A 57,671-nucleotide genomic window follows, 5' to 3' on the forward strand; every position below is an offset into this window, starting at 1 on the left:
CTAGCGATCCTCGCATGCCCCGTACTCGCCGCCCCCATCGACATGCTCGTCGCCGGGTACGGACTCGACGCATCGGCAATTCCCACAACGTTCGACGCGGAGACCGTCCTCGGCTGGTGGCTCTCGGACGGGTTCGTCACCCATCCCCTCGGGGCTTTGTTCGTCTTCCTCCTTGCACTCTGCGCCTGCGCCCTCATCGCCTACTCAAGCGCCCTCAAATCACGAGCCGAGGACGGCGGCGTGCTCGGCGACGCCCACGTCAAGACGGGCCGCGAGGTCGTGAAGGGGTCCATGACATGGGGCGGCTCGACGAACCCCTCGTCGCGCGGGTTCGTCTACGGTTTCACCAAATATCGCGGTAAGCCCTGCTATTTCTACGAGCCGAAGAAGATGATTTTCGTATCAGGGGCCACTGGGTCAGGTAAATCACGCTTCCTCTACCTCCCCTCAATCGACCTGCTCAGCCACGGCGACGCCTCCAACGGCTCCGAGCCCGCGACCCTCGTCGTCTCAGACGTGAAGAACGAGCTCATAGAGCTCACGGGCGATGAGCTTGCCCGTCGTGGCTACCGCGTCCTCCTGCTCGATACGCAGCACCCCTATCGCGGCCAGAGGTTCAACCCGCTCAAGCAGGTTCTCGACCTCCATGCCGAGGGGCGCGACCAGGAGGCCGAGCAGGCGGCGGACGCCATCGCGGAGCTCGTGGTGCAGGATGACGAGAAGGGCAAGGGTTCGCACTGGACGGCATCGGCCAGGGGCTTGCTCTCGGCCCTGGTCCTGCTGGTCTCCATGTCTGACGAGTGTCCCGAGGGATCGAGGCACCTCGCGACCGTCTGCGAGGTCTTGGACCGTGGCACCGAGGCCGAGGGCGACGACCCGGCCGAGCCTCTGAAGGCCGTCTTCCGCTCCCTGCCGAGCGGTCACCCCGCCAAGGGCAGGGCGTCGCAGTTCGTCTCCTCGGGCGGCAACGAGCTCAGGAGCATCCTCTCGACGCTCAAGGTGGCACTCCGCCCGTTCTCGTCCGCGCCGGTCGCATGGATGACCTCTGGCTCCGACATCGACCCGCGAACGGTGCTCACGGAGAAGAGTGCCGTCTTCCTCCACGTGCTCGACGAGGGCTCCCCCTACAACTGCATAGCGGCGATATTCCTCTCGCAGCTCTGGGCTTCGGTCCAGGCGGTCGCGGACGTGAACGGCGGAAAACTCCCCCGCCCCGTGCAGATACTCGGCGACGAGTGGGGCAACCTCCCCCGCGTCGAGTGCCTGCCCGCGCTCCTCAGCCTAGGACGCAGCTACGGTTGTTTCTGGGTCGGCGCGACGCAGGACGTATCCCAACTCAACAAGTACGGCGAGAAAGACGGCCGCAGGAAGATCCTCGCGAACTGCGGCATCAAGGTCGCGATGAAGCTCGCCGAGGAGGAGGACCGCCGGTACTTCACCGAGCTCATCGGCAAGACCACGCGCCACACGCAAGGCACGAGCAACGGCAGGGCCGCGTCAGGCACGTCCTCCTCGACGTCCTACAGCGAGAGCGCCGACGACGTGATACACCCCTGGGAGTGGCGCGACATGGCCCCGGACCGGGACGGGATCATCGTCGTGAAGCACGCGGACAACGGTATGCCCGCATGTCGAGCCGGCGTCTTCCGCTCCCCCGTCACCGACTGCACCAACACGCCCACAAGGGAGCACTTCGACCTCGGGACCCCCGAGCACGAGGCGGAGAACCGTCGCGCCTACCAGCGCCGCCTCGACGAGTCAGCTGCTGGGAAGATGCGCGAGGAGGCCTCGACCTGGTGCCCAAAGTGGCCCGAGCCGGAGAAGAAGAACGGGAGCAAGCCGGGCGGCAAATTCAGCGGGCTCTCGCTCGACTAGGGAGGCGACCATGACGGCGATAAAGCAGACGAGCGTCTGCAGCGAGAAGCACCTCGCGAGACTCAGGGATTACCTCTCCTGGGACCGCGACAAGGCGCTCGCCCACGGCACGCAGAACATTATCGACGATGACCGCTGGTTTCAGGAGATGGCAGACGCGAGGGCGGCCATGGGTCACGACAGGCCCGGCAAGGCCGGTGCCAAGTGTACCTACATGCAGCACCAGATACTCGGGTTCCTCCCAGACGAGTGCGACCTCAACGGCGGGAAGATGACGCCGGAGCTGTGCATGCGCTATGCGAGGGAGTACGTGGCCGAGCGCTACCCCAACCAGGAAGTCGTGATGGTGCTGCACCGCGAGCGCTGCCGCGCGGACGCCACCGACCGCTACGCCGTGCACCTCGGCATCAACCGCAGTGATCTGGAAACCGGCCGAAGGCTCGACGAGGGCCCCGCCCGAAAGGCGGCGGCATCACGCGTGAAGACCGTCCGTACCCTGGACGAAAGGTACGGCCTCAGGCAGCTTGAGCGCGGCAAGGCCAACTCGCGCGTCCACGCGAGGCAACCCGGCACGGAAGAGCGCGACATGGCCCGAAAGGGACAGGCCGAGCGCTCGGAGAACGCCCGCGTCCGCGTCGCGGTCGCCCGCCGAATCGAGGAGGTCGGGCGCATGCGCGACTGCCCCGACCGGATGGGCGAGCTTGAGCGGCGGCTCAAGCGGGACGGCATCGAGCTCGCCAGGTCGAAGGGCGGGAGCCTCCAGTACCGCTTCCCCTCGAAGTCTCTCGGGGGCATGAGGAAGGTCAACGGCGGAAGGCTCGGCTTTGCCGTCGACCGCTCGACTGGCATCGCCGTCCGCTTCACGCTGCGCGGGATAGCGACGGCGATGCGGGCGTTCTGGGAGCTTGAGCGCAGGGCGCTGGAGAACCAGAACGGCCGAGACGACTGAGCATTTGGGCCGGGACGCAACAGGCGTCCCGGCCCCTTCTTTTGCCCTTCGGTGAGAGCGACCTCGGAGCGGTTCGCCGTCCCGCCGCAGGCGGGCAAGATGATTCCGTGCAACGGAATCCATATCTTGCCTGCACGGAGCGAGCCGGTTGCCCAAGGCAACGCGAGCCCGGGCAGGTGAGCGCCGGTTGAACCGACGCCGAGGAGACGCGACCCTGGGGAGCGTCGCACGACGGCGCTCGGCGACCCGGCGCGAGAGGCCCAGCCCGGCGACCACGGCGGAGCGATGGCGACTTCTGGAAGCCATCGAGCGCAGCCGTTCGGCGGGCTGGGCCGGCGTGAGCGGAGGCGGACGAAACGCGACCCTGGGGAGCGTTGCCAGGGAGCCGCAGCGAGAGCGACGCCGTGCGTCGCGGGGGTCCCGCCCATAAGCGGGACCCATCGGCCGCAAGGCCGATTGCCGCGCCTCGGCCCTCTCGACCTGCGCGTCGGGGAGGAGTCGGCAGTAACCTCTCCCCGATCCACAACGGAGACCTAAAGCCGCTCGTACGCCCCCTTCACCAGCTCACCCATAAGCTGCCTTCGCTTGCCTAGGAACTCCTCGTAATCGAGGTCCTCAAACCCAACAGGCAGGGCATGCTCCTCGCAGTTGCGGCGATACTCGTCCTCCCCCAGCGCGGCGCGATACCTACGAACGTACTCATTCGGGGCGTCATCCGAGATGTAGATGTTGTTCTGGTAGTCAACAAGGGTGAAGTTGCCTCGGTTGCTGCGCTGTGAAAGGTAGCCCTTGGCCTTCAGGTAGTTATCCGGGAACAGATGATGCTTGTCCAGAGCCTTTTTGGAACCTGATGAGCCGGTAAGCAGCAGTTGAGAAAGAGGGGCCGTGCTGAACAGCGCCTTGGCACCGAGCACGACCTGAGCCGCGACGAAGCCCCACCAGGTCGGGCCCGTCGCCTCGTTTGCGTCGAGGGAGCTGGGCAGCGTGATGGAGAAATAATCGTCCGTCATGATGGCAGCGAGCCTACGGTCGAAGTACGCCCGGAACTCATCGGCGGTCTCAAGGCGCGAGACGTCGTTAAGCTGCTGCTCGAACTCGGATTCGAAGGACCCCACATAGAGCCCCGTTATGGCTGCGGCGAAATACCAGCGCCGCACGAGCCCGCGCACAGCCAGTGGCTCCATGTCGAACTCATAGCGCCCGATAAGGTAGAACGCATAGCAGAACATGAGCGCGTTGCCCGACCCCACCTGGTCAGAGCAGACGTAGCCCGCCTCCGCCAGCGTGTTGATGAAGGCATGCCAGTTGTTCAAGTCAAGCACGAGATCGAGGGCGCGACCGAACGTGGCAAAGTTCTCAGCTCGCGTCTCGGGCGTCGTTTCCTTTGTCTTGAGATCTCGCCCGCGAAGAATCTGGTAGGCATAACGCAGGCGACCCCTCTTGAACCCCACGCCCACCGTGGCGCGAATGATATGCGTCGGCGAGACGGTCATGAGCGGGTTGTACGAGGTGCCCTTTGCGGGCGCATGGCTCATGGCGCAGAACTCCTCTATACGCTCCCTCATGGCAGGTTCGTAGACCGAAAGCAGGGTCATGATGAAGTCATCCTGCTTAAGCGCCTGCCCTTGCGAGTTCACACGCACAAAGATGTCCGATACGGTCTCCTCGTCAGCCGATTCGGAAATCTCCAGCGTCGGCAGAAGATAACGCTCAAGCCCGAGTAATGCGTTGAGCCCGCTCTCGACGGCATCCTCGCCGTCATCGTCGAGTTCGGGTTCTCCCTTTTTGGCATTCGCCTCGTTAAGGCGCTTGATGAACGCCCTGCGATAGGCGCTCAGCTTGTTGTCGTGGTTCGCCGCGAAGGCCTCGGATACGTCCGGCACATAGCGCGAATCCTTCTCGGTCGAGGCGTCGGCATTCTTGAATGAGCGTGCGATGGGGTCGTAGGCGACCTTCACCGTACGCTCCCTGAAGTTCTTGTCTCGCACGGACACGCCGTACAGGGAGCTCAGAAGGGCAGTGAGTCTCTGCTGTCCGTCGATGACAAGGGACTTGGGGACGGCATACACCTTTTGGTTCGAGCCTATGGCAGACTTCTTGCCCGCGTTGTCGCTCGGAGAGTCCCACAGCATCACATAGCCAATAGGGTATCCGCGGAGCATGGAATCAAGCAGGTCGCGGACCTTTTCGTTGCCCCACACGAAGGGTCGTTGCAGGTCGGGCAGACCGATCTTGCCCGTCTGAACGTCCTTCAGGATGTTACCAACCTCCAGCGATATGGGGTTATAGATGGAATTTGGCACTATAGTTCACCGACCTTCTTGGCGTACAGGTTGAAAAGATGGGCGACTATCTTCTCCTCGTCCCCACCGAAGTCGACGCCATAGGCAGCTTCGACAGCAGCATCGAGCGCCTTATGCGCAGACATCAGCTCGGGGAAGAACGTTTCGTTCTTGGGATCGTACATGTCCGCGAGCGTCGCACCTTCTTGGGCATCCCGGGCGTCGAGCACGGCTTGGGCGCAACGCTCAACTTCTTCGCGTTGGGATTCCGTGGGCTCGGGCCAGACGAAGTTGTTGTAATCAATATTGGCCGAATACTGGTAATCGTCCTTCAATCTTCCGGTTACGATCCTAACCCATGCATTATGGAATTGAGATTGCAGAATGCCATAGTGATAGAGAGAGGCATTAGGTATCAATCTAACCTTGTTGCTGCAAAATATCTCTGGACCAACAAAGCCCATTGGAACACGTTTCCTTCTGCTTGAAGACACCTCTGGGATGATGATGGAACTTCCCTCGGGCATGTTCTCAACGTGAAATCTCGTTGGCTTATCTGCTATTTTCCGGGTTCCAGCGCTTTTACTTGCAAGCCTGTATTCACGAACCTGTTCTACTCTCTTTCTGCACTCAGGAAGCTGCTTTAGATCTGAGAAGGTTGCCTCCCCAAGCCACAGGCACCAGCGGTGATAGCCATGAATGAACTCTTTTGATCCAAGCCATGGATGGAAGAAGCCTTCGGCCTTTGGCTCTTTCTTCAGGAAATCGTCTTTCTCCTCATCGGTAAACAGGTAGAATCCCCCATCAATAGGTTTATTTCCGATGCCCATTTCCGGAACATCACAAATAGGCTTGCTGCGGCTGTAGATGAATACATCAGGGGCGTCTTTCAGATACGCATTGATTCGAGCCGTGGGAATCTGTTCTTCGTCGCTGTCCGGGGTCGCGTGGTAGAAGAGCGTCTTGGTCCCCGACTCGCGGGAGAACCCGACGATGACACAGAACACGTGCGCCTTGTCCGCAGCCTCGTTGTCCCACCTGAACGTGTTGTGCGCGAAGTCGATGTGGATACCCAGGTCGTGCAGGGGTTTCCAGAGGTTGGCGACCTGCTCGCCCTGACATATCGAGTTGGTAGAGACCAGGGCGCAGCGCGTGCGCTTTCCCTGCGTGAACCTCGCGGCCTTCATGTACCAGGCCCCGCAGTAGTCGATGTTGCCCGCGTTCTTCGCTCCATCGAAGACCTCAAGGAGCTCTGCCTTCTGCTCCTTGGATTGGTTGCGAGCACCCAGGAACGGCGGGTTGCCCACAAGATAAGTAAGGTCATCGGGGAACACCTCGGACCAATCGGTCTTGAGGGCGTTGCCCTCATGGAGGTTGCTGAGGCTCCTGAGCGGCAGGAAGTCGAAGTCATAACCGACGTATATCTCCTGCGTCTTTCGGAGCATCTGCTCCTCGGTGATCCAAAGGGCGGTCTTGGCGACCGAGACGGCGAAGTCGTTTATCTCGATGCCGTACAGTTGATCGAGAGATACGCGGACGGGGCTGTCCTGCGCAATGACGAGGGACGTCTGCCCCGCGTTGCCGGTTTCCTCGCTGAGCTCGTCCTCGATGATTCGGTTCTCGATGGTGCGCAGCTGCCGGTACGCCTCGGTAAGGAAGTTGCCCGAGCCGCACGCGGGGTCACCGATGGTGATGGAGGCAACCTTGTCGTGCAGCCTCGCCAGGGCCTGCTTGCGTTTCGTCGCCGTCCTCTCGCCCTCGGCCTCGTGCAGCTCGTCCCACAGCTCGTCGAGGAAGAGCGGCTTGAGGCAGCGCTCGATGTTCTCCACGCTCGTGTAGTGCATGCCCCCGGCATGGCGGGTCTCGGGGTTCAGCGTCCCCTCGAACACGCCGCCAAAGATGACGCCCGAGATCTCACGCCAATCGAAGTCCTGGGACGCGTCGGTGATGGCCTCGAGAATCTCCGGGGTCATCTGCGGGACGATGATGGAGGAGTCGGCGAACAGACCGCCGTTCACGTACGGGAAGGCCGCGAGGTCCTCGTCCATGTACTCGTCCCGCTTGTCCAGGGGCGTGTCGATCGCCTCGAACAGGTCCACCAGCTTGCGGCGGAGCTTGGCAGGGTCACCCTCGCAGTACCTACCGAACGCCTGGTGCGATTGCAGGAGGTCGGCGTCCTCGGCGTAAAGCAGGAAGATGATTCGGGTGATGAGCACGTTGAGCGAGCGTTGCTCCTCCTGCGCGCGCTCGTCCTTCTCCTCGATGTGGTGGTACTGCTTGGCGAGGGCATCGTAGAGCCTGGAGACGTAGGCCCCGGCCTCGATGGAGAGCTGCTGCTCCTTGTGCAGGCGGCTCGTCTCGTTGGAGGTCAGGAAGGAGAGAAGGTACAGGCTGTCCTGGAGCTCTTCGAGGGAGAACTCCTGCACGGTGTCCTCGGGCCGCTCGTTGTCGAGGTCGTAGAGGCGGAAGGTCCCGAAGTTGCACGTCATCACCCAGCGGGGGCGCTCGGAGTACGGCAGGTGCCGCGCGTACCACATGGCCTGCTGGAGCGGCGTCTCCATGCCGCCGTTTCTGGGCTCGGGTTTGTCGAGGTCGATACCCCACGACTTCTGCTCGCACAGGAAGTTGTGGTCGGAGACGAACACGTCGATGCGGCGGCCTCTCACCTTCCGCTCGAAGTCGACGAAGCTGTCTATGGTGTTGGACGGGATGCCCAGGACGTTGATGAGCAGATCTACCCAGAACTTTTGCGTGTCCTGCTGCTCGTTGTTGGAGCCCGCGGGGATGGCGGCAAGGCGCTTCTGCCACCGCTTGACGAACTCCTTTGCCTCTTTCTTGCTGGCAGGCATACCGGACCTCCTGCGTCGTTGTCACTTTCGGACAATTTTAAGGGGTAAAAGCCCTCTTCCAAGCGGAAGGGCGAGTTTTCAACGGTCCACGGTGTCGCAGGGTCCCAGGCGAAACCCGAAGACGCCGGGGGCTGTTGGAAACTCGCCCATCTCACAGCAACGTCACCCTAGGTTTTCAACGCTTTCCATGGCCGAAGGGCTTCTTATAAGCCCGTAGGCTGTGGGAAGGGTTGGAAACCGGACTTTGGGCATAGCCCTTCACAAAAAAACTTTCTACCCAAATTCTACCCAACTGACGTTAACGATGCCCTTATATAAGAAAGCAGGTCAGACGATTTATACCGTCTGACCTGCATTTACTTCTGGTGCCCCCGGGCGGATTCGAACCGTCGACACCCGCTTTAGGAGAGCGGTGCTCTATCCCCTGAGCTACGGAGGCATGTTGTACTAGTGTAGCAGATTTGCGCCACTGCCATGCAGCGCATAGCCACTCTTCGAAGTTACGGTGGAACAGCCTTCCGGAAAGCGTGTCCCACTATCCAGACGAAATCTGGGACGGGCTTTCCGGATGGGGCCTCTCTACGGAAACTACGACCCGGAATTTGAGCTCGAAACGGGATATGGTTTCCCAATTGAGCCTGTTCCGGAAACTGCATCCCAGAATAGGCGCTCAAACCGGGATGATATTTCCCCAACGACTACCCAACGACTAGTTACCTTTGTGGAAGAGGTTTTTGATAACGGAGGGGATGCTCTTGGCGCCCTTGGCCGTCACATCGATAAAGTCGGGCGAACGCACAAGCTTATCCTCGTCGACGTACTTGCGGACAGCACGAAGCGTCTCTTTGTCGTCGCGCGTCGAAAACGTAAAGTGACCGTTGTCCTTGGTGAAGATGGCAAAACGCGTGATCTTCTTGGTGCCGCGTAAAACCTCGGCGGCAATATAGTCGACCTCGTCCCACGGGATTTGAATATAATCCTCGGGATTGCGCTCGTTGTAATACTCGAACGCCTTATTGCCCACCATCACGTTACCGTGGCTGGTAAGCCCCATCAGGCAGGTTGCCGGCGTTGCCAGATCGACCGTGCTGTTCTGAGATTGCGCCATGCGCGCCTCGCCCTCCAAATAAAACAATCGGACCGCATCCAGTGTACCCACCGGGTGCGGTCCGTTTCAATGGCTCAAAAGCCCTTACCTAGCAACTCTCGGTCTTAAGCCGAAGCGTGCTTACATGAAGCCGCAGAAGCGACCGATGATGCCGACGGCGAAGAGAGCCAGGATGATGACGATCGGGCTGACCTTCTTCTTGAGGAGCTTGCAGACCAGCAGGGTCAGGCACACGGCGGCAAGGCCGGGGATGAGCTGATCGAGGTTGGCCTGAAGCGTGGTGACCTTCATCTGATCAAGGGCGGTAGCACCGACGGAGTTGTACATCGTCAGCGCTTCCTTGATACCCTCGGAACCGGAGGGCAGGCTAGCCCAGTCGATAAAGGCGCCAGCAGACTGCTTGACCGTGGAGACGATCGGGGTGAAGGAAATGGACACCCAGCGCTCGACCAGGGCGCCGATGATGAACATACCCAGGATGGAAGCGCCCTCGGTGACCTTGCCCATCAGACCACCGGAGAGGTCCTTGGCGATGGAGGAGCCGACCTTGTAGCCAAACTCCTGCGTGTACCACAGGAAAGCGTAACGGATGATGTTCCACGCGAAGAAGAACAGCAGCGGACCGACGATGCTGCCGGACATGGCCAGGGAAGCGCCCAGAGCGCCCAGAATCGGGCGAAGGGTGAACCAGAAGACGGGGTCGCCGACGCCGGCGAGCGGGCCCATCATACCGACCTTGACGCCCTGAATGGCGACGTCGTCAATCGGGGCACCGTTGGCGCGCTCCTCCTCGAGAGCGAGGGTAACGCCAATGACGGGGGCGGAAACATAGGGGTGAGTGTTATAGAACTCCAGGTGGCGCTTAAGAGCGGCAATCTGGTCATCCTTGCTGGTGTAGAGCTTCTTGATCGCAGGGATCATTGCGAAGCACCAGCCGCCGTTCTGCATACGCTCGTAGTTCCACGAGCCCTGAAGGAACTGATGACGGAAGCAAACCTTCTTGCGGTCAGCCTTGGTGAGCTGAATCTTGTTCTCTGCCATATGTATCACTCCCCTCCTACTCGTAATCGTTCAGAATGTCGCCGAGCGGGTCGCCGGAGCCACCGCCCATGCCGCCACCCTGCTTGGCCAGATCCTTAAGGCCAAGGTAGATGAGGGCAAGGGAGATGCCGATGAGACCAAGGGCGATCAGCGTGAGCTGAGGGATGGCAGCAAGGACAAAGCCGAGGACGAAGAACGGCCAGGTCTCCTTGGTGGCCATCATGTTGATGACCATGGCGTAACCGACGGAAGCGACCATGCCGCCGCCGACAGCCATGCCGCCGGACAGCCAGTCGGGCATAGCGTTAAGCGCGTTGGTAACGGCCTCGGCCGGGATGACGCACAGAAGCACTGCCGGGATGGCGATACGAAGGCCCTGCATGAGGATGGCAGCATACTGCCAGCGCTCGATGCCGGAGAAGTCGCCCTTCTCGGCGCAACCGTCCATGGCGTGAGCGATAGCGGTAGCAATGGTACGGCAGATCATGGTCAGGAACAGACCAGCGACCGACAGCGGGACGGCGACGGCGATAGCGGTGGTAACGGCCTTGGCCGAATCGGTGGCGCCACCGTTGAGGGCGAGCACCATGATGATCGAAGAAGCGACCGAGGCCAGAGCGGCGTCAGGCGCGACAGCGGCGCCGACGTTAGCCCAGCCAAGGGCCATCATCTGGAGCGAACCGCCTAGGAGGATACCCTCCTGAAGGTGACCGGTTACGAGACCGATAAGCGTGCATGCCACGAGCGGCTGATGGAACTGGAACTCATCCAGAATGCCTTCCATACCGGCAAGCAACGCGACAATCGCAACAAGCAGAATAGTGATTGCAGACATGTATCGGACCCTCCTTTACTATGCTTGAGCGGCCAGTTCGGCCTTAGCTTTCTTCAACATGGCGTCGAGATCCTCGGAGGAATCCGAAGGAACCTTGCGGACCTCGAACTTGACGCCCTTGGCCTTGAGAGCCTCGAGAGTCTTGACGTCGTCATCGCCCATAGCGACGGCGTTGGTGACGACGACCTTGCCCTTGGAGTGAGCCATGGAACCGATGTTGACTTCCTTGATGTCGACGCCGGCCTCGATGGCCTTGAGCAGATCCTGCGGGTTCTCGAAGAGCAGCATGGCCTTGGTGCCACCAAAGCGCGTGTCCTTGACGACCTCGGCCATCTTCTTGATGGGAACGACGTTGGCATGGACTCCCGGAGGGGCAGCCTGCTCGATCATGGTCTTGCGGAGCTCGTCGTGAGCAACGCCGTCGGAAACCACGATGATGCGGTTGGGGTTGATCTGCTTGGTCCACGTGGTGGCCACCTGACCATGAAGCAGACGGGTGTCGATACGGACGTGGGCGATCTTGATGTGCCCATCGCCGATGACCGTTCCCGGGGGGATGGCGCCTGCAGGAGCAGCGGCGGCCGCAGCCGGCTTCTTCTCCTCGGGCTCCAGAGACTCGGGCTTGACGCGCACGCCAGCCTTAGCCTCAGTCACGAGATGTTTTGCGATCGCATGTGCAGTGTTCTTTGCGTCAAAGCGCTGCGAATATGCCTCGATGAGCATAGGCAGGTTGACACCGGTGACGATAGCCCAGGAATCGTGGCCCTCGATGAGCCCGCTGATCTGGTTGAACGGCGTGCCGCCCCACAGATCAACGAGGAAGAGCACCTGCTCCTGGTCTTCGAAGGAAGCGATTGCTTCCTCGACCTTGGCACGGAAGTCGTCGGGGCCCATGCTCGGCTCGAGCGAGACCACGGCAACAGACGGCTGATCGCCAAAGACCATCGAGCCCGTCTGCTTGATTCCAGCTGCCAAGTCCCCGTGGCTAGCAAGAACAATACTTACCATCACATAACCTCCTTTTTGTCTACGTATTTCCTACATGACATGAAGGAAGTATACCTGTTTGGTTTGTGGAATTATAGCTAAATTCGTAAAAGGTTGCATTATTTGTTTAAACGTCTAAGTTTGTTACAAATTGATTACGCTGCTGCTTTTCGACTCATTACCCGCCAAAGCGTCACTCATCAAGCCATGTACTTTACAGATACAAGCAGGCTGTTCATTAATAACGATTTTTAGCAAGTGCGAATGTACTTGTACTACTGCTATTTTGTTTAAACAGACATGACTTGACTATTATCGTGACTTATGTTCTAGCGCAAGTAGTCGTTGGTGACGTCCCCAACGACTAGGGGTTAGACGATGTGGAGGGGGTTGGCGGCGTCGACGGCATCGGGGGCGTCGGAGGGGTCATCGGGGACAGCGCCTGCCGGGTCCTCGTCGGGGGTCTCGATCTGCTTAATCATGACCTCCTGGCCCTGCAGCAGGTATGTCTCGCCGCTGCCGCAATGGGGGCAGGTCTTGCCGTGCTCGACCGTCGCGTAGTCGCGGCCGCATGCCTCGCAATGCGTCACGGCCTCGACGGGCTCCACAATAAGCTCCGCGCCCTGCGTGATGGGCTTTTTATCTGCCGCCCAGCGCCAGGCGTCGAGCAGCAAGTCGGGAACGACGCCCGAGACCTCGCCCAACAGCAGCGTGACGCTCGAAACGCGACTCACCCCATTGGCGCGCGCCACGTTCTCAACATCGCGAATGATGTGATAGACGATTCCCAATTCATGCAAGGTAGAAACCTTTCAACAACGGTTAGTGCGATGTCAGCCAAACGTCAGTGAGCGACGCTCTGCGCCGCTCACTGACTTGTCAGGTTCTTTTACTTCTTCCCAAATTTGATCTTAATTGCACGCTTCAATGCGTACTTGCCCAGGCTCGGGAGCTTTTGCTCGTATTTGACCATCGTGGAGCACTCGGGGCGATCGCGATCAAGGTGGATGGCATCGAACGCGCACTTGGTGGTGCACAGACCACAGCCGATGCACTTGTTGGGATCGACGATTGAGGCACCGCAGCCCAGGCAGCGGGCGGTCTCGGCGCGCACCTGCTCCTCGGTAAAGGTCTCGACGTACTCGCTAAAGGGTGCAGCCTTCTCGCGGTCGCGGTCGACATGTGCCACCTCGCGACTCGCGTTGTCATAGCTCTCAATCACGACATCGTCGCGGTCGAGCGCGGTGTAGTGGCGCTGGTTGCGGCCGATGGTGAGCGTGGAGCCCGGCTGCACAAAGCGATGGATGGACACGGCGGCCTCGTGGCCGGCGGCAATGGCGTCGATGGCAAAGCTCGGCCCGGTATAGACGTCGCCGCCCACAAAGATGTCGGGCTCGGCGGTCTGGTAGGTCTGGGGGTCGGCAAGAGCACCCTGGCCGCGGCCAAGCTCCACCTTGGAGCCAGCCAGCAGGTCGCCCCACACAATGGACTGGCCAATCGACATGACGACACGGTCGGCATCAACACGGCGCAGATCGTTCTCGTCGTACTCGGGCGCAAAACGACCCTCGTCGTCATAGACGCGCGTGCAGCGCTTGAAGGTGATGCCGCACACACGACCGGCCTCGTCAAGGTGAACCTCCTTGGGGCCCCAGCCGCAGCTGATGTGGGCGCCGTCCTCAACGGCCTCGCGACGCTCCTCCTCGCTGGCGGGCATCTGAGCCTCGCTCTCCAGGCAGAACATCTCAACGTGCTCGGAGCCCAGACGGCAGGCGTTGCGTGCGACGTCGATAGCCACGTTGCCGCCGCCCACCACGATGGTGCGGCCGGGCAGCGCGTCGATCTTGCCACTGTTGACCTCGCGCAAGAAGTCGACGGCCACGGTCACGTCCTCGGCATCCTCGCCCGGAATACCGGCGAGGCGACCGCCCTGGCAGCCGATGGCAACATAAAAGGCCTTAAAACCCTGCTCGCGCAGCTCGTCGAGCGTCACATCGCGACCGACCTCCACGCCATAGCGGAACTCGGCACCCATCAGGCGAATGATCTCGACCTCGGCCTCGATAACGTCCTTCTGCAGCTTAAAGCTGGGAATGCCGTAGGTGAGCATGCCGCCCGGGCGCTCGTTTTTCTCGAACACGACGGGCTTGTAGCCCTTCTCGGCCAGATAGAAGGCACAGGACAGACCTGCCGGACCGGCACCGATGATGGCGATCTTCTGGTCGAAGCCGCCGGCACGCGTCGGGGTCACCACGGGTGGGACATAGCGGGTCGCGACATCAAGATCGCGCTGGGCGATGAACTTCTTGACCTCGTCGATAGCCACGGCGGCGTCCACACGGCCGCGGGTGCAAGCATCCTCACAGCGGCGGTTGCACACGCGGCCGCAGATAGCGGGCAGCGGGTTCTCACGCTTGATGAGCGCCAGCGCCTCGTCATAGCGGCCCTGCGCCGCGAGCTTTAAGTAGCCCTGAACGGCAACGTGCGCGGGGCAGGCCGTCTTGCAGGGCGCGGTGCCGGACTCATGCGTCTCGATGCGGTTGTCGTTGCGATAGTTGGGCGACCACTTGGTGTGGTCCCACTTGGTGGCATCGGGCAGCTCCTGGCGCGGATACTCGGGCACCTGTCCGCCCGCCTTTTTGCTGCAGAGCTTCTGGCCGAGTTTGGCGGCACCGGCCGGGCACACCTCAACGCAGCGACCGCAGGCCACGCACTTGTCCTTCTCGACCTTGGCGACATAGGCAGAGCGCGACAGGTTGGGTGTGTTGAACAGCTGAGATGTGCGCAGGGCGTAGCACACGTTGACGTTGCAGTTGCAGATTGCGAAGATCTTGTTCTCGCCGTCGATATTGGTGATCTGGTGCACAAAGCCGTTGTCCTCGGCCTGGCGCAAGATGTCGTAGACCTCTTCGCGCGTCACGTAATGGCCGCGGTCGGTCTCGACCACATAGTCGGCCATGTCGCCCACGGCAATGCACCAGTCGGCGGGGTCGTCGGCGCAGCCCTCGCCCATCACGCGACGGCTCGCGCGACAGCTGCAGGTGCTGGCGGCATATTTGCCATCGTATTTGTCGAGCCAATGCTCGATATGCTCGATCGGCACCGAGGTGCTCGTGGCATCAATGGCCTTCTCGACCGGAATGACGTGCATGCCGATGCCGGCGCCTCCGGGCGGCACCATCGGCGTGGCCTTGGACAGCGGCCCCTTGGACGCCTGCTCAAAAAACTTGGCATAGACCGGATGCTCCTCGAGCTGGCTCACGCGCATGTTGAGGAACTCGGCGGAACCCGGTACCAGCATGGGCAGCACCCACTGCTTGGCGCGCTCGGGATTTTCCCAGTTGTACTCGAGCAGACCCGTGTAGCTCATGTCGTCGAGCATCTTCTCGATCTGGGCCTCGGGCATGCCGGTGAGTTTGACCATCTCGGGCAGCGTATAGGGACGGCGCATCTTCATCTTGCAGAGCACTTCGGCCTGCTCGTCGGTTGCGGCCTCGGCAAACGACCAGTACTCGTAGCCCAGCAGCTCGTCGCGATGCAGCAGACGGTTGGTGCAGTGCTCGCACAGCTTGACGATTGCCTCGCGCGGATGCTCCGGCAGCGGCGGCACAAACTCCGCACCGATATCGGGCTCGGTGTAGCTAATTCCCGGTCCGTTGAGAATCATGGTTGTCCCTTCTCTTGCCACAGCCCGGCGAGACCGCGGCGCCCCTCTTTTTTGCAGGCCGGACATGCCCCCATGCCGTTCACCCGCCATTGTTGACATTGTGTCAAAAATAGTATTGACGAACCGTCAACAATATTCAAGACTGTTAGGCGAACGGTCGGGCTCAAACGGATGAAAGGCGGCAAGCGCATGAGCGATAATGCAGCGAACACTTCTGTGGCCGACGCCGTCCCCGCGCCCGACAGCGCGGCCAAGCGTCTGACGGGCGACGAGCGTCGTCGCGAGATTCTCGCCGCCGTTCGCGCCGTGAGTTCCGAGCTGGGCGTGTCGCATCTTTCGGTATCGGCCGTGACCAAGCGAGCCGGCTGTACGCGCTCATTGTTCTACCACTACTTTGCCGATATGGACGCCGCCGTCACCGCCGTCATGGACGAGGCAATCGACGGTTTTATCTCCGAGCTCGAGCAGTGGAATGCCAGCCGCACGGTTGGCGACATCGAAGGCGCACTCGACACCGTCGCCCCGCTCTTCAAGCGCCTGGTCGCCAGCGGCCACGAGCTGCCAAGCACGCTCACCTCGAGCAGCGGCGCACTCTACGGCGGCTTTCTGCACAACGTGGTCCAGCGCGTGGCTCAGTATATCTGCGACACCACCGTGGTGGATTTTGTCACCCATCATGAGCTACGCATCGACCATGTCTACGAGACGTTCTACACCCTCATCATGGGGTTGTTGATGTATATCCGCACGCACCCCGATGTGCCCGACGAGACGGTCAAGGAAATCATCGCCTCGACACTCCACATCGAGGGCTATACCGCCAAGTATCCGGAGCGCAAGCCCCAGAACTGACGACATTTGGCCAAACTGCCCGCGATCAGAAGAGGGGCCGCGGGCGTGTGAAAGGAGAGCAGCATGCTGTTCGACGTTTGGGTAGCGATACCCTTATCCACTGGGCTGGCTGGGCCATGGTCTTTATTGGCCTGATTGTGCTCAACGAGGTCGGCCGCCGCACCAAGCTGGGCGCGGCAATCATCTTTGGCGTGGCTCCGCTGGCCATGACCATCTACTGCGTCGCCATCGCCGTGGGCGTTTCGCAAGGTGCCGAGTGGGCGCTCACCAACCCCACCCATGTGTACCAGAACAGCTGGTTCCACTACGCCAAGGTATACGCGGCGCTGGCCGGTTGCTGGGGCTTCATTGCCATTAAGTACCAGTGGGGCAAGATCGGCAAGGCGCATTGGTTCCGCGCGTGGCCGTTTGTGATCGTCGCCATCAACATCTTGATCGCCGTCGTGTCCGACTTCGAGAGCGCCTATCACTTCTTTGTCCTGGGCGAGTCCACCTGGGTCACTTCCGAGGGTGCCACACAGCTTGCCGGCTGGAACAACGTGTTCAACGGCATCGCCGGTCTCATCAACATCTTCTGCATGACCGGTTGGTGGAGCGTCTACGCCTCCGAGGACAAGACCGACATGCTGTGGCCCGACATGACCTGGGTCTACATCATCGCCTACGATATCTGGAACTTCTGCTACACCTACAACTGCCTGCCCACCCACTCCTGGTTCTGCGGCTTTGCACTGCTGCTGGCGCCCACCGTCGCCGCCTTTATCTGGAACAAGGGCGGCTGGATCCAGAACCGCGCCTTTACGCTGGCCATTTGGTGCATGTTTGCCCAGGTGTTCCCCTACTTCCAGGAGGAGTCCATCTTTGTGACCCACTCCACGCTCGACCCCGGCGCCGCCACCGCGGTCTCGATTGCCGCGCTGGTCGCCAACGTCGCCGCGATCATCTACATCGCCTACCGCGCCAAGAAGCTCGGCCGCAATCCCTACAAGCAGGATGTCTTTGAGGGCACCAGCGATTGGGAGAAGGCCACCGCTCGTCGCGCCAAGGTCGATTACGCTCACGCCGAGTAACATGTTGGTCGCTGTTGGCACCTGGGCATAGGCCCGCCCGCCAGGTTTTTCATCCAATGTCTCGCAGAGCCCCCGGAAAGCGTTTCGCTCGCTTTTCGGGGGCTTTTGTCATTGCGTCTCTATTCATCTATTCAAAAACACGCGCATATATAAAATCGGATTTCAAATCATGCGGCGGCTCTATAGGGTCCCGTTTTTGGGTACAGTGTTGTCCCGATATTGAGCTTGGGGGATATATGAAAGATGAGACGACGGGCCAAGAGGACGCGGTCCAAGATGCAGAAGCGTGTGCCGAGGCCCTGGAGAGCCTAGACCGGATTTCGCTTGACGATGTTGCGTTTGACGATTCGAGCGTTGATGTGCAGGATGAGTCGGAAATCGAGGCGCAGCCCGATGATCGGGATGCAAAAGACGATGGCGTCGCGCCCGCCGAAGACGAGGCGGGGCACGAGGAATCCGAATGCGAGGCCGACGACCAGCCTGGATCCGACACGAGCGAGGAAACCATCTTGCTCGACAACTTGCCGGCCGAAGATTCGCTGACCCGCGAGCTCCCTGGCTTAGGCTCTGCGCCTGCCGTGGACGAGACCATCGCCATGGGCGATATTCCCCTACCGTCCGTTCCTTCGGCACGCGAAGCCGAGGTTCGTCATCGTAAGATGTCGCCCAAGCGCCGCAACCTGATGGTTGCCGGCGTTGTGGCCGTCGCGCTCGTCGCCGGCGGCGCAGGCTATGCTGCTTGGAACGGATACCAGCAAGAGCAGGCCGCCGTGCTTGCCGCAAACGCCCATACCATGATGTCGGTGCAGATTGGCGTGCATGCCGCGGGCCTCGACTGCTCAACTGGCTCCAAGATTCCCGTGCAGGTGAGCGGGCAGGATTCCGACGGTTCTTCCGTGAGCGAAACGCTCTACGTTGACGGGCACGGTCGCGGCATTAAGCTGCTGCCCGGCGATTACACGTTCTCCATCGCCGCCTCCCCCATCGCGGCCGACGGCACCATCTACACCGTCCCGACCACCAAGGCCCAGGTTACGGTCAAGAATGACGGGCAGGATCTGCGCGCTCAAGCCACCTTTAAGCTTAAGGTGCCCTCAGCCGACACGGTGACCGACGACCAGATCGATGCCGCCGCCAAGTACGCCGAAGAAGGCGGCGCGAGCTCTGCCGCCGCGGCAAAGATACTCCAGCAGGTGGCAATTAAGCGCCGCGATGCCGCTGCCAACGCCGTAAGCGCAAGCGAGGCTCAGTCCGCCCGCGATGCCGACGCTCGGCACAAGGCGACGAACCTGTATCAGCTCGATATTCCGGTTGAGTGGTATGGCAAGGTCGCAACCTGGCAGAACGGCAACACGCTGTGCATTTATCTGGACGGCGACACCAACACACCGCTCGTGACGCTCGTCGCGGTGCGCGATGGCGAGACCTTTACGCCCGACGACGGCGATACGGTTTTGGGCACGGTCAGCCTAGGCAACGGCTACACCGTCTACGCCAGCGGCCCTGTCTATCCGTACGTGATTCCGCAAACCGTTAATGGACACACGCAGAACCCCGTGTCGACCTACCCCATGGATACGGCGATTGAGCTTGTCGAGCTCACGACCGGCAACCGCTACACATACAGCCAGATCAAAAACGACCTGGTCGGTAAAGACGGCAAGGCCGACGCCGCGACCAAACTCGAGACCGACTACCTCGCCCAGATTCTCCTGCCGAGCATCAAATCCCAGGACTAGCCGGCCCGAAGACAGCCGCCCAACACCCCATCCCTAACGCAGTTGCGGTGAAATAGGGACTGTTTTTGCTGGTCAAACCGCAAAACAATCCCTATTTCACCGCAACTTATTCGTGGCCTTTTGGGTGGTACTTAGCGCCAGGGGTCGGCTTCGAACAGCGGCTCGCGCTCGGGGCGGCGATCGCTGTAGGGATCGTAACCGTCATCGTCCTCGTTCTCGGCGCGGATATAGGGGTCGCGTGGCTTGGGCGCGGGTTTGGGAGAAGCCTTCGGTGCGACCGGTGCGGCGGGCGCCGCCTCAGCCACCGGTGCGGTCGTCTTGTTCTCGTCTTTCATCTGCATAGCTCCTTGCCATGTGCTCACGTTCAACACTATCGATTGTCGCACGAAAAAGGGCGGCGGACCCAATCGGATCCGCCGCCCTTGGCGTTCGGCTCAAAAGGCAGATTTTAAGGCATGCCCAAAATCTACTCGGCGTCGGGGACCTCGTAGGTGGCCGCCGGCGTATTGTCGCACACGACGGTAAAGCCGCCGTTCTTGTCGACATCGACCGTCACCTGATCGCCCTCGCGCACCGTGCCGTCGATGATAGCGGCGGCGATGGCATCCACGACCTCGCGCTGAACCAGACGCTTGAGCGGACGGGCGCCAAAGACCGGGTCCAGGCCGCCCACGGCGAGCATCTGCTTGGCCGCCGGGGTGATGGCAAGCGTCATGCGCTCCTTGGCCAGACGCGCGCGGACGTCGGCGAGCTGGATGTCGACGATCTTCTCGATCTGCGCCATGCCGAGCGGATGGAACACCACGATATCATCGATACGGTTGAGGAACTCGGGGCGGAAGGTCTGAGCCATGGCCGCGTCGACCTGATGGCGCATCTCCTCCTCGTCCTTGCCGGAAAGCTCGGCGATAGCCTTGGAGCCCACGTTAGACGTCATGATAATGATCGTGTTCTTGAAGGACACCTGGCGACCCTGGCCGTCGGTCAGACGGCCGTCGTCAAGCACCTGTAGCAGCACGTTAAAGACATCTGGATGGGCCTTCTCCATCTCGTCGAGCAAGATCACGGAGTACGGACGACGGCGCACGGCCTCGGTGAGCTGGCCGCCCTCGTCGTAGCCCACGTATCCCGGGGGCGCACCGATCAGACGCTGGACGCTGAACTTCTCCATGTACTCGGACATGTCGATACGCACGAGTGCGCGCTCGTCATCGAACAGGCACTCGGCAAGCGCCTTGGCGAGCTCGGTCTTGCCCACGCCGGTGGGGCCCAGGAAGAAGAAGCTGCCGATGGGCTTGTCCGGATCGGAGAGACCCGCACGGCTGCGACGCACGGCCGCGGCCACAGCGGAGACGGCCTCGTCCTGGCCGATGACGCGCTTATGCAGCTCGCCCTCCAGGCCCTTCAGCTTGTCGAGCTCACCCTGCATCATCTTGGAGACGGGCACGCCGGTCCAGGCGCTCACGACCTCGGCGATCTCATCGGAGGTCACCTGTTCGTTGAGGCCCTCGCCGTCCTGCTGCTTTTGTGCCTCGAGCGCGGCCTCGGAATCCTGAATCTGCTGCTGCAGGCCCGGAATCACGGAGTAGCGCAGCTCGGACGCACGGCCCAGGTCGCCGTTGCGCGTCGCGCGCTCCTCTTCGCTCTTGGCCTCGTCAAGCTGGCCCTTGAGCTCCTGCACGTGGTCGATGGCGTTCTTCTGGTTGAGCCAGCCGGCCTTTTGCACGTTGAGCTTTTCCTGAACCTCGGCAATCTCCTGGCGCAGGGCCTCCAGACGCTCCTTGGAGGCGTCGTCAGTTTCCTTCATGAGCGCCTGCTCCTCGATCTGCAGCTGGGTGAGCTGACGCGTGGTGGCGTCAATCTCGACCGGCATGCTGTCGAGCTCCATGCGCAGGCGGCTTGCGGCCTCATCGACCAGGTCGATGGCCTTGTCGGGCAGGAAACGGTCGGCGATGTAGCGATCGGAGAGGTCGGCAGCCGCCACGAGCGCGCTATCGGTGATATGCACGCCGTGGAAGATCTCGTACTTCTCCTTGAGGCCACGCAGAATCGAGATGGTGTCCTCGACGGTAGGCTCGCTCACCATAACGGTCTGGAAACGACGGGCAAGCGCCGCGTCCTTCTCGATGTACTTGCGATATTCATCGAGCGTGGTCGCGCCGATCGCGTGCAGGTCGCCACGGGCGAGCGCCGGCTTGAGGATGTTGCCGGCGTCCATGGAGCCCTCGGTGGCACCCGCGCCCACGATGGTGTGGAGCTCATCGATGAACAGGATGACCTTGCCCTCGGACTTTTGCACTTCCTTGAGCACGGCCTTCAAGCGGTCCTCGAACTCGCCGCGGTACTTGGCGCCGGCGACCAGCGCGCTCATGTCGAGCTCGATGAGGTCGCGGTCGCGCAGGGTGCTCGGCACGTCGCCGGCCACGATACGTTGGGCGATGCCCTCGACGATGGCCGTCTTGCCCACGCCCGGCTCGCCGATGAGCACGGGGTTGTTCTTGGTGCGGCGGGACAGGACCTGAATGGTACGGCGGATCTCGTCGGTACGGCCGATGACCGGGTCGAGCTTGCCGGCGCGGGCCAGATCGCAGATGTTGCGACCGTACTGCTCCAACGCCTCAAACTGGGTCTTGTCCTCGGCAGACGTCACGCGGTCATCGCCACGCAGCTCCTCGTAGACCTGCTCGATGCGCTCCTTGGTGACGCCTGCGTCGCGCAGAACGCGGCCCGCCTCGCCCTTGTCCTCGGCAAGTGCCATCAGCAGATGCTCGGTCACCACAAAGCTGTCGCCCATCTTGGTGGCCTTCTTCTCGGCCTTCTCGATGACGCGGACAAGCTCATTGGAAAGACCCATCTGCTGACCCTCGCCCGAAACCTTGGGCGCGTGGTCGATGGCATCCTGTGTGGAACGTGCGAGCTGAGCTGGGTCGGCACCGATGCGCTCGATAATCACGGAGATATTGCGCTCGCCGGCACCGAGCAGGGCAGACAGCAGGTGGATCGGCTCCACCGCGCCGGCCTGCGCATCGGCAGCCGTGCTCATGGCGGTCTGCAGCGCCTCGCGCGACGTCATTGCTAGCTTATCGATTCTCATGGAATCACCTCTCTTGGGGCGGCCGCCCTACGGGGCGGCTTCACGTTGTTCGAGAAGTATTGTTGCCAGCTTTGCGCGATCTTATACATAAATCTAAGTCTCTATATATAAGATTTTCTGAGTGATTGAGGGATAGGGGTAAAGATGTCGGCCCGCCGCCGCACAGGTGCGCTACCGTCTCAATCTGTAACATCTATCGACCGTTTCTGGCTCCAGATGTTACAGATCGAGACGAATTGTTCAGCGGCACCCGTTTGTCTCAATCTGTAACATCTACTCGGCAAATAGAGCTCTATCTGTTACAAATCGAGACGAACAGAAGACACCTGAATCGAAAATCTAAATCTGTAACACCAGCCCCACTTTTAGCGGCCAAGATGTTACAGATCGAGACAGACCGAAAACCACCACAAAGAGGGCAGGCACCTTTGTGGTGGTCGAGGTCTCTACTCCTTCGCCGAACCCGTACTTCCCGATTCGACGGTCCAGGGCATCTCATCCTCGAACAGCCATGTACGGGCAGACCCACTATCGCGTGCAGTCTGCGGGTCAGGCAAGCAGGTCTGTTTATAGGCATCTTGGATACACTGACCCATAAAATCGTTGAGTTCGGTCTGGTCGCCCTCCATGACATAGGCGACATCGCCGTCCATGATGTAGATGCCCGGACCCTCATTGCCCTCGTAGCCCGGATCGTACGAGACATCACATAACTTGGCGTCGTTTGCAGTGTCCAGCTCGATGGAAGAGTGGCATCCGCCAACCATGTCGTTCGCTTTTGCCCGATAGGACGCATATCCGTACCAACGCTTAAATGTTTTGCCCTTGAGTAGCTCGGACGCCCTATCGATCAGGCTTGTATCCGTGGTATAGCGCATGGCCCCAAGCTGAATACGCGGATAATTGCTAATACCCAGCACAGCCGGCTGCTCATCAAAATCAACGGTAATGGCCTCGGGCTTGTCGTCGCCGGTCAGAAGTTCGACAGATTGAGTCACAGGCTTGACCACCGGCTCCGTCACCGCAGCAGGTAGAAATGCCATACCGACAGCGCCCGCGCCAACCACAGCGATCGCAAGCGCCAAGACAATCAATCCAATACGGGCAGAACGGCTCACGGCAAAACACCCCACAATGCAAACCTTCGCCACCTGCACTAATGATACCGCCAGCTAACACTATTACCAAAAGAAGCCGCGCGCTCCTCACCACCACAAAGGGGACAGGCACCTTTGTGGTGGTTTTCGACGCTAACGGTCGACCATCTCGCGCCATGAGATTAAACTTGAATTGTTCTCTGAACATATCCATTTCTGCCTATCCTCAACAGATCTTTGTCTCGAGGAGCGCATGTGAAGCCGTCTCATTCCACCGGTCGTAACGTCATCGCCATTCTCGCCATACCCATCGTGATGCTCTTCCTTATCGTCATCACGCCCTTTTCTTTTGGTATCGCCTCGCCCTTCGATCTTTGCGGGATGATCGACGCCGGCTCGCGTGCCACCTCGCTCTCCTTTGTCTGCCGTGGCGTGTTCTACGAATATGCAATTCCCACCGGAAGTTGGCAGTCCAAGTTACCGTTGCTCGGCAAGGTCGACGGATGCTCCCCCTATTTCTGCCTTGAACCTCAGGCGCTAAACTATCTAATCGACGACCAGCCACTCGACTCCATCACCCTCGCCTACGACTACGCACCAAACACCGATGAGCGCCACATGAACCAAGTCCTCGACAAGATGCTTGGACAGTGCGGGCTCACCGAGGAGACCGGTCGAACCATCTATAGCAACCAGAAATTAAAGCGAACAGAACTCCGCCGTGTCGGAAAAATCAAAGGGCGAAACGGGGCCGCCTACTGGGATGCCTGGGCAACACGCGACAAAGGCGAATTCGGACACAGCACCTATATGGTCACTGTCTACACCAAAGACGGAATTAAGGACAATGTTGACGATTTCGCGTCATCCAAACTCGGCATCCCCAAAACAACCAAACCCGCCAGCCCGGATGAAATTCTGTAGAGACGCTCATTAGAATGTCGTTCAACGAGCACGGCAACATCGAGCTCGCCCCCACCACCACAAAGGGGACAGGAGCCTTTGTGATGATCTTCGGCCCCGGCGTTCACCATCTCGATCTGTAACATCTAGCTGCCGTTTTGGACCTCAGATGTTACAGATCGAGACGAAATGTTCAGCAGTTCCCGTTTATCTAAATCTGTAACAACTACTCGGCAAATAAGGGTCTACCTGTTACAGAACGAGACAAACCGCGGACCACCACAAAGGTGCCTGTTCCCAATGTGGTGGTTTTCGACAAAAAGAAGCCGCCCCATTAACAGAGGCGGCATCAAGCAGGTCTATTTATTAGCGTCCCTCAAGACCCAACGAAAACGTCGCGGTAGCCCCGGCCACACCTTTCCCTCGGGCGACCCTCGCGAAGCGCGTGAGCACGAGGGAAAGGTGTGGCCGGGGCGTACAGCAGGGTTACTCGGCAGCGGCCTTGAACTTGTTGTAGTTGATCAGGCAGCCGGCCTTGACGATGGCACGCTCCTCCGCCGTCATATCGGCAATGTAGAGCTTAATCTGCTCGACCGCACCGTCGGCGCGCACCACGTAGGCGGCGATGTCCTTTAGGTCGCCATCGAGCGCGGCGCGGATACCCGGCACAAAGACGTAGTCGCCCACCTCAAAGTTGGGCTCGGCCTCCATCTGGAAGGGCACCATGCCCCAGTTCATCACGTTGGAGCGATAGCGCTTGGTGGCGTACTCGTGGACGATGTTGGCCAGACCGCCAATCACGCGCTGGCAGCTCGCGGCCTGCTCGCGGGCAGAACCGTCACCGGGCTTCTTGGCATAGAGCATGGAGCCATACTCGGTCGCCTTGGCATCGGCCGCGACACCCGCGCCGGCCAGTGCCTCAAACACGCCGGCAAGCTCGGCATCGAGCGCCGCCAGGTCGCCTGCGGCCTCGCCGGCCACGCGGCGCTTCTCCACGGCGTCGACTTCCTTGGAACGACCCACGTAGGCCGGGTCACGGCGGCTGAGCGTAAACTCAGCCAAGCCCAGCGGGTTGGAGCGGAAGGAACTCGTCTCGCCCGAAGGAATGAGCTCGTCGGTCGTGGTGACCGGGTCCATGATCTTGGAGCACACCTTGAGCAGGATATCGTCGCCGAGGGGCTCCATCGCGGGCCACGGCTTGATGTTGGGGCCCTCGACCAGCTCGTCGGCCGGCTCCGCCTTGCCAAAGCCCCAGTACACGCGCTTTTTGTACGGCGCGTCGTCAAAGGTGTACTCGCAGGCCTCGTCCCAAGTCTCCTCGGGCAGGTCGGTCGCCGGCGTCAGGATGCCGCCGTTGGCAGCCGTCGCCGCAATGGAGCGGGCGTCCATCAGGGCCACGGCGCTCAGCTGGCCATTACCCGGCTTGGAACCCTCGCGGTTGGGGAAGTTGCGCGTGGTGTGGCGGATGGACAGGCCGTTGTTGGCGGGCGTGTCGCCGGCACCGAAGCACGGGCCGCAGAACGCCGTGCGCACGATTGCGCCGGCCTCCATAAGGTCGTAGATATAGCCGCGACGCGTGAGCTCGAGCGCCACGGGCTGGCTCGTGGGATAGACCGACAGCGAGAACTCGCCGCAGCCGGTGTTGGCGCCCTTGAGCACGCGGGCAGCCTGGACCACGGAGTCGTAGTTGCCGCCCGAGCAGCCGGCGATAACGCCCTGCTGCACGTGCAGCTTGCCGTCGACGATCTTGTCGAGCAGGCTAAAGTGCGTCTTGCCCTCGCCGATCTTGGCAGCCTCGAGCTCCACCTCATGCAGGATGTCCTCGAGGTTCTCGTTGAGCTCGTCAATCTCGAAGCCGTTGGAAGGATGGAACGGCAGCGCGATCATGGGCTTGATGCTCGACAGGTCGACCTCGACGCAGCCGTCATAGTAGGCGACATCGGCGGGCTTGAGCTCGCGGTAGTCGTCGCCGCGGCCGTGCATGGTCAAAAACGCGTGTGTGTCCTCGTCGGTGGCCCAAATGCTCGACAGGCAGGTGGTCTCGGTGGTCATGACATCGACGCCGTTGCGGTAATCGGTCGTCATGCTCGCGATGCCCGGGCCCACAAACTCCATGACCTTGTTCTTGACGTAGCCCTTGGCAAAGACGGCGCGGATGATGGCGAGCGCCACGTCGTGCGGGCCGACGCCGGGGCGTGGGGCGCCCGTGAGGTAGATGGCGACGACGCCGGGATAGGCAACGTCGTAGGTGTCGCGCAGCAGCTGTTTGGCCAACTCGCCGCCGCCCTCGCCCACGGCCATGGTGCCCAGGGCGCCGTAGCGGGTGTGCGAGTCGGAACCCAAGATCATCTTGCCGCAACCGGCGAAGTTCTCACGCATAAAGGAGTGGATGACGGCGATGTGCGGCGGAACGAAGATACCGCCGTACTTCTTAGCAGCCGAGAGACCAAAGACGTGGTCGTCCTCGTTGATGGTGCCGCCCACGGCGCACAGCGAGTTATGGCAGTTGGTGAGCACGTAAGGCAGCGGAAACTGCTCCATGCCCGAGGCGCGCGCCGTCTGGATGATGCCGACAAAGGTGATGTCATGGCTCGCCATGGCATCGAAGCGAATCTTGAGCGCCTCGGGATCTCCGGACGTATTGTGTGCCTGGAGGATCGAATACGCGATGGTGCCACGCTTGGCATCCTCGGGCGTCTGCGTAATACCGCGCTCGGCGGCCTCGGCCGCAGGCACAACCTCGCTGCCGCCGCGCAGGTAGATGCCGTCCTCGTACAGCTTGACCATACTGTCTCCCACTCTGCCCAAAAGATTTGGGCGCATAGCATACATTCGTTCAATATCGTGCCATAGAACGGTTGCAAGTGGGTTACGAATCTGCGCGTTCACTTTATCTCGGTAAAGTAAAGGACGAGCCCGGCGAGGGCCGGCAGATTTGGTGTAAGAGTGTCCCTTCGACTAGTCATTTAAGAACGTCCCCCATGACTACCGCATCCGGAGCAAGGCAACGCCGCAGGTAGAGGACGGACAGCGAGCGGGCCGTATTTCCAAAGTGAGGAACGTCCCCAAGTGCCGCATCCGGGCCATGGCAACGCCGATTTTTTGGCGCGGACAGCGAAAGCCCGCCAGAGCGAGCAAGGTGCCTTGAAACAAGGCGGCATTGATCTTTTGATCATGCCGCCGAAGTTGAAAGGCAGATTGCCGCTCTGACGGGCTTGCAGCGTCAACTGGTTACGCGGGTTGGTAAACCCGCGTAACTACAAATCCCCGCCGGCGCCCAGCAGCTTGCGCATGACCTGTTCGGGGTTAACCGAGCCGTCGCGCGGGGCCAGGGCGGTGATCTTCTTCTGCATCTTGTACTCGTGCAGCTCGTCCTCGAGCTGGCGCGCGCGAGCACGGAGCTTTTCGTTCTCGCGCTCGCGCTCCTCGGCGCGCTCCTTCATATCGAGGATACGCACCACGCCGGCAAGGTTGATACCCTCGTCGGTCAGCTGGTTGATGAGCTCCAGGCGCTCGATATCGGCACGCGAATACAGACGCGTGTTGCCGCCCGAGCGCTGGGGGTTCACCAGGCCCTTGGACTCGTAGACGCGCAGAGTCTGCGGATGCATGCCGGTCAGCTCGGCCGCCACGCTGATCATGTACAGCGGTTTGTTCCTATTGTCCTCGGCCATGCTACCTGACCCCTTTCCGTCTCGTTATCGTCCATCATAAGCCCGCGGGCGTGGGCGTGCGCCGCAACCGCCCTAGTACGTCGCCTTGTAACGATTGACCTTCTCGCGATAGTCGCGCGTGTCGGCCTCGCGCAGCCTGGTCATGGCATCGCGCTCGTCATCAGACAGGTTCGTGGGAACCTGCACCTTGATCTCGACGAGCAGCGCGCCCGTACGGCCACGGTGCTTAACGTCGGGCGCGCCCATCTCTTTAAAGCGGAATTTCTTGCCCGTCTGGGTACCCGCGGGCACCTTCAGACGAACAGTCGCACCGCCGGGCGTGGGCACGTCCACCGTGCAGCCGAGCGCCGCCTCATAGACCGAGACCGGTACCTCCATGGTCACGTCGGCACCTTTGCGCTTAAACAGCGGATGCTCCTCCACGTGCGTGGTCACGACCAGGTCGCCGCGCTCGCCGCCGGCAACGCCGTACTCGCCGCAACGCTTGTAGCGTAGCTTGCCGCCGTCGACCGCGCCCGCGGGAACCGAGACCGTAATGGTCTGCTGCTCGCCCGTCGAGGGAATGCGATAGGTGACCTTGTGCGTCACGCCGCGAAACGCGTCCTCGGCCGTCACATCGACGGTCAGCGACAAGTCGCCGCCCTTGCGCGCGCGGCTGCGACCCGCGCCGGCACCGGCATTACCTGCAGCCCCGGCAAAGCCCGAGCCCCAGTCGCTGCCCCAGGCGCCGTTGCCGCTAAAGATGCTGTCGAAGATATCGCCCCAGCCGCTGGCGCCCGCGCCGGCACCGTAGCCGCCACCATACGCGCCGCCCGCGCCCGGCATGCCGCCAAACATGAGCATCTGGTCGTACTCTTTGCGCTTCTTCTCGTCCGAAAGCGTTTCGTAGGCCTCGCTGATCTCCTTGAACTTGGCCTCGTCGCCGCCGGCATCGGGGTGATATTTTTGCGCGAGCTTGCGAAACGCGCTCTTAATCTCTTTGTCGGAGGCGCTCTTGGATACGCCCAGGATGTCATAGAAGGTTTTGCCTGCAGCCATCGTAGCTCCTCTCCTGTTACGTCCGCCGCCCATGCAGACGACGGCTCATGCTGTCATATGGCACTAGGCCAGAAAGGGCCCCGGGTGTTGCCCCGGGGCCCTTCTCAATTACTCCTCGGTGCTCTCGGCCGTGTCGGCCGTAGCATCCTCGGGTGCCGCTTCGGGCTCCGGTGCGGGGCGCTTCTCGCCGCCGTAGGTCACCGTCACCATCGCGGAACGCAGAATACGATCCGCCATGCGGTAGCCCTTCTGGTATACGTCGTTGACGGTCTCGTCATACTGCGATGCGTCCTCGACGCGACCCACAGCCTGGTGCTCGAGCGGATCGAACGCCTCGCCCTTGGGGTCGATGGGCTCAACGCCCTCATGCGCAAACACGTCGAGCAGCTTGGCATGTACCGCGTCAACGCCATCGACGAACTGCTTAAAGTCGTCGGAAATCTCTTGACTGCGGGCATGGTCGATCGCGCGCTCGATATCGTCAATCACCGGCAACAGCGCGGTGACAAGCTTCTCGGTCGCGCGCTCGCGCTCGGCAATGCGCTCGTTGGCGGTGCGGCGACGGAAGTTCTCCCAGTCGGCCTGCAGACGGGCGGTACGCTCGGTGGCGTCCTTTGCCTTGTCCTCGGCGGCCTTCTGAGCCTCTGCCGCAGCATCGAGCTTATTGCGCACGTCGGCAAGCTCTTTCTGAGCCTGCTCGAACTTGAGCTTAAAGTCGTTGTCGGCGGCTTCTTCACCGGCGCGGATAGCGGCTTCCACCATCTCGTCCTCGGTCATCGTCGCCTCCTTGTTGGAATCCTCTACCTGGTTCTCGGCAGCCTCGGCGGCCGGGGCCTCGTTGACCTCGGTATCGTCTGCGGCCTCTACGGGAATCTTCACGTCCTTCTCCTCAGAGTCAACGGGGGCGGCGCCAGCGGCAGCCGCCTCCGTGCGAGCTTTACGAGCGGACATGATTACTTGTCCTCGTCGTCCACAACCTCGTAGTCGGCGTCGACAACGTCATCGTCGGCAGACTGGGCGCCGGCGGCACCGTCGGTCTGCTGCTGAGCGTCGGCGTAGACAACCTGGGCCAGCTCGTAGGCCACGGACTGCAGGGACTCGCCGGCGGCCTTGATGGCCTCGACGTCAGAGCCCTCGAGCGCCTTCTTGGCGTCGGCGATAGCGGCCTCGGCCTTGGACTTCACATCGGCGGAAACCTTGTCGCCCAGCTCGTTGAGGGTCTGCTCGGTGGAGTAGCACAGGCTGTCGGTCTGGTTGCGGACCTCGACCTCTTCCTTCTGCTTCTTGTCCTCCTCGGCATGAGCCTCGGCGTCCTTGACCATACGATCGACTTCGTCGTCAGACAGAGCGGTGGAGCCGGAAATGGTGATCTGCTGCTCCTTGCCGGTGCCCTTGTCCTTAGCGGAGACCTTGACGATGCCGTTGGCGTCGATGTCGAAGGTGACCTCGATCTGCGGCACGCCGCGGCGGGCAGCCGGGATACCGGTCAGCTGGAACTTACCGAGCGACTTGTTGTCGCGGGCAAGCTCGCGCTCGCCCTGGAGCACGTTAATCTCGACGCTGGTCTGGTTGTCGGCAGCGGTGGAGTAGACCTCGGTCTTGGAGGTCGGGATCGTGGTGTTGCGGTCGATCATCTTGGTCATGATGCCGCCCATGGTCTCGACGCCCAGCGACAGCGGGGTAACGTCGAGCAGCAGGATGCCCTCGACGTCGCCGGTGAGCACGCCGCCCTGGACGGCAGCGCCGTCGGCAACGACCTCGTCGGGGTTCACGGACATGTTGGGCTGCTTGCCGGTCATGGTCTTGACGAGCTCCTGGACGGCGGGCATACGGGTGGAGCCGCCGACGAGGATGACCTCGGTCAGATCGGAGAGCTTAAGCTTGGCGTCGCGCAGTGCGTTGGTGACAGGCTGCTTGCAGCGCTCGAGCAGGTCACGGGTGATCTTCTCGAACTCGGCGCGGGTCAGCGTGTAGTTGAGGTGCAGCGGGCCGGACTGGTTCATGGTAATGAACGGCAGGTTGATGGTGGTCTGCTGGGCGGCGGAGAGCTCCTTCTTGGCGTTCTCGGCGGCCTCCTTCAGACGCTGCAGGGCCATGGGGTCCTGACGCAGATCGACGCCGTTCTCCTGCTGGAACTTGTCGGCCATCCAGTCGATGACGCGCTGATCCCAGTCGTCGCCGCCCAGGTGGTTGTCGCCCGAGGTGGACAGAACCTCAAACACGCCGTCTGCGAGGTCGAGGATGGAGACGTCGAAGGTGCCGCCGCCCAGGTCGAAGACTAAGATGCGCTGGTCGGTGCCCTGCTTGTCCAGACCATAGGCCAGGGCAGCAGCGGTCGGCTCGTTGACGATACGCTTGACGTTGAGGCCGGCGATCTTACCGGCATCCTTGGTGGCCTGACGCTGGGCGTCGTTGAAGTAGGCCGGGACGGTGATGACGGCGTCGGTGACGGTCTCGCCCAGATACTTCTCGGCGTCGGCCTTCATCTTGGCGAGCACCATGGCGCTCACCTGCTCGGCGGTGTAGTCCTTGCCCTCGATGTCGACGACGGCACGGCCACCCTGGCCCTCCTTGACCTCATACGGCACGGTCTTGATCTCTGAGGTGCACTCGGAGTACTTGCGGCCCATGAAGCGCTTGATAGAGAACACGGTGTTCTTGGGGTTGGTGACCGCCTGGTTCTTAGCGGCCTTACCCACAACGCGGTCGCCGTCGGCACGGAAGCCCACGACGGACGGGGTGGTGCGATCGCCTTCAGCGTTTACGATGATGGTCGGAGAACCGCCCTCAAGGACGGCCATGGCGGAGTTGGTAGTACCAAGGTCGATACCAAGAATCTTACTCATTAGAAATTCCCTCTCTCTTGTGCGTTCGCGCCGCCTCGACGGTCTGCCGCGCGGCGCTTCGGCTTGTCTTTCAGGATGTAGTGTATCCCCTTATGGGCCGGAATATACAAAATCTAAGTCAATTCATATAAGATTTCTTATTGCCGAGAGTTTAGGTTCTCAAATGCGCAGGTAGATGCGCTGATTGAGTTCTGGGCAAATCTATCGAGATCTATGTAGAGATGGCTGAGGTTTGGGTCCAGGGGTGCCTGGGGGCCGTCTTGCGGAAAGCTCATCCCGGTTTGAGCGTGGATTCCGGGTCGCAGTTTCCGTCTGAAGGCTCAACCGGAAACCGTATCCCGTTTTGAGAGCTGATACCGGCTCGCATTTTCCGCTAGCGGGCCTAACCGGAAACTGCAACCCGTTTTTCGACAAAATAATGGGATGCGGTTTCCGCAAGCACGCTCAATCGCCCTATATTTCAAGTCACCTTTAGCTAACATTTACGCAGCTCAACGGCCCCACCTGCGTGTTTTTTAGTAAACCTTGGCATACTCGGCGAACGGTATGAAGATGCCGGTCAGAGGGTATTGCAAACGGTCGCTCCCGTGGTATGTTTTTGCCCGAATCAAACCGGCGCGCATCGCCTGTAGCGTCGGTCAACAGAGAGGAAACTACCATGGCTCATCCCGTAATTGATGCCGACGAGTGCATCGCTTGTGGCGTTTGCGTCGACTCCTGCCCCGCTGGCGTTCTGGAGCTCCAGGACGTCGCTACCGTCGCTGACGAGGACTCCTGCGTCGCCTGTGGCGCTTGCCAGGACGCTTGCCCCGCTGGCGCGATCACCGAGATCGTCGAGGAGTAACAACTCCCCCACCTGCACACTCAAAAGTACACCGTGCACAAAAAGGAGGCCTCCGCATCGCCGCGGAGGCCTCCTTTTGCATGTGTGGGCAGCTAATTTGGAGCGGGACCCTTGGCAGTTGCGGTGGAATAGTTCCTGTTTTATGGCTTAGATGCCAATTTTAGGAACTATTTCACCGCAACTTATAGATACAGCGTCGGCTACGAGAGATCATCCTCGTAGGGCATTAAATCGGCAAGGTAGCCTTTCTCCTTGAGCATCGCCTCGATCTCGTCGAGGGTCTGTTCGTCCTCCGCCGCAATGCGATGGAAGTGATAGCCGCTCGTCACCGTTAGTAGCGGAAAGCTCTTGCCGCTCTCGATATCGTGCAGGTAGCGCTCGACATCTCGACGATTGCGAATGTCCAGGTCGGCCGTGATCTTGCCGTACACGCGGTGATTGACGATCACGTTGAGCACGGCGCCGCCGGCGTCGACGATACTCGTGAGCTCATCGCCTGCCTGCTCCACGCTGTGGCGAACCTTGACCAAGCGCGTGGGCACGGCGGGGCTGCTGGGGGCCTCCTGCAGCACATAACCACGGTTGGTGGCCACGACATCGTGCCCATCGGCACGCAGCAGGGCAATATCCTGAACCACGATCTGACGGCTCACGCCAACCTCGCGGGCAAGTGCGCTGCCCGAAACGGGCTCCTTGGCCACCTCGAGCACGTCCATGATGGCACGGCGACGCTCGCGGGCGTTCATTATTTACCGTCCAGCAGACGCAGGTGCTTAAGTGAGAGGTCGAGGATCGGGGCGGAGTGTGTCAGCGCGCCCGAGCTAATAAAGTCAACGCCCAGGTCGGCGAGCGCGCGGATATTGCTGGCGTCCACGTTGCCCGAGCACTCGGTCTTGGCGCGACCGGCGATAAGCTCAATCGCGGCGGTCATGTCGTCATGGGTCATGTTGTCGAACATGATGATGTCGGCGCCGGCCTCCACGGCCTCGCGCACCATGTCCAGGTTCTCGCACTCAATCTCGACCGTCGTGGTAAACGACGCATGGGCGCGCGCCATCTCGATCGCACGCGTCACGCCGCCGGCGGCATCGATGTGGTTGTCCTTGAGCATGACGGCCGTCGACAGGTTGTAGCGGTGGTTGCTGCCGCCGCCAATCTCAACCGCCGCCTTCTCAAACACGCGCATGCCCGGCGTGGTCTTGCGCGTGTCGACGAGCACGGTCTTGGTTCCCTCGAGCGCCGCGGCCATGCTGTGTGTATAGGTAGCGATGCCGCTCATGCGCTGCAGGTAGTTGAGCGCCACGCGCTCGCCCGAAAGCAACACGCGCGCGTCGCCGCGCACCTGGCCCACGTGATCGCCGGCATGCACCTCGTCGCCATCCGAGACATCAAACAGCACCGAGCTCTGCGAATCCAGCAGCTCAAAGGTGCGGGCAAACACATCCAAGCCGGCGATGATGCCGTCGGCCTTGGCGATAAGCTCCACCGTGGCGGGACGCGCCGTGGGGCACACGCTCGCCGTGCTCACGTCCTCAAACGTGATGTCCTCGCGCAGGGCCTGCAGAATCAGATCATCGACGACGAGCTTCATGGTAATGGGATTCATGGTCTACTCCTCCACGGCCTGCGTGCCGGCGGCACGGGCCAAATCATCGATTGCCAGAGGGTCGGCGCCCAGGGCGCGATGACGGCCATCGAGCGCGGGATCGCCCGCCTGCTCCACTGCGAGCGACTCGCCGGTGCGCATGTACCACGCGGCGCGACGACCCCAGACCAGCGCCTCGAGCAGGCTGTTGGAAGCCAGACGATTCTTGCCGTGAACGCCGTTGCAGGCCGTCTCGCCCGCGGCGTAGAGCTCGGGCATCGAGGTGCGGCCGTCCTTGTCGACCCACACGCCGCCCATAAAGTAGTGCTGCGTCGGCGTAACGGGAATGGGCTCGTCCAAGATGTCGCGGCCGTCCTCCAGGCAGCGCGCGCGAATGTTGGCAAAGTGCCCGGTCACCACGTCGCGCTCGACGGGGGCAAAGCTCAGCCACTCGTGCTCGGTGCCGTCCTGCTTCATCTGCTCGCGAATAGCGGCGGCGACCACATCGCGCGGCTGGAGCTCATCGGTAAAGCGCTCGCCGGCGGCGTTAAGCAAAATCGCGCCCTCGCCGCGGCAGCTCTCGCTGATCAGGAAGGTGCGGCCCGGCTGCGGCGAGAACAGCCCCGTGGGGTGAATCTGCACGTAGTCCAGGTGCTCCATCTTAATGCCATGCTCCTGAGCAATGTAGCAGGCATCGCCCGTGAGCTGCGGGTAGTTGGTCGAATGGTCGTATACGCCGCCGATGCCGCCCGTTGCCCACAGCGTGTGGCGGGCATGGATCTTAAACGGCTCGCCGGCATGCGCGCCCTCGGCGGCATTTACCAGCTCGTCGGCGGGACGAACCGAGTTGTTCTCGTCCACGGGAACGGCGACGATACCGGTGCACACCGTGGCGCCGTCACGCTCGCCCGTCAAGATGTCGGTCATGGCCACGTGCTCCAAAATCTGCACGTTGTCCAGCTTGCGAACGGCCTGGAGCAGTTTGGTCGTGATCTCCTTGCCCGTAATGTCGGCATGGAAGGCAATGCGCGGACGGCTGTGCGCGCCCTCGCGGGTAAAGTCGAGGCTGCCGTCGGCCTTGCGCTCAAAATCCACGCCCATCGCTAGCAGGTCGTTGATGACCGAACGGCTCGAGCGGATCATGATGTCGACGCTCTCGCGGCGGTTCTCGTAGTGACCGGCGTGCATGGTGTCCTCAAAGAAGGCATCATAGTCCGAGCCCTCGGGCAGCACGCAGATGCCGCCCTGCGCGAGCATCGAATCGCACTCATCGACCGCGCCCTTGGAGAGCATGATCACGCGCGTGCTCGTCGGCAGATTGAGGGCCGCGTACAGACCCGCCACGCCGCAGCCGGCAATGACGACGTCGCACTCCATATCGGAGTATTGCTTGGTTTCCACAGGAATCCTCTCCCTTGTAATGTGGCATAAGGGACCGTCCCTCATGCAACATTGTTCTAGCGTGCTGCGTACTCGAGCATACGGTCGAGCGTGAGCTTGGCCTGGCCTGCTGCCTCGTCCGAGACGCCGATCTGCACCTCGCCCTCGCCCGTCTCCAGGCAGTGCACGAGCTTTTCGAGCGTGATGAGGTCCATGTTGACGCAGGTGGGCTGCACCGCGGGGAAGTAGAACTTCTTGCCGGTGCCCTGGCAGCGGCGCTCGAGCTCGTAGAGCACGCCGCGGACCGTCACGATAATGAACTCGCTCGCGTCGGACTCCTCGGCATACTTGATGATGCCGGCGGTGGAGCCGATGTAGTCGGCCTCGGCCAGGACGTCGGCCTTGCACTCGGGGTGCGCCAGCACGAGCGCGTCGGGGTGGGCCTCCGTCGCGTCGACGATCTGCTCGACGGTGATGATGTGATGGCGCGGGCAGTAGCCGTTGTTGAGGATGACGTGCTTTTGCGGCACCTGCTCGGCTACGAAGCGTCCCAGGTTTTGGTCGGGAATGAACAGGATATGCTGCTGCGGCAGCTCGGACACGATCTTAACGGCGTTGGAGCTGGTGACGCACACGTCGCTCCAGCTCTTGATCTCGACCGTGGAGTTGACGTAGCACACCACGGCCAGGTCGTCGCCGTACTCGGCGCGCGCCGCGTCGACCGTCTCGCGCTTGACCATGTGCGCCATGGGACAGTCCGCGCCCGGCTCGGGCAGCAGCACGGTCTTAGTGGGATTGAGCAGCTTGGCGCTCTCGCCCATAAACTCCACGCCGCACAACACGATGGTCTGCTGCGGCAGGCTTTTGGCGAGCTTTGCCAGGTAGAAGCTATCGCCGACGTAATCGGCAACGGCTTGAACCTCGGGCGCCACGTAATAGTGCGCCAGGATCACCGCGTCACGTTGGGTTTTTAGTTGATGAATGGCCTCGACGAGCTCTGCGGGCACCAGTGCCGCACGCTCCGTTGCCGTCGTTGCCGATGCCAGGCCGGCCGCGATATCGCGTGCAAGCTCCGACGCATCCATGTTCGCGCTCTGTGCCATCAAGGCCCCTCTCTTTTGGCGAATCTTGGGGCTTTAGTATGACACCTAGGTTTACAGCTGACAAGACAGCTGTAAACCTAGGTGTAAAGTTGAAATAAAGATTCAATCATGCGGCAAGTCCATTTTCGAACTGGCAAGCTGAGGATAGCCGGGCTTTCGATAGCGCAGGAGGCATCTTTCGCCACCGCAACACCGCTTGGCGCGAGCTGCACGCCGTGGGGCGCAAACGGTCCGCACCCCCGCAAGCGGCGCGTGCCCGATGTGGCAAAATCGAACTACTTAAGGGGGCCGAATGCTCAAGATTATTGCCTGCGATGATGATGTCGCTTTTCTAGATAGACTGCACCGGATGATCGACCGTTGGTCGACCGAGACGGGCACGGCGGTCGATGTTGCGCTCGTCACGCGCGGCGAGGACCTGCTGGCCCGCCATGCCGCATCGCGCGCCGACATCATCTTGCTCGATATGATCATGCCGCTCGTCAACGGCATGGACACCGCACGCGAACTGCGCCAGGCCGACACCGCCGTGCGCCTGGTGTTCCTCACCTCGTCGCCCGAGTTCGCGCTGGAATCCTACGAGGTCCGCGCCTTCGACTACCTGCTCAAGCCCGTGACTTACGAACGCCTGGCGCAGTTACTCGACGAGCTTTCGAGCATGCGCCCGGCGGCAACCGACGAGCTCGTGATCAAAACTTCCTTTGGCTACCACGCCCTGCGCCTGTCCGACATCGAATATGCCGAGGCGCGCAACAAGCACGTGGTCTTCCACCTGCGCGACGGACGCGATATCGAGGCACTCGAGTCGTTCCGCAGCGTCGAGGACCGCTTGGAGCAAAACGCGGTCTTCTTTAAATGCCACCGCAGCTACCAGGTCAACCTGCGCAATATCGATCACTTTGACCGCACGGACATCGTTATGCGCTCCGGCGCGTGCATCCCGCTTTCGCGCAGCTGCAAGCGGGGATTCCAAGACGCCTACTTTGCGGCGCGCTTTGAGGGTGGGAGACGCTGATGGTCTCCTCGGTCGAAATGGTCCTTTGGGCAATCCACCACGCCACGACGCTGCTCTTTGGCGTCTTTGCCTCGGCGGCGCTGTGCGGTGTCGAGATCAACCGGCGTCATGCGCTTGAACTGGTGCTGGTCGGTGCCGTAACCGGATGCGCATTTGGCCTCGCCAATGCCGTCGGCGGCGAGCTTTTTGCCCGCCAGGTATATCCGCTCGTCGTGCATTTGCCGCTCGTCATCTATTTGTGCGCGCGCTACCGCCTGAGCCCGCTGCTTGCCGTGCTCGGCATTACGAGTGCCTATCTGAGCTGCCAGTTCAGCAATTGGATGGGCATCGCCGCATTTGCCGCAACCGATTCTCAGATCGCGTACTATCTGGCGCGCATCGCGACCACACTCGCCGTCTTTGCCGTCCTGTTGCATTGGGCCGGCGACATCGGTCCGCGCTTGGCGATTAAAAGCACCACCGAGCTGGGCATCCTTTTAATCCTGCCGCTCGTCTATTACGTCTTTGACTATGCCACCAACGTCTACACCACGCTGTTCCACTCGGGCTCGGTGGTAACGGTTGAGTTTTTGGCATTTGCGCTCTGTGCCTTCTATCTTATGTTTCTTGCCGTTTACCTGCGCGAATACGAAGAAAAGGAAACCGCCGAGCGAGAGCGCTGGATGCTCGAAACCCGCGACAGCGCCGCCATCAAAGAGCTCGAGGCTTGGCGTCAATCTGGGCGCGAGCTGTCGATTCTTCGCCACGATATGCGCCACTTCCTACGCGGCCTGGCCGCTTTAATTGAGGAGGGCCACACCGACGAGGCGCTCGATCGCATCGACGAACTCTGCGAAGCCGGCGACCGCACCGCCGTACGCCGCTTCTGCGCCAACGAGACCGTAAACATCGCGCTTTCGTCATTTAACTCGGATATCAATAGAAACGGCATTACCGCCAACCTGCGCGCCGCCGTACCCGAAACCATCCACGTAGGTGACGCCGACCTGTTTAGCGTGCTCTCAAATGCCTTGGAAAACGCTATCACCGCCGCAAGCGCCGCACCCCAAGGAAAGCGATTCGTCGACTTTGACCTGCGATTAGAGGACGGCCAGCTGCTGCTGTTAGTTTCCAACACGTTTGACCGCGCGCCGCGCATGGTCGACGGCATGCCCGTGACCCGGCATGCGGGCCACGGCTTTGGCACCAAGAGCATCAAACTTGCCGTGGAGCGCATGAACGGCAACTGTCAGTTCCGCATTAACGGCGATCGGTTTGAGCTGCGCGCTGTGATGTAGAAGTGCGGCGCCGATCTCGCGGCGTGTCTTGCCCGCCAGGCAATCGCTCACCGGCGCCAATCCGCTACAGCGGAGCGGCTGCCGGGGTCAGCTGCTTGATGTATGCCCACATGCGCTGCTTGGCGGCTTTGTCAGTGAGCGCCGCCTCAAAACCGTCGAGCGCGAGCACGCGGCGACCCTGCACATGGGCGACCAAGCCGGGCTTGAGCATGGCGGTGTCGAAGTCATCGATCGCCACGAGCATATCGGCGTAGGTCTCGCGCATGGCGTCAGCCGCGTTGTTGTCGAGCAGTAGCACCGCCTCGGGGTCCAAAGCCTCAAGCGCCTCACGGAACAGCTCGCACGGCAGAGTCTCGCCCACCGCGACCGCTCCGTCACCCACGCCGGCGACGCTTGCCAGCACGCAAAAATCCTCGGGCGCGTAGCCGATGGCCCCAAGCGCCTTGCGCAACGCCGCGCCATCCGGGCCGGCGGCAAGCTCGCCACCCGAACGCTCGGCCTCGTCCAAATCGCCTTTGACCAGCACGATCGGCGAGCACGCGTTGCCCGCGATACGCACGCCACGGACCGCAAGCGATGTGAGCTCCTGCTCGGCCGCCTGGGCGATGGCTTCTTTTTTCTGGCTTTGTGACGTGGACATGCGCTCTCCAATCGTTTGCGTGCCCACCATTATATAAAAGAGCTGCCCGCGAGTGGTTGCTTTGCGGGCGGCTGGGTATAAGCACGGTCGTACTGAGTTTTACGCGGCCAAGCCGCGTCGCATTATGGAGGTCACCATGGCTGACATTAATCAGATTACTCCCGAGAACTTCGATTCCATCGTTAACGACAGCCTGCCCGTGCTGGTCGATTTTTGGGCACCGTGGTGCGGGCCCTGTCGATCCCTCTCGCCCATCGTTGACGAGGTTGCCGATGAGCTGGCGGGCAAGCTTGCCGTTGCCAAATGCAACGTCGACGACAACCAGGACCTGGCCATGAAGTATGGCGTCATGAGCATCCCCACGCTGATTGTGTTTAAGAACGGCGAGGAGATTGACCGCTCGGTTGGCGCTCTGCCCAAGGCGAGGCTGCAGGCGCTGCTGGAAAAGCATCTGTAATACGCTTGTTACATGTTGCCGTCTGCCTGCCGTCCATGAGCGCTTTTACGCCGCTCGCCGGACTTCTGAATGCACCGAGTGCAACCACGGATAGTATGGTAGTCACAAACAGCCCCCAGTGAACGGGTGCGGGTCGCACAGACTCGTACCCGTTTTCTTATGCAGCTGCGCGCAGAGCGGGCGTAGTAAAATCTGAACCACTGAACTGCCCCATACAAAAGGAGATTTCCCATGCATGATGTTGGAATGAACATGAGCCAGCTTGCCATGAGCGTCAAGCAGGTCGACGACACCATCGAGCTCGCTCACGAGTGGAGCCATCAGCTGCTGCATGCGACCGAGAATTTTGACATGGAGCGCATCGGCGCCAAGCTCGAGGCCGCCATGGCCGCGCTGCACGAGGCCCACGACGCACTCGAGGGCTACGAGGAAGCCATCGAGGCCGACCACAACTCCGTCGGCTCCGTGAAGCTGGTGTAAGGTGGCCGAACACGAGCACGGCTGCGGGTACGAGCACGAGCATCCGCACGGGGCGGACGGTGACGCGGGCTGCCACTGTAGTGGCTCCGGCTCCGAGCTGGTCCGTTTTTCGGTTACCGCACCCGACGACCTGCTGCGCCGTTTTGACGAGCAGATCGCACGCCGCGGCGACGTGGCCAACCGATCCGAGGCCGTGCGCGACCTGATTCGCGCCTCGATCGCCAAGGAGCAGATGCGCACGCCCGATGAGCACGTTATCGGGTCGCTCACCATGATCTACGACCACCATACCGGCGACCTGACGCGCCGCCTGGACGAGGTGCAGCACGACTACACCGACGAGATCGTATCGACCATGCACGTGCATCTGGATCACCACAACTGCTTGGAGATTCTGGCGCTCAAGGGTCGCGGCGAGCGCGTCTACGAACTAGCCGACCGCCTGCTGGGCCTGCGCGGCGTTAAGCACAGCGAGCTCACGTGCGCCGCCACCAAGCAGAGCCTGGGGCTGTAGCGGGATTTCCCGCAGCGCACCTGCCAAATAGGGACAGGTTTGTTTTGGCAGGTTTAGAAGTTTTACCGACCAAAATAAACCTGTCCTTTTTTGGTCGGTTTTGATGAGGGGTGTCGCATGCGGCATGTGCATATTCATGTGACGGGCATTGTGCAGGGTGTTGGCATGCGACCGTTTGTGTATCGCGAGGCCATGGCGCATGGCATTTGCGGATGGGTGCTCAATGCGGGCGACGGCGTGCATATCGAGGCGCACGCTCCGGCCGATGCGCTCGATGCTTTTGTTGCCGCGCTTTCTGAGCATGCACCTGCAGCAGCCCGCATAGAGTATGTCGAGGTTGTGGACCTGGCAGCCAACGGTTGGGATGCCGCCGATGAACAGGGCTTTCGCATCGTAGCATCGCAGGACCAGACCGCACACACGACGCTCGTCTCGCCCGACATCGCTACCTGTGACGATTGCCTGCGCGAGTTGTTCGATCCCGCCGACCGACGCTATCACTACCCCTTTATCAACTGCACTAACTGCGGCCCACGCTTTACCATCATCCGGTCGCTGCCTTATGACCGAGCGGCTACCTCGATGGACCGTTTCCCCATGTGCCCCGCCTGCACCGCAGAGTATGTCGACCCACTCGACCGGCGTTTTCACGCGCAGCCCGATGCCTGCTTTGATTGCGGGCCGCATATTACGTGGCGCGAGGCTGTAAACGGCGATGCGTGCGGGAATTCGTCCGCGACACCGGCCGTCGGCACCACACGCGAGGCCAGCGACGCTATCATCGAGCGCTGCGTTGAGCTGCTGGCCAGCGGTGGCATCGTCGCCATCAAGGGCCTGGGCGGATTCCATCTAGCCTGTGACGCTGCCAACGAGCAAGCGGTGACCGAGTTGCGCCGTCGCAAACGCCGCAGCAACAAACCACTTGCCGTCATGGTGCGCAGTCTTGCCGATGCCGGGCGCCTGTGTCATATCGACGATGCTGAACGCGATCTGCTCGCTGGCAGTATCCGCCCCATCGTGCTGCTGCGCCGGCGCACTGTTGGCGAGGGCAACGGCGGCTCCCCCGACATCCTCGCCCTCGCGCCATCTGTCGCACACGACTTGCCCGAGCTCGGCGTCATGCTCCCCTATACGCCGCTTCAACATCTGTTGTTTGCCGCGGCAGAAGCCTGCGGTATGCACGCGCTCGTCATGACCAGCGGAAACCTGAGCGAAGAACCCATCGAGACCGACGACGACCTTGCCTGGGAACACCTCGTTGCCGCCGGCATCGCCGACGCGTTGCTCGGTAACGACCGCGCAATCCTCTCGCGCTACGACGACTCCGTAGTACGCGCGGCGAACGGCGCCGTTATGCCCGTTCGCCGCGCTCGTGGATATGCACCCCAGCCGCTGCCGTTGCCGGCGCTCGACGGCGCTCCGTCCTGCGTACTCGCCTGCGGGCCGCAACAAAAGGCCACGATTGCGCTCACGCGTGAAGGGACGAACGGCAAGGCAACCTGTTTTGTGTCGCAACATATCGGCGATGTTGAAAACGGCGGGACCTTCGATGCCTGGAACGCCGCGCGCACGCGCTTGGAAGATCTCTTTGATTTGGCGCCCGCCGCCTTGGCCTGCGATATACACCCCAGCTATCTATCGGGCCAGTGGGCGCGCGAGCAGGCGCGAAAATGCAATCTGCCGCTCGTCGAGGTGCAGCACCATCATGCGCATATCGCGAGCGTAATGGCCGAGGCCATCGCCGCGGGCCAGCTTACAACCGACGCGCACGTCCTTGGCATCGCCTTTGACGGCACCGGCGCCGGCACCGATGGGACCATTTGGGGCGGCGAGTTTCTTGTTGCCAGCCTTGGCGGCTTTGAGCGCGCCGCGCATTTGCGCACCTGGGCGCTCCCCGGCGGGGCGGCCTCCGTGCGCGACGCCCGCCGCAACGCCTTTGCCCTGCTCAGTGAGCTCGGCCTGCTCGAGCACCCAGGCGCCGCTCGGCTTTTGGACAGCCTCGACGAGCAAACGCGCAGCGTGACAGCCACCATGATCGAGCGCGGCATCAACAGCCCGCGTACCAGCAGCATGGGGCGTCTCTTTGATGCCGCGGCAGCAATTCTGGGCATCTGCGACAAGGCAACCTACGAGGGCGAACCCGCCATCGAGCTTGAGGCTGCCGCCTGGCGCGCGCTCAGCAGTGAAAGTGCCTGCCCCGCCGGCAATATAGCCGGCTTTTCCGTAACCGAATCATCCCGTCCGGACGCCTGCCATGTTCTAAACTCCAGATCGCTTATTGAGGCGCTTTTGGAGGGAACCAGGGCCGGCACTGCGGCCTACAGGCTCGCGCTCGACTTCCATATCGCCATCGCGCGCTCTTCGGCACGAATCGCACGCGAAATCTGCGCGCGCGAAGGCATCGATACCGTCGCGCTCTCGGGCGGCGTGTTCATGAACCGACTTTTGCTCCAGCTCCTCACCCGCGAGCTCAAAAGCATGGGTCTCACTGTCTTGATTCCCCAAACCGTGCCCGTTAACGACGGCTGCATCGCCTACGGTCAGGCGGCAGTCGCAAGCGCTCGTCTTGCGCAGGTTGCATCGCAGTAGGCTGTTCGGCCAGCCCGCAAGCCGCCGTCTCACAGGTGTAGCGCGTTTGCCCGCAGCGCCCGCGAGCGCTACCATCAACTGATGGATTATTGAGCGCCCGTCCAGCGCAAAGCGTATAAAAGGGGAACAATATGTGCCTTGCCGTTCCCGGTAAAGTAGTCAAACGCGACGACGACCTCAAGGCCACCGTCGACATGATGGGCATCGAGCGCCCCGTGTCGCTGCGACTCGTGCCGACGGCGCAGGTTGGCGACTATATTCTCGTACACGCCGGCTTTGGCATCCAGATTGTCGACGAGCAGGAAGCACAGGAAACGCTCGAGCTTGTTAATGCCATGTCCGAGCTGGTCGAAGAAGACCAGCTGACCACCGACCCGGCGGAGGCTTACTAGTGGCGCCCGAGCAGCCGGCGCGCTCCGGTATCGATTTCTCGGCATTCCGCGATCCCAAGCTGGCTCGCGAGCTCATCGAGCGCATTCATGAGCTTGTCGGCGACCGCACCATCAACCTTATGGAAGTCTGCGGCACGCATACCGTGAGCATCGGGCGCTATGGCTTTCGCTCCATTATGCCGGCCGGGCTCAAGCTGCTGAGCGGCCCGGGCTGCCCCGTCTGCGTCACCGCCAACCGCGACATCGACCACGCAATCGCGCTCGCCAACATAGACGGCGCCATCATCACCACCTTTGGCGACATGATGCGCGTGCCCGGATCATCCACCTCGCTCGCTGCGCAAAAGGCGGCGGGGCGCGATATCCGCATCGTCTATTCCCCGCTCGACGCGCTCGACATTGCCGAGCAAAACCCTGATCGCCCGGTCATTTTTATGGGCGTGGGCTTTGAGACTACGACGCCCACCATCGCCGCCGCCATCTTGGAGGCCGAGGCGCGCGGGCTTTTGAACTTCTCGGTCTATTGCGCCCACAAGACCACGCCGCCGGCGTTGCGCGCCATCGCCAACGACCCCGAGACCACCATCGACGGCTTTATCCTGCCGGGCCACGTCGCCACCATCACGGGCTTGGCGCCCTTTAGCTTTTTGGTCGACGAATTCAATACCCCGGGCGTGGTCACGGGATTTGAACCGGTCGATATCCTGCAGGGCATCTGCATGCTGGTCCAGATGGTTGTCGAGGACAGGCCGGCGATTGACAACGCCTACCGCCGTGGCGTCAACGCAGACGGCAATCCCGTGGCGCGCCAGCTGGTCGAGCAGGTGTTTGAACCATGCGACACCACGTGGCGCGGGCTGGGGCCGATTGCGGCTTCGGGACTCGCCATTCGTCCCGAATTCTCGCGCTTTGATGCCCGTACCCGCTTTGATGTGCCCGTTGAGGCGACAGTCGAGCCGCGCGGGTGCCGCTGCGGCGACGTGCTGCGCGGGGCCATTACACCGAGCAGCTGTCCGCTCTTTGGCCGTACCTGCACGCCCGAGCACCCCGTCGGCCCGTGCATGGTGAGCTCCGAGGGCAGCTGCGCGGCGTACTACCGCTACCGCGACTAGTCCGGACACACCCGCACACCGGCACCACCCACGATTGGAGTTTTCGATATGTCCCATAGCGTTACCGACAGCACCGTCCTGCTGGGCCACGGCTCCGGCGGCCAGATGATGAAACGCATCATCGATGAGGTCTTTTTGGATGCCTTTGGGTCGCCCGAGCTGCTCGAAGGCAACGACGCCGGCGTCGCCACGCTGCCCGCGAGCGGGCGCATCGCCATGTCGACCGACAGCTTTGTAGTCTCGCCGCAGTTCTTCCCCGGTGGCAACATCGGCCGCCTCGCCGTGTGCGGAACCGTCAACGACGTCGCGACCTCGGGTGCCAACGTGCGCTACCTATCGTGCGGCTTCATCCTCGAAGAGGGCTATCCCATGGATAAGCTCCACCAGATTGTGCAGACGATGGCCGAAACGGCGCACGAAGCGGGCGTGTCCATAATCACGGGCGACACTAAGGTGGTCGAGCGCGGCGGGGCAGACGGCGTCTATATCAATACCGCCGGTGTGGGCGAGGTACCCGCGGGCGTGGCGCTCAGTGGCGCAAACTGCCGGCCCGGCGACGTCATCCTGGTGTCGGGCACACTGGGCGACCACGGCATCGCCATCATGAGTCAGCGCGAGGGTCTGGCGTTTTCGAGCACCATCGAAAGCGACGCCGCGCCGCTCAACCACCTGATTGCCGATGTGCTTTCCGCAGCACCCGACACACGCTGCTTCCGCGACCCCACGCGCGGTGGCTTGGCGTCCACACTCAACGAGTTTGCCCAGGCCAGCAATGTTGCCATGGAGGTCGACGAGGATGCCGTGCCCGTGCGTCCCGACGTGCAGGCCGCCTGCGAGATGCTCGGCTACGATGTGCTGCAGGTGGCAAACGAGGGCAAGATGGTTGCCGTCGTGCCGGCCGAGCAAGCCGATGCGGCGCTGGCCGCCATGCGCGCCGCCCGCTACGGCGAGAACGCCGCGATTATCGGCCGCGTGCTGCCACTTGCCGAGGGCGCCCGCCCCGCCGTGCGCGTGCGCACCGGCTGGGGTTCGACCCGCATCCTCGACATGCTCGTAGGAGAGCAGCTGCCGAGAATTTGCTAACGACAAAGGCTCAGGGCTATTAAAGATATTCAGATTCCAAACATGCCCGGCACGCATGCCCAGTATCATGGGGTGCGTTTTACAACTCAAGCGACAGGAGCACCCATGGCAGCAGCTTTTTCCCATGTGATCTTTGACCTGGACGGCACCATCCTCAACACGCTCGAGGACCTGGCGGCCGCCGGCAACCATACCTGCGAGGCGCACGGCTGGCCCACGTTTGCCGTTGACGAGTACCGCTACAAGGTGGGAAACGGCATGCTCAAGCTGGTCGAACGCTTTATGCCTGCCGAGTATGCGGGCGACAGCCGTATGTTTGAGCAAACGCTTGCCGAGTTTAGGGCTTACTACGGCGAGCACAAGGAGGACCACACCGCCCCCTATGCCGGTACGATCGAGATGCTCGACCGCCTGCGCGCCGCGGGCGTGCAGCTTGCCGTGCTCACTAACAAGGACCACGTCTCGGCGGCTCCGCTTATCGAGAAGTATTTTGGTTCCGAGCGCTTTGCGCTGGTACAGGGCCGTGTCGATGCGTTTCCGCCCAAGCCCGAAGCACCCGTCACGCTGCATGTGATGGAGGAGCTAGGCGCCGATCCGTCGACCACGCTCTACGTAGGCGATTCCAATGTCGATATCCTGACCGGTCACAACGCCGGCCTTAAGAGCGCGGGCGTCAGCTGGGGCTTCCGCGGCCGCGCAGAGCTGGAAGCCGCCGGCGCCGACTACGTGGTGGACACCCAGGGCGAGCTCGCAGCGCTAATCCTGGGCGAGTAACGAGCGACACTGCTTAACGCAGCTGCGACAATGCTGTTGCGCGGAAAGTAGTCGTTGGGGACGTTCTTAAACGACTAGTCAGACAAGAACGCCCCAACGACTACCCCAACAATGGCAACGCCGCAGGTAGAGGACGGACAGCGAGCGGACACCAGAGCGAACAAATTGGCATGAAAAGAGGACGGCATAGACCTTCTGGTCATACCGTCCTCTTTGAATGACAAGTTGTCGCTCTGGTGCCCGCGCAACGTCGAGCAGTTGCGGCGTTTGGTAAAACGCCGCAACGAACTAGCTCAGCATTGCATCCATCATCTCGGAGTTGACGGAGTCGTCGGCAGACCACTCGCCGTCGTCGTTGCAGGTGTACTTGAAGATAACCGTGGTCTTCCTGGGCTCGGTGGCCTTGGTCACATCGACCATAACCTGACCGGCCATCTTGTACAGCTCGTCATCGGAAGGAACCGTGTCAAGCGCGGCGACCTTCTCCTGATACTGGGTGGAGAAGTCCTCGACGATCTTGTTCATAGACTTGCAGGTGATAGAGACCTCGGCGGTCGCGACACCCTTGTCCTCGTCGACCGTCACGTCGCCGATCTTGTAGTCAAAGCCCTCGAGATAGGTCTTGGCATACTCCTTGGGATCGATACCCAGCTGCTCGAACTCGTCGCCCGAAGCTTCCTCCAGACCAGAAAGGAAGTCGTCGCCACCGTTCTTGACCTCGTCAAACTGCGTCGTAAGATCCTCGGTGATGAGCTCCTCAACCGAAGGACCTCCACAGCCGGAAAGCACGACCACGCATGCAACCAAGACGGCCATGAGGGGCGCAAGCAGCAGCTTCTTTTTCATGTTGTTCCTCCCAATGAGCGGCACCGCGCTTCCCGGACGCGGCACACGTTGTAATAAGTAAGCCCATACTATCCACTTATGAACACCCTCGGCAACGCGAAGGCGCGGTCGGTTCGTTTTAGCGTCCGAACGGTTTGCAAGCCCGCCCAACGCGCAATAAAACGCTTCCCCACGGTGCAATAAAAAAGGTGGCCGGAAAACCCGACCACCCTTGCACATCCTTTGAACGCCGCAGTTTACTTGCGAACGACCTTAACGATGGCGTCACCGGCGGCGACGGCGGACTCTGCCTCAACGGTGAGCTCGACGTCGGCAAACTCGGCGGTGTTGGACACGGCCACCACGACGCAGTCCTTGTAACCGGCAGCGGCGATCTTGGCGCGGTCGATCTTGAGTATGGGCTGGCCGGCCTTCACAACGTCGTCGGCCTTGACGAAGCCCTCGAAGCCATCGCCGTTCATGTTGACGGTATCGACGCCAACGTGCACCAGAACCTCGATGCCGCTATCGGACTGCAGACCCACGGCGTGACCCATGGTGACGGTCACCTTACCGTCGCAGGGAGCGTAGACCAGATCATCCTCGGGCCACACGGCACAGCCCTTGCCCAGAACCTCGCCACCAAAGACGGGATCGGGCACGTCGGCCATCTTGATGACCTTGCCCTTGACGGGCGAGCACAGCACGTCGGCGCCGGCAGAAGCAGAGATGGAGGCCGGAGCAGCGGCAGCCGCGGGCTCAGCCTTCTTCTTGAACATATCAAACAGACCCATACGTTTTCTCCTCTTGATTAAGCGCAACGTTATGCGCATGCCTATGGTGATTATAGTGCCAAATGGCCAAATTGCTAAGGTCAGAGCTCGAATCGAGAGCCCTTCCCGGTAGTACTCGTGGGATGAGTATCTCCTTTGCATCGCGGGTCGATAAGCTGAGTATCGCCTGCGCAGGTTATGGAGCGCATGGAGGGGCTCTACCAGACCACGCTGGCCGAAACGCAGGAGCTGCTCGACCCCACGCAACTTGACCATGCCGCCAAGCTCATCGCGAACGCCCGACAGGTCGACATCTACACGGCTCGCACAACCTCTATCCAGCGGGAATGTTCCGCGATCGCCTGCTCTCCGCCGGTAAAAGCGCGACGTGCCACGACGGTGTCGAGGCCCAGGTGCGAACGGCGCTCGCCTCGGGTCCCGACCATGCGGCAATCGTCATCTCCTACAGCGGCCTTGCCCCCAACCTCAAGGGCATCTTGCCGATCCTCAGCAGTCGGCATGTCCCGGTCATCGTCATCGGCACGCCTTATTGCGCGCGCATTCACCCCGGCTTTGCCGCCTATCTCACGGTGAGCGACCACGAGAGCATGACGCATCGCATCACGCAGTTCGCGAGCCACATCGCCGTGCAATACGTGCTCGATTCGCTTTACAGCAGCTACTTCGCCAAAGACTACGCCCGCTGCGCCGAATTCCTAGAGCGTTCATTCCCCTACACCCGCCTCCCCGGGCTCAAGTAGCTATTTAAAAACATCCCCAATGACTAACGGCCGACCTAATAACGACTTCTCGTCATTAGGTCGGCCATATCGACTCTAATAACTATTTATTCCGTAAACTCGTTATTAGAATCTGACGCAGGAGGCCAGGCTCACATGTGGTGATTAGTCATTGGGGACGTTCTTAAACGACTAGTCAAACAAGAACGTCCCCGGTGACTAGCCATTTAAGAACGTCCCCAAGTGCCGCATCCGGAGCGGGGCAACGCCGCGGGTAGAGGACGGACAGCGAGCGCCGCCCAGAGCGAACAAGTTGGCATGAAAAAGGCAAGGCATTGACCTTCTGGTCATGCCTTGCCTTTTGAATGACAAATTGTCGCTCTGGGCGGCGCGCAGCGTCGGCCGGTTACGGCGTTTGGTAAAACGCCGTAACTAACGCACTCCGTACTGCTCGTAGTAGGCGTCGATGGCGGTCTTGAGCTCGTCATCGATGACGACCTTGCCGTCGATCTCGTGGTTGTAGAGGGTCTCGACGACCTCGGCCATGGAAACGATGCTCGCGACGGGGAAACCGTACTTTGCCTCGATCTCCTTCTGCGCGGTGGTCACGCCGCCCTTGCCGACCTCCATGCGGTTGAGGGACACAATCAGGCCCTTGATTTCGACGTCGGCAGCAGCCTTAACCTTGGGATAGGTCTCGTCGATGGACTTGCCGCTGGTGGTGACGTCCTCGACCATGACCACGCGGTCGCCGTCCTTGGGCTCATAACCCAGCAGGTTGCCCTTATCGGCACCGTGGTCCTTGGCCTCCTTGCGGTCGCAGCAGTACTTGATCTCCTTGCCGTACAGCTCGTGGTAGGCAATCGCGGTCACGACGGCCAGGGGAATGCCCTTGTAGGCCGGCCCAAACAGCACGTCAAAGTCGTCGCCAAAGTTATCGTGGATGGCCTGGGCGTAATACTCGCCCAGCTTCTTGAGCTGATAGCCCGTCACGTAGGCGCCGGCGTTCATAAAGAACGGGGACTGACGGCCGCTCTTGAGCGTAAAGCTGCCAAACTTAAGCACGTCGGACTCGACCATGAACTTGATGAATTCTTGCTTGTAAGCCTCCATGGGTCTCCCTTCCAATAGGCGCGTCCAGCTTGGACGGGCGCGTGTGAATCCGGTTCTTAGCTTACCAGAAAGCACCTCAGCGAACCGATGCCGCTGAGGTGCCTGCCCTGCTTCTATGTGATCGCTCTCCGGAGTGTTATTAACCGTTCTCTGCACACCTCCATAGCGCTCTCGACGCCACTCCCCCGTTGAGGGTTCGTGTTTGACGTATTGAGCGCCGATGTTTTGACGCTTTGTAGGTTAAACGTTTATCCACATTGGACTGAGAGCCCTTATATCCGCTGGCGACAAGCGGTCCCATACCGTCGAGCAAACGGCGGCGTTTTGTTACTCAGGTCCTACATATGGATAATATTGCCTGTTCAGCGGCGTAGTTTATAGGCTGGGCACATGGAGTCCATCGCGGCATCGCGCATGCGCTACAATCTCAGTTAACCTGTTAACCACTCGCAAACAGCAGGAGGCCCCATGCCCACACCCGGCAAGCGCTCGTCCATGCGCCAGATTGCCGCAGCGGCCGGCGTATCCGTCGCCACGGTCTCCCACGTCATCAACGGCAGTGGCCGTTTTTCCGAAGACACCCGCGAGCGTGTTGAAGCCGCCGTCGAGGAATACGGCTACGTCACGAATATGGCGGCGAAGAGCCTCCGCATGGCCCAGTCCCGGACCATCGGCATGATCGTGCCGGACATCTCGAACGACTTCTTTTCCAAGATCGCCCTGCATGTGGAACGCGAGCTCGCCACCGAGGACTACTCGGTCTTTGTCTGCAACAGCGCCAACGACCCCGCCCGCGAGCGCGATTACTTCCGCACGCTTGCGAGCAAACAAGCCGATGGCATCATCTGCATCTCCGGCCTGCGCAGGCTCGACGGCGAATTTGTCCCCCACGGCATTCCCGTGGTCTGCATCGACCGCGCGCCCGAAAACGACCTCGGTTTCCCGCACGTGGGTTCCGACAACATCGGCGGCGGCTACATGGCAACCGAGCACCTCATCGAGCGCGGCTGCAAGAACATCCTGAGCATCTCGAGTTTTACGGCCAACTACCCCGGAAACGAGCGTCAGATGGGCTACGAGCGGGCGCTTGCCGCGCATGGGATGCCGCTGTGCCGCGACTACCAGCTGTTTGTCTCGGGCAAGCAGCCGAGCATCATCGAGTCTGAGGAACTCGTGACCGACTTCCTCTCCACGGGTTGCCCCGTCGACGGCATCTTTACCCATAGCGACCACGCTGCCGTGGGTGCGCTGCGGGCGCTCGTTGCGGCCGGCAAGCGCGTACCCGAGGACGTCCGCCTCATCGGTTTCGACGATTCCGTGTACGCGCAGATCCCGACGCCGCAGATCAGCACCATTCGCCGCTTCCCCGAGCGCCTCGCGCACGAGGGATGTCAGGCCCTGCTCGCCCTGCTGCGCGGCGAGAAACCCGAGATGGAGACGCTTGTCCCTGTCAAGCTCGTGCAGCGCGCGAGCAGTTAGACCGCGGATGGTAAATGGTCCCAACGTGATGCTCAGCCTATCCCCCGAGGGAGTCGGTTTCCAAAACTCGGCTGTTTCGGACGGTTTAGGGACGACCTGCTGAGTAGCGGATGGATGACAATGGAAGAAACCACAGTTAGGCGATGTGCATGATCTCGGTCTTCTCAGGCACCCCCTCCAACACCGTCCGAAGCAGCCGAGCTTTCCTCTCGCATGCGCTCTATCCCACGCGCGATATGCAAAAAGCCCGCCACCACACGGGTGACGGGCTTTTCCACTACCAGCCGCGTGCCTCCTCCGCACGCACGAGCTGACGAGCCTCGATCTGGCGAATCATATCGATGCGGCGCTGGTGACGGCCGCCCTCGAACTCGCCGGTGAGCCAGGCGTCGACGATCATCTTGGCCAGCTCGATGCCTACCACGCGAGCACCAAATGCGAGCATGTTGGTGTTGTTGTGCTCGCGTGACAAGCGAGCGGAATACGGCTCAGAGCAGGTGCAGCAACGGATACCGCGCACCTTGTTCGCGGCAAGCGAAATGCCCACTCCCGTGCCGCAGATCACGATACCGCGATCGACTTCCCCGGCCACGACCGCGTTCGCCACGGCCTCACCCGCGATGGGATAGTCAAAGCGCTCGGTGCTGTCCGTGCCGAAGTTCACGACCTCATAGCCGTACTTCTCCTGGATATAAGCCGCAATGGCTTCCTTGTACTCAACCGCAACGTGGTCGTTTCCAATACCGATCTTCATAAGAGACCCCTTTCAAAATCCGCTCGCGCGTGTCGCGCGCTTATTTCGTCCTAATTTGCCTTTTCGCGTCTAATACACCTCGCCGGCGCGCAGACGGCGCAGGCACTCCTCGTAACCGGCGTCCTTGCCAAACAGCGCACTGGTACCCAAGATGAAGCCGTCCGCGCCGATAGCGGACAGGTCGCGCACGCGCTCGGGCGAGCAGGCGCCGTCGATCATGAGCTCAAAGCCGAAACGTTCCTTAAGAGCGGCAAGGCGACGTACCTTGTCGTTCGTGAACTCGATAAAGCTCTGGCCGGCAAAACCCGGATTCACCGTCATGACCATCACGTAGTCGCAGAGGTTCAGCATCTCCTCAACCTCGGAAATCGAGGTGTCGGGGTTCACGGCAATACCGGCGCTCTTGCCAAGAGACTTGATCGCGGCGAGGGTCTTGACCACGTAGCGCTCGGACTCCGGGTGGATGTAGATGATGTCCGCGCCCGCGGCGGCAAAAAGCTCCACCTTGCTGGCGGGGTTCTCGACCATAAGGTGCACGTCGACGAGCTTGTTAGTAGCAGCACGCACGGCCTTAATGTCCTCGAGGCCCATGGCGAAGTTGGGAACGAAACTGCCGTCCATCACGTCGCAATGGAAGATATCAATGCCGGCGGCGTCGAGCTCCTCGACGGTCGCACGCAGGTTGCCGTAGTCGGCGCACATGAGGCTGGGGCAGAGCAACATGGTGAACTCCTTATCTGCTCATTGGTTATCTACTCGTTGATAATTAATCGTTTAACCTGTATCTAAAGTCTGGCTGATTAATCGTTTAACCACGTTGTTAACCTACAGGTTTCTCTAGATTCACAACGTTGTCATATTTGTCTATCTAGCTGGCGTCATACGGATTCCGTACGGCGAAAAGCCGTTGTGTTCCCTAGAAAGAGGCCCCGCCATTCAGCTGGCCACCATGGGCCGTGCTCGCACGGGCGTGGGCCTTGAACCCTACGCCTCCGGCGTGATCAGGCGCGCATGTTGGGCGATCTTCTCGTCATAGGATTCCGCGATGATCGCCACGCCATCAAACCCAAAAGCCCGAACATTTGAGAACTTATGAAACTTCGAGCTGTCGCACAGCACGTACACATTATTCGAGTTCTCGCGCACGATGCGCTTCTTCGTTGCCTCCACATACGAGGGCGTCATGATGCCCCGGTCTTCGTCAATCGCGTTGGTCCCGATGAACGCCTTGTCAAAGTACAGATCGCGCAGGATCGACTCGGTCATGGAGCCGCAAAACGAGGAGTTCACGTGGTTGAACTCGCCACCCACTACGATGAGCTGGGCGCGCGTCTCGCTCTTAATCAGGCACGCCGAGGCGTCCGTCGTGTAGATCGTCACGTCGCGGTCGAGCAGCAGGCGCAGCAGGGCCGTGCAGGTTGAACCGGAGTCCAGATAGAGCGTGTCCCCGTCCTCAACCAGACGCAGGGCGACCTGGGCAATCTGATCCTTCTCGTTCCCATGCAAACCCGAGCGCGTCGAGATACTCACCTCGTGAACGGCCGAGACCAACTTCACCGCGCCGCCCGAAAGGTGCTCAACCTTGCCGAGCGCCTCCAGCTCCTTGAGGTCGCGGCGCAGCGTCGAAATAGAAACGCCCGGCAGCTCCTCCTGCAGCTCAGAAATCCTCACAAGGCCCGACTTCTGCAGGCACTCTACAATTCGCTCCTGGCGCTCATACGGGATCATATCGGGAACCTCTCCAAACCACTTTGCTTCACGCTCGTTCATTTCTTTTCGAGAAGTGTAACGCACGAGCAGAAAAACGGCCGCCATCCGCAACGATAACGGCCGTTTTAATCGATTGACCAACCCGCTCGTTCACAATTTGAACGAGGTTGACGCCCTCACGTAAGGGCGACGCTCCTTGAGCAAGGATAACGAGCCCCGGGCGAGGCACCGCGCCTCAAGTGAGACAGCACCCAAGGGAAGCGCACCTCAAGCTCTTAGGCAAGCTGGTCCTCCTTGCCGGTGAAGATGAAGGCGAGGACGCCGGCCACGACGGCAGAGATGAGCATGCCGGCCATGGCCCAAGCGAAGTTCATGGGGTCGGAGCTCACGAAAGCCGGGAACGTGGTAACGGAACCGAAGGTGAAGGCAGTCGTGACGACCTTCATGATGCCGAGGAACGCACCGCCGACGGCACCACCGATGATCTGCGCAAGCCAGACCTTCTTGTTCTTCACGAGCATGCCGAACAGCGTGGGCTCGATGATGGCGGACAGGGCGATCGACACGACGCCGGTCATGGCAAAGCTCTTGAGCTTCTGGTCGCGGGCCTTGAGGAACACGCCGAAGGCGCAGCCGATAACGGCGAAGTTGCAGGCGAAGGTGAAGGGGCAGATGTAGTCGAAGCCGTTCTGGGCGATGTTGTTGATCATAATGGGGTTCACGGCCCAGTGGATACCCATGGACACGAGCACGGACCAGCCGCCGCCAACCAGCACGCCGGCAAGCAAGGAGCTGCGCTCGATCAGCCAGTTGACCACGAAGGCGATACCCTCGCCGGCGTAGACGCCTAGGGGACCGATGACGAGCATCGTGAGCGGAACCATAACGATCAGGGAGATGGCGGGCAGCACGACGAGCTTGAGCATCTCGGAGACGTGCTCATCGAGCCACTTGTACAGGAACGAGTAGACCCAGACGGACAGGATGGCGGGGATAACCGTGGAGTTGTAGCTCATGAGAACAACGGGGATGCCGAAGAAATCCGTCATGGCGCCGTTGCCCGCGTCGCCCATGAGGGCGATGAAGTCCGGGTAGAGCAGGCACGCGCCGAGCAGCGCCGACAGGTACGGGCTCGCGCCGAAGCGCTTACCGGCCGAGAAGCCGAGCAGCACGGGCAGGAAGTAGAACACGCTCATGGCCAGGGTGTACAGGATGGTGTAGGTACCCGTACCCTCGGCGATGATGCCGAGCTGGGCAGCCAGGATGACGAAGCCGCGCAGGATACCGGAGCCGGCCATGGCGGGCAGCAGCGGGGCAAAGATGCCGGAGATCGCAGAGAAGATCTGGCTGACGATGCTCTCGCCCTCGTCCTTGGTAGCAGCGGAGATCTCCACGCCCGAGCCCTTGACCAGCGGCTCAAACTTCTCGTACAGCTTCGGGACCTCAGTGCCGATGAGAACCTGATACTGACCAGCCTTGTTCAGCGTGTTCACAACGCCTTCGACTTCCTTGACCGCAGCGTCGTCACAAGCCGCGTCGTCCTTGAGATTGAGGCGCAGGCGCGTCGCGCAGTGCGTCATGCCCGAGATGTTCTCGGGACCACCGACGGCGTCCAGAATCCCCTGAGCCATCGCGTTCCAGTCGCGTTTCATTGGTTACCTCCCCATTGCGCAGAAGAGCTCGCGGACAAGCTCGGCTGCCTTAATCGCGTCGTTTGCATCGATAACGGATTGGATCTTCTCCATGCCTACGGTCTCGATTGCATCGTTGAGCAGATGAATCATCTGGTCGTTCTGCGTAGCCTCGCCGGCAGCGGGTTCGATGACCGGGAACGTGTCGAAGTAGATCGCGCTGTCGTACCCGTGCTTCTTCACGTAGTAGAGGAACTCGAGGGTCTTCACCGGCGTGGACGTACCAATCATAAGGCCATCATCGAAGCGACCGTTGCCGTCGTTTAGGTGAATGCCGTAGAGCTTGCCCTCGCGGCCGAACAGGTCGACGGCCATGGCGGGGTTCTCGTGCTTCATGAGCATGTGGCAGTAGTCCAGCGTGACGCCCAGGTTCGGGCGGTCTGCAGCGTTGAGGATCATGCCGGTCATGCCCATGGAGTCGATGAACGCGTACGCGCGCTCCTCGTAGGGTTTGTACTCGATCGAGATCTTGAGGTCGGGCGCATAATCGCAGACCTTCTGGAATGCGGCTACGAGCTGGTCGAAGACGCGAGCATAGGCGATCTGGAAGCTGTAGTCGAAACCGTCGTGGCCGAGCCAGATGGTCACCGTGTTGCCACCGGCAGTGCGGCAGTAGTCGCACGCCTCGTAGCAGAGCTCAAGGGCTTCCGCGGCAAGGGCATCATCGGCATTGCCCAGGTCACCGTTGAGGAACGCGTTGCGGAAGCGCAGCGCGCAGCCGTTCAGCTGCAGTTCGTGAGCTGCGAGCTTGGCGGCCATGTCCTCCGCCGTGACACCTGTGCAGTGCTCGGGGTAGTTGAGGTCGACGTGCGTGAGGCCCACGCTCTGGAACTCCGCGAACACGCGATCAAGATTCTTGTCGCCATCGCGAAAATAGGAGTTGATACGAGTTGCAAGCTTCATGCTTCTACGTCCTTTACCTTCGTCCTTAATCGTTTCTGCTCGTTCGAGCACCTGATCTATATCCGTAATTCGATAAGGGCCGCCGCCTGCGCGCCGGGGCTTACCCTGTGACATGTAGATTACTGCCACGTAAGTTCATTTTCAATCAATATTTTTCATTCTTTTTCTCATTGTGTCAGAGTTTTTCACTGCAAATGGCCATCTACCTTGTGGCTTTGCTGTTAATCAAGTTTGACCATTCTTGATACTATTTGATTTAATCTGAACTTAACTACCGTTTACAGGCAAAATCAACCGTTCGCCGGCGACGGTGACGCAAAATGAAGAAAGCTTGCATGGGGTTGACACGGTAAACCCCCTCGTCAAAAATACGGGCGGATTGAAACGGGTACAAGGTGCCTGGAGCGCGCCCTGCGCCCGGCCTTAAGGAGGTGTGCCATGGAAGGCAGTCATAGTCGAAAAACCTGCATGTCGCCCTCGGCACGCCACGAGGATTCCCCGCTCGCATAAACGCCAGCAGCCGATCGCTGTC

Annotated in this window: 48 protein-coding genes and 1 tRNA gene (1 of these 49 only partly in view); 19 read left to right on the plus strand and 30 right to left on the minus strand. The window is 61.1% G+C overall.

Translation table 11 applies throughout. The features are described 5' to 3' along the window. Window positions 1-1,875, plus strand: the 3' portion of a protein-coding gene (locus ABG996_RS03965) for a type IV secretory system conjugative DNA transfer family protein (protein ID WP_347478442.1). The gene continues 42 nt to the left of window position 1, outside the view; 1,875 of the gene's 1,917 nt are visible here — the last part of the coding sequence; its start codon lies off the left edge, out of view; its stop codon occupies window positions 1,873-1,875. A gap of 10 nt (window positions 1,876-1,885) precedes the next feature. Then, window positions 1,886-2,824: a relaxase family protein gene (locus tag ABG996_RS03970; protein ID WP_347478441.1), complete on the plus strand. Its 939-nt coding sequence runs from the start codon at window positions 1,886-1,888 to the stop codon at window positions 2,822-2,824. A gap of 533 nt (window positions 2,825-3,357) precedes the next feature. Here the strand turns inward: ABG996_RS03970 and ABG996_RS03975 are convergent. The 9 genes from ABG996_RS03975 to ABG996_RS04015 form a co-directional block, all read right to left on the minus strand. Further along, window positions 3,358-5,127 carry a GmrSD restriction endonuclease domain-containing protein gene (locus ABG996_RS03975; RefSeq protein ID WP_347478440.1) on the minus strand — a complete coding sequence of 590 codons (1,770 nt, stop codon included), beginning with the start codon at window positions 5,125-5,127 and terminating at the stop codon, window positions 3,358-3,360. Continuing rightward, window positions 5,127-7,955 carry a DNA methyltransferase gene (locus tag ABG996_RS03980; protein ID WP_347478439.1) on the minus strand — a complete coding sequence of 943 codons (2,829 nt, stop codon included), beginning with the start codon at window positions 7,953-7,955 and terminating at the stop codon, window positions 5,127-5,129. Before ABG996_RS03980 ends, ABG996_RS03975 begins: the two co-directional genes overlap by 1 nt. A gap of 363 nt (window positions 7,956-8,318) precedes the next feature. After that, window positions 8,319-8,394, minus strand: a tRNA-Arg gene (locus ABG996_RS03985). Window positions 8,395-8,664: 270 nt separating this feature from the next. Further along, window positions 8,665-9,063, minus strand: a complete 399-nt coding sequence (locus ABG996_RS03990; protein ID WP_006235193.1) for a DUF956 family protein — start codon at window positions 9,061-9,063, stop codon at window positions 8,665-8,667. A gap of 120 nt (window positions 9,064-9,183) precedes the next feature. Then, window positions 9,184-10,104, minus strand: a complete 921-nt coding sequence (locus ABG996_RS03995; protein ID WP_055310058.1) for a PTS system mannose/fructose/sorbose family transporter subunit IID — start codon at window positions 10,102-10,104, stop codon at window positions 9,184-9,186. 16 nt (window positions 10,105-10,120) lie between these two features. Next, complete coding sequence (locus ABG996_RS04000; protein ID WP_006235195.1) at window positions 10,121-10,939, minus strand: PTS mannose/fructose/sorbose transporter subunit IIC; 819 nt, start codon at window positions 10,937-10,939, stop codon at window positions 10,121-10,123. A gap of 18 nt (window positions 10,940-10,957) precedes the next feature. After that, window positions 10,958-11,947, minus strand: coding sequence for a PTS sugar transporter subunit IIB (locus ABG996_RS04005; RefSeq protein WP_347478438.1), 990 nt, complete (start codon window positions 11,945-11,947; stop codon window positions 10,958-10,960). Between the two features lie 350 nt (window positions 11,948-12,297). Further along, window positions 12,298-12,726, minus strand: coding sequence for a hydrogenase maturation nickel metallochaperone HypA/HybF (locus tag ABG996_RS04010; RefSeq protein WP_347478437.1), 429 nt, complete (start codon window positions 12,724-12,726; stop codon window positions 12,298-12,300). Window positions 12,727-12,815: 89 nt separating this feature from the next. Next, window positions 12,816-15,593 (minus strand): FAD-dependent oxidoreductase, encoded by a 2,778-nt coding sequence (locus ABG996_RS04015; protein WP_347478436.1) that lies wholly within the window; start codon window positions 15,591-15,593, stop codon window positions 12,816-12,818. A 189-nt stretch (window positions 15,594-15,782) separates the two neighbouring features. Between ABG996_RS04015 and ABG996_RS04020 the strand changes: the two genes are divergently transcribed. The 3 genes from ABG996_RS04020 to ABG996_RS04030 all read left to right on the plus strand — a co-directional run bounded on the left by ABG996_RS04020 (window position 15,783) and on the right by ABG996_RS04030 (window position 19,254). Then, entirely contained in the window at window positions 15,783-16,445 is a 663-nt protein-coding gene (locus ABG996_RS04020) for a TetR/AcrR family transcriptional regulator (protein WP_347478435.1), read from the plus strand. 47 nt (window positions 16,446-16,492) lie between these two features. Next, window positions 16,493-17,515, plus strand: a complete 1,023-nt coding sequence (locus ABG996_RS04025; protein ID WP_347478434.1) for a DUF5692 family protein — start codon at window positions 16,493-16,495, stop codon at window positions 17,513-17,515. Window positions 17,516-17,751: 236 nt separating this feature from the next. Continuing rightward, window positions 17,752-19,254: a hypothetical protein gene (locus ABG996_RS04030; protein WP_347478433.1), complete on the plus strand. Its 1,503-nt coding sequence runs from the start codon at window positions 17,752-17,754 to the stop codon at window positions 19,252-19,254. A 131-nt stretch (window positions 19,255-19,385) separates the two neighbouring features. Here the strand turns inward: ABG996_RS04030 and ABG996_RS04035 are convergent, their stop codons facing one another. The 3 genes from ABG996_RS04035 to ABG996_RS04045 form a co-directional block, all read right to left on the minus strand. Next, entirely contained in the window at window positions 19,386-19,589 is a 204-nt protein-coding gene (locus ABG996_RS04035; RefSeq protein WP_347478432.1) for a hypothetical protein, read from the minus strand. Between the two features lie 131 nt (window positions 19,590-19,720). Then, window positions 19,721-22,348, minus strand: a complete 2,628-nt coding sequence (gene clpB / locus ABG996_RS04040) for an ATP-dependent chaperone ClpB (protein WP_347478431.1) — start codon at window positions 22,346-22,348, stop codon at window positions 19,721-19,723. 446 nt (window positions 22,349-22,794) lie between these two features. Next, entirely contained in the window at window positions 22,795-23,466 is a 672-nt protein-coding gene (locus ABG996_RS04045) for a hypothetical protein (protein WP_347478430.1), read from the minus strand. A 234-nt stretch (window positions 23,467-23,700) separates the two neighbouring features. Here ABG996_RS04045 and ABG996_RS04050 point away from each other — a divergent pair, with 234 nt between their 5' ends. Continuing rightward, window positions 23,701-24,369 carry a hypothetical protein gene (locus tag ABG996_RS04050; RefSeq protein ID WP_195625028.1) on the plus strand — a complete coding sequence of 223 codons (669 nt, stop codon included), beginning with the start codon at window positions 23,701-23,703 and terminating at the stop codon, window positions 24,367-24,369. Window positions 24,370-24,834: 465 nt separating this feature from the next. Here the strand turns inward: ABG996_RS04050 and ABG996_RS04055 are convergent, their stop codons facing one another. The 5 genes from ABG996_RS04055 to dnaK all read right to left on the minus strand — a co-directional run bounded on the left by ABG996_RS04055 (window position 24,835) and on the right by dnaK (window position 31,906). Then, a complete protein-coding gene (locus ABG996_RS04055; protein ID WP_347478429.1) occupies window positions 24,835-27,135 on the minus strand; it encodes a hydratase in 2,301 nt (766 codons plus the stop codon). A 470-nt stretch (window positions 27,136-27,605) separates the two neighbouring features. Then, window positions 27,606-28,022 (minus strand): heat shock protein transcriptional repressor HspR, encoded by a 417-nt coding sequence (locus ABG996_RS04060; protein ID WP_347478428.1) that lies wholly within the window; start codon window positions 28,020-28,022, stop codon window positions 27,606-27,608. A 72-nt stretch (window positions 28,023-28,094) separates the two neighbouring features. Next, on the minus strand, window positions 28,095-29,060 hold the full coding sequence (locus tag ABG996_RS04065; RefSeq protein ID WP_347478427.1) for a DnaJ C-terminal domain-containing protein: 966 nt from the start codon (window positions 29,058-29,060) through the stop codon (window positions 28,095-28,097). A 108-nt stretch (window positions 29,061-29,168) separates the two neighbouring features. Continuing rightward, window positions 29,169-30,011: a nucleotide exchange factor GrpE gene (locus ABG996_RS04070; protein WP_347478426.1), complete on the minus strand. Its 843-nt coding sequence runs from the start codon at window positions 30,009-30,011 to the stop codon at window positions 29,169-29,171. A 2-nt stretch (window positions 30,012-30,013) separates the two neighbouring features. Beyond that, entirely contained in the window at window positions 30,014-31,906 is a 1,893-nt protein-coding gene (gene dnaK, locus ABG996_RS04075; RefSeq protein ID WP_347478425.1) for a molecular chaperone DnaK, read from the minus strand. A gap of 592 nt (window positions 31,907-32,498) precedes the next feature. Between dnaK and ABG996_RS04080 the strand changes: the two genes are divergently transcribed. Then, complete coding sequence (locus ABG996_RS04080; protein ID WP_158564522.1) at window positions 32,499-32,750, plus strand: ferredoxin family protein; 252 nt, start codon at window positions 32,499-32,501, stop codon at window positions 32,748-32,750. A 200-nt stretch (window positions 32,751-32,950) separates the two neighbouring features. On the opposite strand, the gene ABG996_RS04085 is transcribed toward ABG996_RS04080, so the two are convergent. The 4 genes from ABG996_RS04085 to nadA are packed head-to-tail and all read right to left on the minus strand — an operon-like array spanning window position 32,951 to window position 36,818. Further along, window positions 32,951-33,496, minus strand: a complete 546-nt coding sequence (locus ABG996_RS04085; RefSeq protein ID WP_055310045.1) for a transcription repressor NadR — start codon at window positions 33,494-33,496, stop codon at window positions 32,951-32,953. Continuing rightward, on the minus strand, window positions 33,496-34,356 hold the full coding sequence (gene nadC / locus ABG996_RS04090) for a carboxylating nicotinate-nucleotide diphosphorylase (RefSeq protein ID WP_347478424.1): 861 nt from the start codon (window positions 34,354-34,356) through the stop codon (window positions 33,496-33,498). Before nadC ends, ABG996_RS04085 begins: the two co-directional genes overlap by 1 nt. Window positions 34,357-34,359: 3 nt before the next feature. Beyond that, the gene (locus ABG996_RS04095) at window positions 34,360-35,736 is read right to left on the minus strand and encodes an L-aspartate oxidase (RefSeq protein ID WP_346978849.1); all 1,377 of its coding nucleotides are present in this window, start codon (window positions 35,734-35,736) and stop codon (window positions 34,360-34,362) included. 56 nt (window positions 35,737-35,792) lie between these two features. Further along, window positions 35,793-36,818, minus strand: coding sequence for a quinolinate synthase NadA (gene nadA / locus ABG996_RS04100; protein WP_346978848.1), 1,026 nt, complete (start codon window positions 36,816-36,818; stop codon window positions 35,793-35,795). A gap of 292 nt (window positions 36,819-37,110) precedes the next feature. Here nadA and ABG996_RS04105 point away from each other — a divergent pair, with 292 nt between their 5' ends. Together ABG996_RS04105 and ABG996_RS04110 are read left to right on the plus strand one after the other, a co-directional pair. Further along, the gene (locus ABG996_RS04105) at window positions 37,111-37,833 is read left to right on the plus strand and encodes a LytR/AlgR family response regulator transcription factor (RefSeq protein WP_347478423.1); all 723 of its coding nucleotides are present in this window, start codon (window positions 37,111-37,113) and stop codon (window positions 37,831-37,833) included. Then, window positions 37,833-39,110, plus strand: coding sequence for a GHKL domain-containing protein (locus tag ABG996_RS04110; RefSeq protein ID WP_347478422.1), 1,278 nt, complete (start codon window positions 37,833-37,835; stop codon window positions 39,108-39,110). Before ABG996_RS04105 ends, ABG996_RS04110 begins: the two co-directional genes overlap by 1 nt. A gap of 64 nt (window positions 39,111-39,174) precedes the next feature. Here ABG996_RS04110 and ABG996_RS04115 read toward each other — a convergent pair whose 3' ends face one another. Then, complete coding sequence (locus tag ABG996_RS04115) at window positions 39,175-39,750, minus strand: hypothetical protein (RefSeq protein WP_161115202.1); 576 nt, start codon at window positions 39,748-39,750, stop codon at window positions 39,175-39,177. Window positions 39,751-39,886: 136 nt separating this feature from the next. Here ABG996_RS04115 and trxA point away from each other — a divergent pair, with 136 nt between their 5' ends. The 8 genes from trxA to ABG996_RS04155 all read left to right on the plus strand — a co-directional run bounded on the left by trxA (window position 39,887) and on the right by ABG996_RS04155 (window position 47,151). Then, window positions 39,887-40,207, plus strand: a complete 321-nt coding sequence (trxA, locus tag ABG996_RS04120; RefSeq protein WP_022093990.1) for a thioredoxin — start codon at window positions 39,887-39,889, stop codon at window positions 40,205-40,207. Between the two features lie 231 nt (window positions 40,208-40,438). Beyond that, on the plus strand, window positions 40,439-40,687 hold the full coding sequence (locus ABG996_RS04125; protein WP_006235225.1) for a hypothetical protein: 249 nt from the start codon (window positions 40,439-40,441) through the stop codon (window positions 40,685-40,687). A 1-nt stretch (window position 40,688) separates the two neighbouring features. Next, complete coding sequence (gene nikR, locus ABG996_RS04130; RefSeq protein WP_347478421.1) at window positions 40,689-41,201, plus strand: nickel-responsive transcriptional regulator NikR; 513 nt, start codon at window positions 40,689-40,691, stop codon at window positions 41,199-41,201. Between the two features lie 117 nt (window positions 41,202-41,318). Then, window positions 41,319-43,790, plus strand: a complete 2,472-nt coding sequence (gene hypF, locus ABG996_RS04135) for a carbamoyltransferase HypF (RefSeq protein ID WP_347478420.1) — start codon at window positions 41,319-41,321, stop codon at window positions 43,788-43,790. Between the two features lie 131 nt (window positions 43,791-43,921). Beyond that, window positions 43,922-44,182, plus strand: a complete 261-nt coding sequence (locus ABG996_RS04140; RefSeq protein WP_161160040.1) for a HypC/HybG/HupF family hydrogenase formation chaperone — start codon at window positions 43,922-43,924, stop codon at window positions 44,180-44,182. Next, on the plus strand, window positions 44,182-45,294 hold the full coding sequence (gene hypD / locus ABG996_RS04145) for a hydrogenase formation protein HypD (RefSeq protein ID WP_347478419.1): 1,113 nt from the start codon (window positions 44,182-44,184) through the stop codon (window positions 45,292-45,294). Before ABG996_RS04140 ends, hypD begins: the two co-directional genes overlap by 1 nt. Before the next feature lie 48 nt (window positions 45,295-45,342). Beyond that, window positions 45,343-46,377, plus strand: a complete 1,035-nt coding sequence (hypE, locus tag ABG996_RS04150) for a hydrogenase expression/formation protein HypE (protein WP_347478418.1) — start codon at window positions 45,343-45,345, stop codon at window positions 46,375-46,377. A 105-nt stretch (window positions 46,378-46,482) separates the two neighbouring features. Continuing rightward, on the plus strand, window positions 46,483-47,151 hold the full coding sequence (locus ABG996_RS04155) for an HAD family hydrolase (RefSeq protein ID WP_347478417.1): 669 nt from the start codon (window positions 46,483-46,485) through the stop codon (window positions 47,149-47,151). 288 nt (window positions 47,152-47,439) lie between these two features. Here ABG996_RS04155 and ABG996_RS04160 read toward each other — a convergent pair whose 3' ends face one another. After that, the gene (locus ABG996_RS04160; protein WP_035136614.1) at window positions 47,440-47,997 is read right to left on the minus strand and encodes a hypothetical protein; all 558 of its coding nucleotides are present in this window, start codon (window positions 47,995-47,997) and stop codon (window positions 47,440-47,442) included. A gap of 236 nt (window positions 47,998-48,233) precedes the next feature. Continuing rightward, window positions 48,234-48,770 (minus strand): PTS sugar transporter subunit IIA, encoded by a 537-nt coding sequence (locus ABG996_RS04165; protein WP_035136613.1) that lies wholly within the window; start codon window positions 48,768-48,770, stop codon window positions 48,234-48,236. A 326-nt stretch (window positions 48,771-49,096) separates the two neighbouring features. On the opposite strand from ABG996_RS04165, the gene ABG996_RS04170 reads away from it, so the two are divergent. Beyond that, window positions 49,097-49,510: a MurR/RpiR family transcriptional regulator gene (locus tag ABG996_RS04170; RefSeq protein ID WP_148345172.1), complete on the plus strand. Its 414-nt coding sequence runs from the start codon at window positions 49,097-49,099 to the stop codon at window positions 49,508-49,510. Window positions 49,511-49,921: 411 nt separating this feature from the next. Here the strand turns inward: ABG996_RS04170 and pyrE are convergent, their stop codons facing one another. After that, complete coding sequence (gene pyrE / locus ABG996_RS04175) at window positions 49,922-50,602, minus strand: orotate phosphoribosyltransferase (protein ID WP_347478416.1); 681 nt, start codon at window positions 50,600-50,602, stop codon at window positions 49,922-49,924. A gap of 468 nt (window positions 50,603-51,070) precedes the next feature. Here pyrE and ABG996_RS04180 point away from each other — a divergent pair, with 468 nt between their 5' ends. Then, a complete protein-coding gene (locus ABG996_RS04180; RefSeq protein ID WP_347478415.1) occupies window positions 51,071-52,081 on the plus strand; it encodes a LacI family DNA-binding transcriptional regulator in 1,011 nt (336 codons plus the stop codon). Window positions 52,082-52,358: 277 nt separating this feature from the next. Here ABG996_RS04180 and rpiB read toward each other — a convergent pair whose 3' ends face one another. The 5 genes from rpiB to ABG996_RS04205 all read right to left on the minus strand — a co-directional run bounded on the left by rpiB (window position 52,359) and on the right by ABG996_RS04205 (window position 57,139). Then, window positions 52,359-52,835, minus strand: a complete 477-nt coding sequence (gene rpiB / locus ABG996_RS04185) for a ribose 5-phosphate isomerase B (RefSeq protein WP_117821520.1) — start codon at window positions 52,833-52,835, stop codon at window positions 52,359-52,361. Between the two features lie 69 nt (window positions 52,836-52,904). Beyond that, window positions 52,905-53,558, minus strand: a complete 654-nt coding sequence (locus tag ABG996_RS04190) for a ribulose-phosphate 3-epimerase (protein ID WP_117821519.1) — start codon at window positions 53,556-53,558, stop codon at window positions 52,905-52,907. 261 nt (window positions 53,559-53,819) lie between these two features. Then, window positions 53,820-54,605 (minus strand): DeoR/GlpR family DNA-binding transcription regulator, encoded by a 786-nt coding sequence (locus tag ABG996_RS04195; protein WP_347478414.1) that lies wholly within the window; start codon window positions 54,603-54,605, stop codon window positions 53,820-53,822. Between the two features lie 215 nt (window positions 54,606-54,820). Then, window positions 54,821-56,197: a PTS transporter subunit EIIC gene (locus tag ABG996_RS04200; protein ID WP_117821518.1), complete on the minus strand. Its 1,377-nt coding sequence runs from the start codon at window positions 56,195-56,197 to the stop codon at window positions 54,821-54,823. A gap of 3 nt (window positions 56,198-56,200) precedes the next feature. Beyond that, window positions 56,201-57,139 (minus strand): sugar phosphate isomerase/epimerase family protein, encoded by a 939-nt coding sequence (locus ABG996_RS04205; RefSeq protein WP_117821517.1) that lies wholly within the window; start codon window positions 57,137-57,139, stop codon window positions 56,201-56,203. Window positions 57,140-57,671 lie beyond the last annotated feature (532 nt).

The sequence above is a fragment of the Collinsella aerofaciens genome, assembly GCF_039836695.1.
Taxonomy (GTDB): domain Bacteria; phylum Actinomycetota; class Coriobacteriia; order Coriobacteriales; family Coriobacteriaceae; genus Collinsella; species Collinsella aerofaciens_BD.

What these genes read in the sequence shown, in the direction of transcription:
- ABG996_RS03970 (WP_347478441.1), top strand. Translation starts at nt 1,886, where the DNA reads ATGACGGCGATAAAGCAGACGAGCGTCTGCAGCGAGAAGCACCTCGCG.
- ABG996_RS03980 (WP_347478439.1), bottom strand. Translation starts at nt 7,955, where the DNA reads ATGCCTGCCAGCAAGAAAGAGGCAAAGGAGTTCGTCAAGCGGTGGCAG.
- ABG996_RS03990 (WP_006235193.1), bottom strand. Translation starts at nt 9,063, where the DNA reads ATGGCGCAATCTCAGAACAGCACGGTCGATCTGGCAACGCCGGCAACC.
- ABG996_RS03995 (WP_055310058.1), bottom strand. Translation starts at nt 10,104, where the DNA reads ATGGCAGAGAACAAGATTCAGCTCACCAAGGCTGACCGCAAGAAGGTT.
- ABG996_RS04000 (WP_006235195.1), bottom strand. Translation starts at nt 10,939, where the DNA reads ATGTCTGCAATCACTATTCTGCTTGTTGCGATTGTCGCGTTGCTTGCC.
- ABG996_RS04005 (WP_347478438.1), bottom strand. Translation starts at nt 11,947, where the DNA reads ATGGTAAGTATTGTTCTTGCTAGCCACGGGGACTTGGCAGCTGGAATC.
- ABG996_RS04015 (WP_347478436.1), bottom strand. Translation starts at nt 15,593, where the DNA reads ATGATTCTCAACGGACCGGGAATTAGCTACACCGAGCCCGATATCGGT.
- ABG996_RS04020 (WP_347478435.1), top strand. Translation starts at nt 15,783, where the DNA reads ATGAGCGATAATGCAGCGAACACTTCTGTGGCCGACGCCGTCCCCGCG.
- ABG996_RS04030 (WP_347478433.1), top strand. Translation starts at nt 17,752, where the DNA reads ATGAAAGATGAGACGACGGGCCAAGAGGACGCGGTCCAAGATGCAGAA.
- ABG996_RS04035 (WP_347478432.1), bottom strand. Translation starts at nt 19,589, where the DNA reads ATGAAAGACGAGAACAAGACGACCGCACCGGTGGCTGAGGCGGCGCCC.
- clpB (WP_347478431.1), bottom strand. Translation starts at nt 22,348, where the DNA reads ATGAGAATCGATAAGCTAGCAATGACGTCGCGCGAGGCGCTGCAGACC.
- ABG996_RS04055 (WP_347478429.1), bottom strand. Translation starts at nt 27,135, where the DNA reads ATGGTCAAGCTGTACGAGGACGGCATCTACCTGCGCGGCGGCAGCGAG.
- ABG996_RS04060 (WP_347478428.1), bottom strand. Translation starts at nt 28,022, where the DNA reads ATGGCCGAGGACAATAGGAACAAACCGCTGTACATGATCAGCGTGGCG.
- ABG996_RS04065 (WP_347478427.1), bottom strand. Translation starts at nt 29,060, where the DNA reads ATGGCTGCAGGCAAAACCTTCTATGACATCCTGGGCGTATCCAAGAGC.
- ABG996_RS04070 (WP_347478426.1), bottom strand. Translation starts at nt 30,011, where the DNA reads ATGTCCGCTCGTAAAGCTCGCACGGAGGCGGCTGCCGCTGGCGCCGCC.
- dnaK (WP_347478425.1), bottom strand. Translation starts at nt 31,906, where the DNA reads ATGAGTAAGATTCTTGGTATCGACCTTGGTACTACCAACTCCGCCATG.
- ABG996_RS04080 (WP_158564522.1), top strand. Translation starts at nt 32,499, where the DNA reads ATGTTTTTGCCCGAATCAAACCGGCGCGCATCGCCTGTAGCGTCGGTC.
- ABG996_RS04085 (WP_055310045.1), bottom strand. Translation starts at nt 33,496, where the DNA reads ATGAACGCCCGCGAGCGTCGCCGTGCCATCATGGACGTGCTCGAGGTG.
- nadC (WP_347478424.1), bottom strand. Translation starts at nt 34,356, where the DNA reads ATGAATCCCATTACCATGAAGCTCGTCGTCGATGATCTGATTCTGCAG.
- nadA (WP_346978848.1), bottom strand. Translation starts at nt 36,818, where the DNA reads ATGGCACAGAGCGCGAACATGGATGCGTCGGAGCTTGCACGCGATATC.
- ABG996_RS04105 (WP_347478423.1), top strand. Translation starts at nt 37,111, where the DNA reads ATGCTCAAGATTATTGCCTGCGATGATGATGTCGCTTTTCTAGATAGA.
- ABG996_RS04110 (WP_347478422.1), top strand. Translation starts at nt 37,833, where the DNA reads ATGGTCTCCTCGGTCGAAATGGTCCTTTGGGCAATCCACCACGCCACG.
- ABG996_RS04115 (WP_161115202.1), bottom strand. Translation starts at nt 39,750, where the DNA reads ATGTCCACGTCACAAAGCCAGAAAAAAGAAGCCATCGCCCAGGCGGCC.
- trxA (WP_022093990.1), top strand. Translation starts at nt 39,887, where the DNA reads ATGGCTGACATTAATCAGATTACTCCCGAGAACTTCGATTCCATCGTT.
- ABG996_RS04125 (WP_006235225.1), top strand. Translation starts at nt 40,439, where the DNA reads ATGCATGATGTTGGAATGAACATGAGCCAGCTTGCCATGAGCGTCAAG.
- hypF (WP_347478420.1), top strand. Translation starts at nt 41,319, where the DNA reads ATGCGGCATGTGCATATTCATGTGACGGGCATTGTGCAGGGTGTTGGC.
- ABG996_RS04140 (WP_161160040.1), top strand. Translation starts at nt 43,922, where the DNA reads ATGTGCCTTGCCGTTCCCGGTAAAGTAGTCAAACGCGACGACGACCTC.
- hypE (WP_347478418.1), top strand. Translation starts at nt 45,343, where the DNA reads ATGTCCCATAGCGTTACCGACAGCACCGTCCTGCTGGGCCACGGCTCC.
- ABG996_RS04155 (WP_347478417.1), top strand. Translation starts at nt 46,483, where the DNA reads ATGGCAGCAGCTTTTTCCCATGTGATCTTTGACCTGGACGGCACCATC.
- ABG996_RS04160 (WP_035136614.1), bottom strand. Translation starts at nt 47,997, where the DNA reads ATGAAAAAGAAGCTGCTGCTTGCGCCCCTCATGGCCGTCTTGGTTGCA.
- ABG996_RS04165 (WP_035136613.1), bottom strand. Translation starts at nt 48,770, where the DNA reads ATGGGTCTGTTTGATATGTTCAAGAAGAAGGCTGAGCCCGCGGCTGCC.
- ABG996_RS04170 (WP_148345172.1), top strand. Translation starts at nt 49,097, where the DNA reads ATGTTCCGCGATCGCCTGCTCTCCGCCGGTAAAAGCGCGACGTGCCAC.
- pyrE (WP_347478416.1), bottom strand. Translation starts at nt 50,602, where the DNA reads ATGGAGGCTTACAAGCAAGAATTCATCAAGTTCATGGTCGAGTCCGAC.
- ABG996_RS04180 (WP_347478415.1), top strand. Translation starts at nt 51,071, where the DNA reads ATGCCCACACCCGGCAAGCGCTCGTCCATGCGCCAGATTGCCGCAGCG.
- rpiB (WP_117821520.1), bottom strand. Translation starts at nt 52,835, where the DNA reads ATGAAGATCGGTATTGGAAACGACCACGTTGCGGTTGAGTACAAGGAA.
- ABG996_RS04190 (WP_117821519.1), bottom strand. Translation starts at nt 53,558, where the DNA reads ATGTTGCTCTGCCCCAGCCTCATGTGCGCCGACTACGGCAACCTGCGT.
- ABG996_RS04195 (WP_347478414.1), bottom strand. Translation starts at nt 54,605, where the DNA reads ATGAACGAGCGTGAAGCAAAGTGGTTTGGAGAGGTTCCCGATATGATC.
- ABG996_RS04200 (WP_117821518.1), bottom strand. Translation starts at nt 56,197, where the DNA reads ATGAAACGCGACTGGAACGCGATGGCTCAGGGGATTCTGGACGCCGTC.
- ABG996_RS04205 (WP_117821517.1), bottom strand. Translation starts at nt 57,139, where the DNA reads ATGAAGCTTGCAACTCGTATCAACTCCTATTTTCGCGATGGCGACAAG.